Source organism: Devosia litorisediminis (assembly GCF_018334155.1).
GTDB lineage: Bacteria > Pseudomonadota > Alphaproteobacteria > Rhizobiales > Devosiaceae > Devosia > Devosia litorisediminis.
This window is the reverse complement of the sequence record NZ_JAGXTP010000003.1, coordinates 395847-453517: the sequence shown is the minus strand read 5'-3', so window position 1 is coordinate 453517 and position 57671 is coordinate 395847. Positions and strand designations below refer to the sequence as shown.

The window sequence follows — 57671 nt, the reverse complement described above, 5'->3', positions numbered from 1 at the left end:
CTTGACCTTGCAAAGGAGCCTGTCATGTCCACTCGCGTGAAGATTTTGAAGACCGAAATGGTCACCTACGATGTCCGGCATTATCGCGTCGAAAAACCAAAAAAATTTCGATTTGCGCCTGGGCAGGCGACAGAACTGAGCATCGACAAGCCCGATTGGCACGATGAAAAGCGCCCTTTCACCTTTACAGCGCTCGATGAGCCAACCCTTGAGTTCACCATCAAGAGTTATCTGGATCGTCCGGGAGTGACCAATGCGCTTTTGGGCGGCGAAGCGGGGGATCATCTGCTGATGGGCGATGGGTGGGGCACCATTCAATACCAGGGGCCCGGAACCTTCATTGCTGGGGGCGCCGGGGTTACCCCATTCATCGCCATCCTGCGCGACCTGCAGGCCAAGGATACGCTAAGGGCAATCGGCTGATCGCCTCGCACAAAACCGAGCGCGACATTATCCTGCGCGATGCGTTCGAAGCGATGGAGGGGTTAGAGACCCTGTGGACCGTGACCGGAGACAATTCGTCCAAGCTGGCAGCCGAACGCGTCGGCAAGGCCTTCGTGAGCAAACACGTCACCGATCTGGACCAGCGCTTTTATCTGTGTGGACACGACGCGATGGTGTTTGACCTGCGCGGGGCGCTTGAAGCATTGGGCGCTGATGTGTCCAGCGTGACCTGGGAAAAGTAGGCACGGCTTGCGGCGCGGTCGTTTCGGCGCTATATAGGCGTCAACATCTCGGCAAGTTTGCAGAGTGGGAGCCTCCCGGCCCCGCTCTTTTTTATTACCCGAAGGGACCGATGAGCTTCGATCTCACTGCCAAGCGCTATATCAAGGAAACGGGCCTGGAAGCCCGCGTATCCGCTATTGTAGAACCCGTGGCCAATGGTCTGGGCTTTGCTCTGGTGCGTGTGCGCATCACCCAGGAAAACGGCATGACGCTGCAAATCATGGCCGAGGACGAAAACGGCCGTTTCACCGTCGTCAATTGCGAGACCCTGAGCAAGGATCTCTCCCCCGTGCTCGACGTGGAAGACCCGATCGACCGCGAGTATCATCTCGAAGTCAGCTCGCCGGGGATCGACCGACCGCTGGTGCGCCAGCGCGACTTTGCGGCCTATGTCGGCCATGAAGCCAAGATTGAGCTGATCGACATGATCAATGGTCGCAAGCGTTTCCGCGGCTTCATCACGGCGGTCGACGACGAGGCGGTGATCATCACCCTGCCCGACGCGCCTGCCGGCACCGATCCCGACCACCGCCTGCCCTTGTCCAATCTGGGCGAAGCCAAGCTGGTGATGACCGACGCCCTGATGGAAAAGGCGCGGATCGATCAAGAATTGCACCCACTGGATGACGACGAGACCGAAACGGTCGAAATCGCCCATACCGACGACGACAATATCTCCGAGGAGACACACTAAATGGCCGTTAGCGCGAATCGCCTTGAGCTCTTGCAGATCGCAGACGCTGTTGCCCGCGAAAAATCGATCGACCGCATGGTCGTGATCGAAGCGATGCAGGACGCCATGGAGAAGGCCGCCAAGGGCCGCTACGGTGCCGAGACCGAGATCAAGGTCGAGATCAACCCGCGTTCGGGCGAGACCCGGATGTGGCGTTTGCTGGAAATCGTCGAGCAAGTCGAAGAGAACAGCCGCCAGATCGAGCTCAAGCAGGCCCAGATCAAGTCGCCCGAAGCCAAGGTTGGCGACTTTCTGACTGAACCGCTGCCCCCCATGGAATTTGGCCGCATTGCCGCGCAGTCGGCCAAGCAGGTCATTGTGCAGAAGGTGCGCGATGCCGAACGCGAGCGCATGTATGATGAGTACATCAACCGCATTGGCGAGATCGTCAACGGCTCGGTCAAGCGCGTTGAATATGGCAATGTGATTGTCGATCTGGGTCGTGGTGAAGCCATTATCCGCCGCGACGAACTGATCCCTCGCGAAATGTTCCGTTATGGCGACCGCGTGCGTGCCTATGTCTATGACGTGCGTCGCGAACAGCGCGGTCCGCAGATTTTCCTGTCCCGCACCCATCCGCAGTTCATGGCCAAGCTGTTCATGCAGGAAGTGCCTGAAATCTATGATGGTGTGATCACCATCCGCTCGATCGCGCGTGATCCAGGCAGCCGTGCCAAGATCGCCGTGACCTCGTCGGATTCCTCGATCGACCCTGTGGGCGCCTGCGTTGGTATGCGCGGTAGCCGCGTGCAGGCCGTGGTCGGCGAACTTCAGGGCGAAAAGATCGACATCATTCCATGGACCGATGGCATTGCCGACCTCGTTGTTTCAGCGCTGCAGCCAGCCGATGTCGCCAAGGTGGTGCTCGACGAGCAGGCCGAGCGCATTGAAGTGGTTGTGCCCGACGAGCAGCTGAGCCTGGCCATTGGCCGTCGCGGCCAGAACGTGCGTCTGGCCAGCCAGCTGATTGGCTGGGACATCGACATCCTGACCGAACAGGAAGAGAGCGAACGCCGGCAGAAGGAATTCACCGAGCGCTCCACCCTGTTCATGGAAGCTCTGGACGTGGACGAAATGGTCGCCCAGCTGCTGGCGTCGGAAGGCTTCTCCTCGGTTGAGGAACTGGCCTATATCGACACCAACGAAATTTCTTCGATCGAAGGCTTTGACGAAGAGACCGCTGGCGAAATCCAGAACCGCGCCGCCGAGTATCTCGCCGCAATCGACCGTGCCCATGATGAAGAGCGCAAGGCGCTCGGCGTCGAGGACGAGCTTTATGAGATCGCAGGCCTTACTGCTGCCATGCTGGTGGCGTTGGGTAAGGATGACGTCAAGAACGTTGAAGACTTTGCTGGCTGCGCCTCGGACGATCTGATCGGCTGGAGCGAGCGCAAGGATGGTGAAACCAAGCGGTTCGACGGCACCTTCAAGGATTTCCCCGTGAGCCGTGAAGAAGCAGAAGACATGATCATGCAGGCTCGCATCAAGGCTGGCTGGATCAAGGAAGAAGATCTGCCCGCCGTCGACGTCGAAGAAGTCGCCACTGACGAAGCCGCTACCGACGAGGCTTCGGCCTAAGGGCCGAATCCGAGCGAGGGCACCAGAGATGGCCCGGCGCGCAGAAACGAGCAGGATGTGTGCTCTGACACGGGTTGAGAAGCCCGTGGCGGAGCTCATCCGTTTTGTGTTAAGCCCCGATGGTGTGTTAGTACCCGACACGGAGGCCAAGGCCGAAGGTCGTGGCGTCTGGATCAGCATTAACCGTGACCTGCTGGTCGAGGCGATCAAGAAGAAGGTCTTCGCACGCAGTCTCAAGACTGAGGTTACTCTTCCTGAGGACCTGCCGGGACTGACAGAGCTGCGCCTGCAGCAGCGTTATCTCAACGCGCTGGGCATGGCCCGCAAGGCCGGACAACTGACTTTTGGTGCCACCAAAGTGCGTGGCCTGATTACCACGGGCGGTCTGATCGCCCTGATTACGGCGACGGACGCGGCTGATGACGGTCGTAGCAAGATGGTGGGACCGCTCAAGGCGCTCCACTATGGCGCCGCCGAAGAGGGAATTGATGGCTTCGATGTGCCCCATTTCGAATTGCTCTCCTCAGAGCAAATGGGTTTGGCACTCGGAATGGAAAATGTGATACATGCTGCCCTTACAAGAGGGGCTGCAGCCCAAGCGGCAGTAGAAAAGGCCAGAAGACTGGCACTTTTCATTGCCAAACCGACGGAAACGGACACCGGCCGCGCTGCGGTTGACGGTGACCTTTTGCCCGAGGAACAGGACGAAAGACGCGAGATACATGGCTGATAACGACGACAAGCGCACCGACGACAATGGCGCGAAGAAGACGCTGACACTCAAGGGCGGCCCAGGCCTGGGCAACCGTCCTGGCATGTCGCGCGGCCCTTCCCGCTCGACGGTGGTCGTCGAGAAGCGCACCCGCCTGGTTCCAAAACCAAATGCTCCAAGCGGCGCGCCACAGCGCCCGCAGTCGGGTGCAGCCAATCAGGGTCGCCCCGGTTCCGGCCGTCCGGCACAGCAGGCGCGTGCGCCGCTGGGACTGTCGGCTGCCGAAGCTGAAGCCCGCCGTCAGGTGCTGGCACAGGCTGGCGCCCGTCAGGCAGAAGACAAAGAACGGTTCGCTGCTGAAGAAGCCCGTCGCATGGAAGAGGACGCTCGTCGTCGTCAGATCCGTGAAGAAGCGGCCAAGGCCGAGCAGGAACGTCAGGCTGAAGAGGCTGCGGCACCACAGGCTGAGCCAGCGCCTGCTGAGGCGCCCAAGGCCGAAGCGCCAGCTGCCGCACCCGATGCAGCAGCCAGTACGGAAGAAGCCAAACCCTTTACACCCGCTTCGCAGCGCAATGCTGGTCCATCCAGCGTGCGTGTGGTTGCCGGCCGTCCCGGTCAGCCGCCACGGCCACCGCGCGCCGAGCGTCCGAGCAATGCGCGCCCCGAAAGCGAACGCGGTGCCAATGCCTATATCAAGCCAGGTGCCGCCGGCGCCCGGCCGTCAGGCACGGCAACACGTCCTGCCGGTGAGCGTCGTCCAACCGGTGCCGGCATGGCACCGATCGGCAATGTGCCGCCCGCCGGTCCCAACGAGGCCGATGGCCGCAAGATCCGGTCCGGCACGCCCCAGGTGCGGCCGACAACCGAAGCGGAAATGGAAAACGCCCGCCGCGCCTCGCGTGCGACCCCAGATCGTCCAACCCGCCGCACCGGCCAGGAAAACGGTCGTGGCCGCCTGACCGTGACCAATGCCGGCGCCGAGAGCGATCGTGATAAGGGGCCATCGCTGGCCGCCATGCGTCGCCGTCGCGACAAGAAGATGGGCCGCAACCAGCAGGAAGCGCCCAAGATCAGTCGCGAAGTGACCATTCCAGAAGCCATTACCGTGGCCGAGCTGGCCAACCGTATGGCTGAACGTTCGGTTGCCGTGATCAAGCTGCTGATGGCCCAGGGCCAGATGGCAACGATCAACGACGTGCTGGACGCTGATACTGCCGAGCTGATCGCGACCGAGCTGGGCCATACGGTCAAGCGCGTGTCGGAAGCCGATGTGGAAGAAGGTCTGTTTGATCTGCCACAGGACGACAAGGCCGAGGATCTGACCGATCGCGCGCCAGTCGTGACCATTATGGGTCACGTCGACCACGGCAAGACCAGTCTTCTCGATGCGATCCGCGAGGCCAATGTGGTGTCGGGTGAAGCCGGTGGCATTACCCAGCATATCGGCGCCTATCAGGTCGACAAGAACGGCAGCAAGATCACCTTCCTCGATACCCCGGGCCATGAAGCCTTCACGGCCATGCGTGCCCGTGGTGCTCAGGCGACCGATATTGCGGTGCTGGTTGTGGCAGCCGATGACGGCGTGATGCCGCAGACCATTGAATCCATCAAGCACGCCAAGGCGGCTGGTGTTCCCATCATTGTGGCCATCAACAAGATGGATAAGCCCGAGTCCGATCCGACCCGGGTGCGCACAGAGCTGCTGCAGCACGAAGTGTTCGTCGAATCGATGGGCGGCGACGTGCTGGACGTGGAAGTGTCTGCCAAGACCGGCAAGGGTCTGGACAAGCTGCTCGAAACCATCCTGCTGCAGGCGGAAGTGCTCGAACTGCGCGTGGCCAAGGATGGCCGTGCTGAAGGTCTGGTCATTGAAGCCAAGCTCGACCGCGGTCGCGGTGCTGTCGCCACCATGCTGGTGCAGCGCGGTACCCTCTCGATCGGCGACATTCTGGTCGCGGGTACCGAGTTCGCCCGCGTTCGTGCGCTGATCAACGATCAGGGCGAGCAGGTCAAATCGGCTGGTCCATCCATTCCTGTGGAAGTGCTGGGCTTTACCGGCGTGCCAAGTGCGGGCGACCGCTTCTCGGTGGTCGAAACCGAAGCGCGTGCTCGTGAAGTCACCGAATATCGTCAGCGCGCCATTCGCGAGCGAACAGCCGGTGGCGGCGCCACCAGCCTCGAGCAGATGATGAATCAGCTCAAGGTGGCCGGCATTGCCAAGTTCCCACTGATCATCAAGGGCGACGTGCAGGGTTCGGTCGAAGCCATCGTGGCTTCGCTAAACAAGCTCTCGACCGACGAAGTGTCGGCGCAGATCCTGATGAGCGCTGTGGGTGGTATCACCGAGTCCGACGTGACGCTGGCGGCGGCATCCAATGCCATCGTCATTGGCTTCAACGTTCGTGCCAATAAGCAGGCGACCGAACTGGCGACCCGCGACGGTATCGAAATTCGCTACTACAACATCATCTACGATCTGGTGGATGACGTGAAGAATGCGATGAGCGGTCTGCTCAAGCCAGAACGCCGCGAGACCTTCATCGGCAATGCCGAGATCCTGGAAGTCTTTACGATTACCAAGGTCGGCAAGGTTGCCGGTTGCCGGATCACCGATGGTCTGGTGGAACGTGGTTCCGGTGTCCGCCTGATCCGCGACAACGTCGTGATCCACGAAGGCAAGCTCAAGACGCTCAAGCGTTTCAAGGACGAAGTCAAAGAGGTCCAGACGGGCCAGGAATGCGGTATGGCCTTCGAAAATTACGAAGACATGCGCGCTGGCGACGTCATCGAATGCTTCCGCGTCGAGACCGTGCAGCGCACGCTGTAGGCCAAGCCATCACAGAATTGGAAAAAGGGCGCGGTTCACACCGCGCCCTTTTTGCATTCTGACACCTACCTGACCGGCAGGACCACCTATTCAGCGGCGGCCTTTTCATGGTCGGTGCGCTGGTCGGTAATGGCCAGCTGTTCACTGGCACCGCGCTTGCGGCGGATACGGACGCGCTTGATGCGCCGGCTATCGGCAGCCAGTACCTCGAATTCGAAGCCTTCAAGCTTGGTAATGCGTTCACCGCGCTTGGGTACATGGCCGGCCAGATCAAACACCAGACCGCCAATGGTATCGACCTCCTCGGCATATTCGCCGGGGTCGAAGTCGGGACCCAGCATGGTCTGGACATCGTCCAGCTCTGCGCGGGCATCGGCGATATAGGTATCAACGCCTACCTTGCGGATCAGCGAAGCGGCAAGCTCATCATGCTCGTCTTCAATCTCGCCAACCACAGCTTCCAGCAGGTCTTCAATGGTCACCAGACCATCGGTGCCACCATATTCATCGACCACAATGGCCATGTGCACGCGGCTGGCGCGCATGGATTGCAGCAGATCGCCAACCGGCATGAAGGTGGGCACGAACATGGCTGTGCGCATGTGGTCGAACTTGGCCAGCTTCTGCTTGAGAACGCTGGAGACAAGCTTGACCGGCACCGCCTTGGTCGGATCTTCCACCGCAGCGGTGATCTTGGTGAGCGCGTCCTTGACGTGAATAAAGCCCAGAATATTGTCCAGACCATCATCAAAAACCGGCAGGCGAGAATGGCCGACCTGACGGAAGCGCGCCAGCAGATCACCCAGATTGGCATCGGCGTCGATGGCCTGGATATCACTGCGCTCGACCATTACGTCGCCAACGGAAATGTTGGAGAGCTTGAGCACGTTCTGCAGGATTGTCCGCTCACTCTCGGAGAAGTCAGCGGTTTCAGCGCTGCCTTGCTCATCAAGGGCGACCTGAAGATCGTCGCGTAGCGAAACCGTCCGCAGGGCCAGCATGGCCTTGACGCGGTTCCATAGCGAAGGCCCCCGTGCCGGCACGGAGGCGGGACTAGAAGGAGGCTCGGGATTTGTGGGCGCCGAGGGGCCCAAACTGTCGCTGTCGTTCATGTTATATCGCCGCAAAAAGCAGCTCACTATCCTTTAAATCGGGAAATACGCCCGCCAGATCCTTGGCTCAGCCCTGCTCGGCATAGGGATCGTCAATGCCGAGGCTTGCCAATATCGCGGTTTCGAGACTCTCCATCTGGTGAGCCTCCGCATCCGTGAGATGATCATAGCCTAAAATGTGCAAAAATCCATGCACCACAAGATGAGTAAAATGATGGGGGAAGCTGGTGCCTTGCTCCAGTGCCTCGCGCTCAAGCGTTTCGCGCGCCATGGTGATGTCGCCCAGGATGCCAGTTACCGGCGCGAACGGCTCGATCTGGGGAAAGCTCAGCACATTGGTGGAGCTGTCCTTGCCGCGCCATTGCTGGTTGAGCCCATGCTGTTCAGCGTCATTGGTGAGCACTATCGCCAGTTCGGCCGCGCCCTTGACCTGGGCCTTGCTCATGTCGAGCGCAGCAAACACGGCGCGCTCGGCCAGAGCATCGAGATCCTCTGGCCAGGCGTCGTCATTGCGGATGATGGCGATTTCGAGGGCGGCGGAACTCAGCGTGTCGCCCCTTCTATGGCCTTTTCGGCAAGCCGCTTGGCCGTGTCGGCTTCATAGGCGCGCACGATGCGGCCGACGAGCGCGTGGCGCACCACGTCCTTGTCACCAAAGCGCGTGACGTGAACACCCTCAACACCGTCGAGCAGATTGACCGCCTCGACAAGACCCGATTTTTCGCCGCGCGGCAGATCCACCTGGGTCGGATCGCCGGTGATGATCATCTTTGAGTTCTCGCCCAGACGGGTCAGGAACATCTTCATCTGCATCGAGGTGGTATTCTGGGCTTCGTCCAGGATCACCACGGCATTGGCCAGCGTACGGCCACGCATGAAGGCGAGCGGCGCCACCTCGATAATGCCCGAGGTGATGCAACGCTCGACGTTTTCGGGCTTCATCATGTCGTAAAGGGCATCATAGAGCGGCCGCAGATAAGGATCGACCTTCTCCTTCATATCGCCGGGCAGAAAGCCCAGACGCTCGCCGGCTTCAACGGCGGGACGGGAGAGGATGATGCGGTTGATGTCGCCGCGTTCAAGCAGGGATGCAGCATGGGCCACCGCCAGATAGGTCTTGCCGGTACCAGCAGGGCCCACGCCAAACACCAGTTCGCTGCGATCCATGGCGCGCATATAGGCGTCCTGGGACGGGGTGCGGGCGACAATGGTGGATTTGCGCGTGGCAATCTGGGCCATACGCACCTTGCCCTTGCGCTCCAGCGTGGGAAGCGTGAGCTGGCTGTCTTCAGTCTGGATCATGCGAATGACACCATCGACCTCCGAGATGTCGACGGTGCGACCTTCTTCGAGACTGCCATAAAGCGATTCGAGAACGCGGCGCGCCTGGTCGACGGCGCTGGCAGCGCCTTTGAGCAGAACGTGATTGCCGCGGGGAATGGCCGAAACCTTGAGGCGCTGCTCTATAAGCGCCAGGTTTTGATCGAAATCGCCATACAGCTGCGCTGCCAGACGATTATCTTCAAAAGCGAGTTCGAGTTGAGATGCGAGTGCGTTGTCGGCGGTCGGGGACAAGTGCCTGCTCAAACTGGTGTGGCTCCACGCTCAGCGCGGCTGCGGGCTTGCGCCGCGACTACAAGAACGAAGCTAGGACGATTTGGCTCCGCTGTCTGTAGCAATATTGTGACGATTTGCGCCGGCACAAGGGCCGTCACGCTGTCACCGTGCAGATGGGGGGCATTGCCGCAACATAGCCGCTACCAGCGCCTCGGGCGCATCTTCCTGAACGAGGTGACCGGCATCGGGTATCGGGATCACCGGATGCGCGGAGATCAGCGCGGCCAATTGCCTGCCTTTGTCCGGCGGGATCCAGTTATCGCGCTCACCCCACAGCACCGTCACCGGGCAATCGAGCAAGCGATACTGGCCCTGCACCTCATCGGTGAATTTTTGGTCCATCTGGGCAATCTGGCGGTAGAAAGCCGGCTTGCCCACGGGGCCCATCCATGGCTTCGCGTAGATGTCCAGCGCCTGATCGGACAGTGGATGATGGGCTGATGTCTGCAGATAGGCCCGCAAGACTGCCAGATGCATGTAGTCGGGCATGCCGGCAAAGGCTTCGGGATGGCGCCGCACATGCTGGACAAAGGGAGATCCCCATGGCGACAGCGCCACAGCATCAAAGATGGTCAGGGAAGCATAGCTCAGCCCATTGAGGAAATGGCCCCGCAGCGCTGTCGCGCCTCCGAAATCGTGGGCCAGCACATGGGGTCGAGTCAGGCCCCATTCCTGCATCAAAGCAGCCAATACCAGGTTGTGCACACCCAGGGATACGTCCTGGTCAGCGCGCATTTCCGACTGGCCATATCCGACCAGATCAAAGTAGTAGACCGTCCAGTGAGCTGCCAGATGCGGCACGATGCGGCGCCAGACCTGTGAGGAAAACGGGGTGCCGTGCAGCGCAATCAGGGGTGGCCCCTGGCCGATCTTACCCCAGCGAACGCCATTTCCCTGAACCGTGGTTGTATTGGGAAGCTCAAGCATCTGGTGGAACTCCGTCATGCCAATCGGCCCAAAGGTACCAGACCCGCTGCGTTGCGCATGGATCAGGCGGCGGCGACCGCCTTGAGCCGCCCGACCAGTGAATTGGTGGAGGTACCGATGATCTCGACCTGGTGAATGGCCCCTATCAGCTCGGGACTACCATCCAGGTGCACGGCCTGAAGATAAGGGGAACGGCCGCCGACCTGACCGGGCAGGCGGCCAGGGCGTTCGATCAGCACGGGCAGGGTCTTGCCGACGCAAGAGGCATGGAACGCCGTCGTCTGGGCATTGACCAGATCCTGCAGCCGCCACAGGCGTTCATTCTTGACGTCTTCAGGAACCTGATCGCCCAGATTGGCGCCGGGGGTGCCCGGACGGGTCGAGTATTTGAAAGAATAGGCCGAGGCATAGCCGACATCGGCGATGATCTTGAGGGTGTCCTCGAAATCGGCATCGGTTTCACCGGGGAAGCCGACGATGAAGTCACCTGACAGCGCCATGTCGGGGCGCGCCGCCTTGATGCGCTCAATAATGGCCATGTATTCGGCCGCCGTGTGGCGCCGGTTCATGGCCTTGAGAATGCTGTCGGAGCCGGACTGCACGGGCAGGTGCAGATAGGGCATCAGGATATCGAGATCGCGATGGGCGTTCATCAGCACATCATCCATGTCGCGGGGATGGCTGGTGGTATAGCGCAGGCGCTCAAGCCCTGAAATTTCGGCAAGCAGATAGGCCAGCTCGCCCAGGCTGACACTGCGGCCGGCAGCATCCAGACCGTGATAGGCATTGACGTTCTGGCCCAGCAGGGTGATTTCCTTGACCCCGGCATCGACCAGGCTGCGCGCTTCGGCAATCACCTGTGCGACGGGACGGCTGACCTCGGCGCCTCGGGTGTAGGGTACCACGCAGAAGCTGCAGAATTTGTCGCAGCCTTCCTGCACGGTCAAAAAGGCCGTCAGACCGCGCTTGATGGTCACTTCCTTACGTGCGGCAGGCAGGTGTTCGAACTTGTCCTCTTCGGGAAAGTCGGTATCGATCACGGCTTTTTTCAGCGAGGGGTGCATATGGCGCTGCGCTTGGGCGCGCGCCAGCATATCGGGGAGCTTGTGATAGGCCTGCGGGCCAAACACCATATCGACTACGGGTGCGCGGCGGGCAATCTCTTCGCCCTCGGCCTGTGCCACGCAACCGGCCACGCCGATCATCATGTCACCGCCCATGGCACGACGCTCGCCCTGCAATTCCTTGAGACGGCCCAGTTCGGAGAACACCTTCTCGGAGGCCTTTTCACGGATATGGCAGGTATTGAGCAGAACCAGATCGGCTTGCGCCATATCGAGCGTGGTCTCATAGCCGTGCGGCGCCAGCGCGTCGCTCATGCGATCACTGTCGTACACGTTCATCTGACAACCATAGGTCTTGATGAAGAGTTTTTTGGTATTGGCGCGCATCTCGGTCATGGAGCGCTCTGTACCAGAGGATGCGGGCTTATCAAAGCACCTGCAACCCTTCGGTGCCTCAAGGTGTTCTACCGTCAACCCCATGAGGAGAGAACACATGTCCGATACACCCGAAAAAACGACCGATGATGAAGCTGCTGCGATGAAGAATGGCAAGAAGCCGGGCCCCAAGACCTCGCCTGTGCAGGTGCGCAATGCCGGTGACGAGGCCCAGCCAGACACTCCCGAGAACTGGGATGAACAGGACGAAGCGCTCGATGAGAGCTTCCCTGCCAGCGACGCCACTGCCAAATACTGACGGATGATCCGTCGCACCCGCCAATGGCGGGTGCTCGTGGTTTCAGCTTTTTGAGCCTTCGCGCCGTCACCGGTTGTCATTATGGTGCGACGCGGGCCGCTGATTTTGTGACCAGGCCCCGCTCAGAAAGCGCAGCATGACCGGATCGTCCCAGAACATTGCCCAGCCGGCACAGCGTGAGCGTCCTCGGCGGCGCTTGCTGCGCTCGCTGCCGGTGGCGACCTATCTGGGTGCGCTTGTGCTGGTCATTCTGATCCCGGCGCTGGTGGTGTCACTGGTGTTGATCAATCGCAACAATCAGGCCCAGGAAGAGGTTGTGCGCAGTCTGACCAATGCGACGGTTCAGGCGGTGGGCCAGTCGGTTGAGCGCGAAATTGCCGGCATGGTCACCACGCTACGGGTGTTGTCGACCAGTGAACTGCTCAAGGCGGCTCAATTCCGCGAATTTCACGATCGCGCAGCGACAGCTCTGGCGGGTACCGGCGCCTATCTCATTGCGCTTGATGGCGCGTTCGACCAGATGCTCAACACCCGCGTACCCTATGGTGCTGCTCTCTCCCCCACCTCGGACCCCGCCACCGCCGCGCAGGCGATGCAGCGATCGGCCCCGACTGTCTCGGGGCTGTTTTTTGGCCGTACGGCGAGCCGGTGGGTGTTCAACGTGCTGCTGCAGGTTCCCGAAAATGAGCAGGTATCGCTGCTGGTGCTGACGCAGAACGCCGAGAATCTGGCTGGGGCGCTACAGTCGCGCCAATTGCCGGCGGGCTGGCATGCGGCCCTTGTCGACAGTGGCAATCTGGTGGTCGCGGCCACCCCCGATGCGGGCTTTGAAACGGGCAATGTGCTGCCCATGCGCCAGACACAGGATCAGCCCCCTGAAGAGTGGCAACGCGAGCGCTTTGACGGGCAGCAGGTGGTGACAGCTGAATGGCGCTCGGCCCTGTCGGGCTGGCGCGTGATTGCCTGGGCATCAACTGATGCGGTCGACCGGCCACTGGGGGATGCCCTGTTATGGCTGGCTGCCTGGGGCGTGATCATCGCGCTGGCAGCGGCGTTACTGGCGTTTCTGATTGCCGAACGCATTGGCATATCGGTGCGCGGCCTGCGACGCGACGCGCAGCGCCTGGGTCGGGGCGAGCCGGTGGCGGCCAAGGCCTATCCCGTGGCGGAAATTGCCGAGGTCTCCCGCGCGCTTGCCGATGCCTCGGCATCGCGACAGGCGGCGGACAACGAAGTCCGGTTCCTGATGCGCGAAGTTGCGCATCGCTCCAAGAACCAGATGACCGTGATTGCCGCGATGGCCCGGCAGACAGCACGCGGCGCCGATGACGTGCCCAGCTATGTGCAGTCATTTGAACGGCGCATTCAGGGTCTGGCGCGATCCACCGACCTTCTGCTGAACAATGGCCGGGCCGGCGTTGCGCTCGAAGAACTGGTGGAAAGCCAGATCGCCCCGTTCAGCCCCCCCGACACCGACAGGGTCGATGTTTCCGGACCTGCCGTTCGCCTGAACATGCAGGCCGCGCAGATCCTGGGCATGGCGGTGCATGAACTCTCGACCAATGCCGTCAAGTACGGCGCTTTCGGCGAAGGCGGCGGCACCCTTTCTGTGCGATGGACGCTCAGTGGTGAAACTCTGGACTTTGTCTGGCACGAGACGGTACCGCAGGCACTGACGGCCTCGGACCGCGTGGGCTTTGGTACTACGGTGCTCAAATCGATGGTCGGGCACTCGCTGGGCGCGGTGGTGGAACGGGATTGTCACGAGACCGGTATGGAATGGCGCTTTTCCATTCCGCTGTCGGCCATTGACCCCGAGCAGATGCCACCCCCGCCGGGTAGCCTGCTGGGCGAATAAAATCTGGCGTTCTGATGCCATTTGCCCTATAGGGACGCCTGTCTCTGACCTGCGGGTCGGTGGCATTCATGGCCCCTCCTGGACGACATCCCGGCAGGGGCGACCCAATCCTCCTTTGAAAGGATCTATCCGATGTCGATCACTGCTGAGCGCAAGACCGCTCTGATTCAGGAATACGCAACCACTCCAAACGACACCGGCTCGCCGGAAGTTCAGGTGGCCATCCTGTCCGAGCGCATTGCCAACCTCACCGAGCACTTCAAGGAACACGGCAAGGATAACCATTCCCGCCGCGGTCTGCTCAAGCTCGTTTCGACCCGTCGCAGCCTTCTCGACTACGTCAAGAAGGTCGATGACAGCCGTTACAAGACCTTGATCGAAAAGCTCGGCCTGCGCCGCTAGGCGCGCCAGTAGAATTGCGGATGCGGGGTTTTTCTCCGCATCTGCCTTCGCTGCCCTTTCCTGCCGATCAGAATGATACGGCAGGCAGCAGCGATAAGCGTAGACCGGCGAATGCCGGAGCATGGCAGGATTATTGGCCGCTCCCCGCCTCACGCTCGCAAAATCATCGCTTTGGTTTTGATCTCGTGAGGCACCCGAACACAACGGGAGCTGCTTGTTGTCTTGCCCATGTTTCGTCTTTGCCAGACGCAACAGCGCCTGATTTTGAGCCCGGGTCACACATGGGGTGGGACAGCGGGTGCGGGCGCACCGGATGAGTTCGCGGGATGACCTACGCCCCTGCGTTACCGCTCAGACGGCAGAAATGGAAAGACAAGACATGACCATCAATTTTGACTACCACAAGGTCGAGCTGAACTGGGGCGGACAGCCCCTGACGCTCGAGACCGGTAAGATGGCCCGCCAGGCCGATGGCGCCGTGCTCGCCACCCTGGGTGAAACCGTGCTGCTGGCCACCGTCGTCAGCGCCAAGACCGCCAAGCCCGGCATCGATTTTTTCCCGCTGACCGTGAACTACCAGGAAAAGTATTTTGCCGCAGGCAAGATCCCCGGTGGCTACTTCAAGCGTGAAGGTCGCCCGACCGAGAACGAAACCCTGACCAGCCGCCTGATCGACCGTCCGATCCGCCCGCTGTTCCCCGCCGGCTACAAGCATGAGACCCAGGTGGTCATCACCGTGCTGCAGCATGACATGGAAAACAATCCAGACGTGCTGGCCATGGTCGCTGCTTCGGCTGCCCTGACCATTTCGGGCGTACCCTTCATGGGTCCGATCGGCGCAGCGCGCGTTGGCTATGTCGACGGCGAATATGTGCTGAACCTGCCCATCGATCGTCGTAGCGAATCCAAGCTTGACCTGGTGATGGCCGGTACCGAAGACGCCGTTCTGATGGTGGAATCGGAAGCCAAGGAACTCAGCGAAGAAGTGATGCTGGGCGCCGTGATGTTCGGCCATGGCGAAAGCCGCAAGGTGATCCAGGCGATCATCAAGCTGGCCGAACTGGCTGCCAAGGATGCCCGTGACTTTGAACCTGTTGATCACTCGGCGCTGGAAGCCGAAATGCTCAAGCTGGTCGAAGCCGACCTGCGGACAGCCTACAAGCTGACCAAGAAGGAAGAGCGCTATGATGCCGTCGATGCCGTCAAGGCAACGGCAAAGGCACATTTTGCTGATCGCGTCGAAGCTGGCGAAATCTCGGCTGAAGATGTTGGCGCCGTGTTCAAGTCGCTGCAGGCCAAGGTCGTGCGCTGGAACGTTCTGGATACCGGCCTGCGCATCGATGGTCGCGATCTGAGCACTGTGCGTCCGATTGTTTCGGAAGTCGGCGTTCTGCCGCGCACCCATGGTTCGGCCGTGTTTACCCGCGGCGAAACCCAGGCGCTGGTTGTTGCCACGCTGGGCACCGGCGAAGACGAGCAGTACATCGACAGCCTTGAAGGCACCTACAAGCAGAACTTCCTGCTGCACTACAACTTCCCTCCATACTCGGTGGGTGAAGCTGGTCGCATGGGCTCCCCGGGCCGTCGCGAAATCGGCCACGGCAAGCTTGCCTGGCGCGCGATCAACCCGATCCGTCCTTCGGTTGAAGAATTCCCCTACACGATCCGTGTTGTGTCCGAGATCACCGAGTCCAACGGCTCGTCCTCGATGGCAACCGTTTGCGGCACCTCGCTGGCGCTGATGGATGCGGGTGTTCCACTGGCTCGTCCCGTGGCCGGTATCGCCATGGGCCTGATCCTGGAAGGCGAAAAGTTCGCTGTTCTCAGCGACATTCTGGGTGATGAAGATCACCTGGGCGACATGGACTTCAAGGTGGCTGGCACCGAAGACGGCGTCACCAGCCTGCAGATGGACATCAAGATCGCTGGCATCACCGAGGAGATCATGAAGATCGCCCTCGAACAGGCCAAGGGCGGCCGTATCCACATCCTGGGCGAAATGGCCAAGGCCATCACCGCGTCCCGTTCGGAAGTGGGCGAGTTCGCACCGCGCATCGAGACCATGAAGATCCCGACCGACAAGATCCGTGAAGTGATCGGCACCGGCGGCAAGGTGATCCGCGAGATCGTCGAAAAGACCGGCGCCAAGATCAACATCGACGACGATGGCACGATCAAGATCTCGTCCTCGGACGGCAGCGAAATCGAAGCCGCCATCAAGTGGATCAAGTCGATCACCGATGAGGCTGAAGTCGGCGCCATCTATCAGGGCACCGTGGTCAAGACCGCCGATTTTGGCGCGTTCGTGAACTTCTTTGGCGCCAAGGATGGTCTGGTCCATATCAGCCAGCTGGCCGAACAGCGCGTTGCCAAGACCACCGATGTGGTCAAGGAAGGCGACAAGGTCTGGGTCAAGCTGCTGGGCTTTGACGAGCGTGGCAAGGTTCGCCTGTCGATGAAGGTCGTCGATCAGGAAACCGGCAAGGAAATCGTGGCGGCTGCCGAGTAATCGAGCCCCCGACAATTAATTGAAGGCCCGGAGCAATCCGGGCCTTTTTTGTTGCATGGCTGCCCTGCGCGCACGGCAGAAATCATCACATTGGCGAGAGGAACCCCTTGGCGTGCAGCGCGTTAGGGCAGTGAGGCTTTCCTGCACTAGCGAAGTCTCTGGTCCGGGCATAGTTGACTGCTCGACGCATCAAATCGCGCCTGTTCCGTTTTAGGGTTTTGCTTTGCTTACTCGACGTTTGTTCATGATCGGCCTCTCGGCCACCGCACTGACCGCCTGTGCTTCGAACCGCACCCCGGTTACCCGCGAGCCCCAGATCGATCCGTATTACCAGGCCATGTATGGCGCCAACTATACCGAGAAGTTCCCGGTAGAGGCGACCGATCTGCGCCGTGTTGATCCCCAGTTCTGGCGTCAGGAGGTCGCATACGTGACCTCAGAGCGTCCAGGAACGCTGGTGGTCGATACGCCGGCCCGCTTCCTCTATCTGGTGCTCGAAGACGGTCGTGCGCTGCGCTACGGCATTGGCGTGGGCAAGACCGAGGCTCTGGTGTTCCGTGGCACCGCCACCATCGGTCGCAAGGCCCAGTGGCCGCGCTGGACGCCAACGCGTTCGATGATCGAGCGCGAGCCCGACCGCTACGGCCCCTATGCCGGCGGCATGGAAGGTGGCCCGGAGAACCCATTGGGTCCACGCGCATTGTACCTCTACAAGGACGGCCGCGACACGCTGTTCCGCCTGCACGGCACGACCGAGCCCTACACCATCGGCACCAATGTTTCCTCGGGCTGCATTCGCCTGATGAACCAGGACATTATTGACCTCTATGGTCGTGTGCCCACCGGCGCCAAGGTCGTGGTGATCAACAGCTAATCGGTCCCCCGGGCCAATGCCGCGGCAGCGGCCAGACTTGTTTCGGAATCCGTAGTCACCGAATCGAGATTGGCCGCTGCCGCGACACTGGTCCGGGGACAGACATCAAAAAAGCCCCGGTGAGTGATCACCGGGGCTTTTTGCTTGCTGCTATACCAGACAATCAGACCTGCTGCACGGCCTCAACACCGGGCACGAAGTGCCGCAACAGGTTTTCGATACCGCTCTTGAGCGTGGCGGTGGACGATGGGCAACCCGAGCAGGCGCCTTGCATGTGCAGGAAGACGGTGCCTTCCTTGAAGCCCTTGAAGGTAATGTCGCCGCCATCCATGGCCACGGCAGGCCGGACGCGGGTGGCGAGCAGCTCCTTGATCACTTCAACGGTTTCGCTGTCCTCTTCTTCGAAGAACTCGTCGACCTCATCGAGATTGGCCACTTCAACACCGCCTTCGACGATGACGGGCTTGCCCGAGAGGAAGTGGTCCATGATGACGCCTAGAATGGCGGGCTTGATGTGTGCCCAATTAGTGTCATCCTTGGTCACCGAAATGAAATCGGAGCCCATGAACACGCCGGTGACGCCAGAAATCGCGAACAGGCCCGTGGCCAGCGGCGAGTTGGCCGAGGCTTCCAGGCTGCGGAAGTCGCGCGGCTCGCCAACCAGCACATCACGCCCGGGCAAGAATTTCAGCGTCGACGGATTTGGAGTGGCTTCGGTCTGGATGAACATCGGCTTGCCTTTGGCAATATGCAATTAGAACGTTTCTAAAATAGACTTTTGGTGGCCGAGCGCAAGGGCATTTCGCGCCGGGCAGGGGTGCAGCCAGTTCAGATCAGCAGATGTCGATAATTTCGGCATCGCTCATGCGCCCAGGAACCACGGTCAGCGGGATCGGCAGCGCATGGGCGCGAGCGGCAAAGTGCATGACGAGCGGGCCGGGGCCCTCGCCGGTCGAGGCTGCGAGCACCAGAATGGCGATGCCGCGGTCCTCATTGATCACGCGCTCAATCTGTTCAGCGCCTTCGCCTTCGCGGATGACCGACTCGACCTTGACCTCGCCAATGTCGCGAATGCGGGCCAGACGGGCATCGAGATTGCGCTCGGCCTCTTCGACAGCCTCGGCGCGCAACACGTCTTCAACGCCCAGGCCAATAAATTCGGGCTTTTCGACCACGCTCATCAGCACCACCGTGCCACCGGTGCGCTTGACGCGATAGGCGGCAAAAGTCAGGGCGCGATCGCATTCGACGGTTTCGTCGATGACCACGAGGAATTTGCGCTTGTATTCGGTCTCGTACATGGCCGGACCTCCTAGCGGACGAAGCCAACAATATTGCGAACGTCGTTCATCACAGGCTGGGCAATCGCGCGGGCACGATCGGCACCGTCGCGCAGAATAGCATCCATTTCAGCGTGATCTGCAACCAGGCGTTTCATCTCGTCGGCTATGGGTGAGAGCACAGACACCGCAAGCTCGGCCAGCGCCGGCTTGAAAGCGCCCCAGCCCTGGCCACCATACTGAGCCAGCACATCATCAACGCTGGTATTGGAAAGCGCAGCATAGATGCCCACCAGGTTTTCGGCCTCGGCCCGTCCGGCCAGACCGGCCGCCTCGCTGGGCAGGGCGTCGGCATCGGTGGTAGCGCGCTTGATCTTTTTGGCGATCAGGTCGGCGCCGTCCATCATGTAGATCGTTGAAAGGTCCGAGGCGTCGGACTTGCTCATCTTCTTGGTGCCGTCCTTGAGGCTTTTGACGCGCATGGCGGGGCCGGTGGCCAGCGTTTCGGTGACGGGGAAGAAGTCACCGCGATGCCCGTTCGCCTTGATCTGCTTTTTGAAGTCGTGATTGAACTTCTTGGCGATGTCGCGGGTCAATTCGAGATGCTGACGCTGATCTTCGCCAACCGGCACACCGGTGGACTTGTAGAGCAGGATGTCTGCCGCCATCAGCGATGGATAGGCGAACAGGCCCAGCGAGACATTTTCGGCATTCTCACCAGCCTTGTCCTTGAACTGGGTCATGCGTTCCATCCAGCCCATGCGGGCCACGCAATTGAAGATCCAGCTTAGCTCGGCATGTTCCATGACCTGGGACTGGTTGAAGATGATCGACTTCTTGGGATCGAGCCCGGCGGCGATATAGGCCGCGGCGATCTCATAGGTCCAGCGCTTGAGGTCGGCGGGATCCTGCCAGACCGTGATGGCGTGCATATCGACCACGCAATAGATGGTCTCGTGCGTTTCCTGCAGCGGCACAAAGCGGCGGATGGCGCCCAGATAATTGCCCAGATGCAGGTCGCCCGAGGGCTTGATGCCCGAAAAGACGCGGGGAGTGAAAGCCATAAGAGAAGTACCCATCAGGTTTAGCAGCCTGCCGAATTACACCGGCGGGCCATCAGGATGCAAGTCAGCCACGCCGGCGCAGCCGCGCCAACACCATGCCCAGAGGCTGAGCGCCGGTGACGTGGACCAGGGTGAAATAGAGCACGGTGCCGAACATACAGATAGCAAACAGCGCTGCAATCTGGATCAGCAAGGCGCCATCGGGCGCAAAGATCGCCTCGGCGCGCTGGCCCAGCACATAAAGCGCGGCGGCCATTATCAGGGCGCTGGCAATGGTCAGGACATGCCTGCGCAGCGATACGAGGGTGAGCACGAAATAGCCGCGCCGGGCCAGAAACAGCGCGAGCAGCACAGCATTGAGCCAGGACGATATGGTGGTGGCCAGTGCAATGCCGACATGCTGCATTGAAGGAAACAGCCAGAGCGAGATACCGATATTGGCGACAACCGACAGCCCGGCAAAGACGGTGGGGGTGACCGTGTCCTTGCGCGAGAAAAAGCCCGGCTGCAGCACCCGGATAAGCACGAAGGCGGGCAGGCCCCAGGCGAAGCCGACAAGCGCTTCGGCCACGGGCACGGTGGCGGCCGCATCAAAGGCGCCCCGTTCGAACAAGACCCGGACAATGGGTACCGACAGCGCAGCCAGCGCGGCGGCGGCGGGCATGGCCAGCAGCATGGAGAGCAAAAGCGACTGATCCTGGCTCCTGGCGGCCTCAACGTCGCGGCCAGCGCTCAGATGCCGGCTGAGTTCTGGCAACAGCACGGTGCCGATGGCAATGCCGATAATGCCCAGCGGCAATTGGTAGAGCCGGTCGGCATAGCCGAGGATCGAAATCGTGCCGTCCACGCTGGACGCGATGACCGTGCCGACCAGAATATTGATCTGGGTGATGCCGCCCGCCAGGATCGCTGGAACAGCCAGCATCCAGAAGCGGCGCACTTCGGGGTTGGGTCGGGGCAGGCCGATACGCGGCACAAAGCCCGAGCGGCGAACGGCGCCATAGACCAGCGCCAATTGGGCGATGCCGCCCAGCATGGTGGCAATGGCCACCCAGAAGGCCGCGTCAGCCTTGTCTTCGAGCACCAGAATGGCCAGCGGCACGAGCGCGGCGATGTTGACGATATTGAGGATGACGGGGGCAAAGGCGGCCGCAAAGAAGCGCCCCAGCGTATTGAGGATGGCGCCATAGGCCGCCATCAGCGACATGCAGGCAAGATAGGGGAACATGATGCGTGTCAGAAACACGGTCAGCGCGAACTTTTCTGGGTCATCAAAGCCGGGCACGAAGACCCGCATGATGGGCTCCATGAAGATTTCGGCCAGAATGGTCACCACGACGATCGTGGCGACCAGCCAACTCATTATGCGGCTGGCGAGCAGTCTGGCCGCCTCGTCGCCCTGCGTCTCGAGCGCATTGGAGAACATGGGCACGAAGGCGGTGTTGAAGGCGCCTTCGGCGAACAGCCGACGGAACAGATTGGGAAAGCGGAACGCAGCGTTGAAGGCGTCGGCAGCGGGGCCGATGCCGAGCACGGCGGCCATCAGCGCGTCGCGGGCAAAGCCGGCAATGCGCGAGAGCAGGGTCAGCCCGCCCACGGAGAGAAAATTGCGGTACAGGCTCACGCGCTAGCCATTGTTCGGCTTGGCCTCGAGCTTGGGGTGAAACACCGCCATCAGCGAATCATGGATCTTGCGCTGCCGCGGCTTGCTGGTGATCTTCTGACCGATCAGATCGGTGACATAGAACACGTCGACCGCCTTTTCGCCGTAAGTGCCGATATGGGCCGAGCCAATGGTCAGGTTAAGATCGGCGATCTGATGGGTCAGCGCATGCAGCAGGCCGGTGCGATCGAGCCCCGAGACCTCGATAACCGTGAATTTTTCCGAGAGGGCGTTGGAGACGGTGACCTGGGTGGGCAGGGCAAAGGGTTTCAGGCGGCGATTGAGCCGGCTGTCCTTGCCCAGATCGATCAGGATATTGCGCTTGCCCTGCAGCAATTGCTTGACGGTATCGATGATGCGGGTGGCGCGAACTTTTTCGTCTTCATCGGAAGTGAAGGCGCGGCGCAGGCGGAAGGTATCGATGGCGCGGCCGTCGCGGGTCGAGAAGATCTGCGCCCCGATGATCGACGCATCCTGCATGGTACAGGCGCCAGCGATCAGCGAGAGCAGTCGCGGGTGGTCAGGGGTGTAGAACGACACCTCGGTGATGCTCTCAAACGCCTTAATGCGGATCGAGCCGGCAAAGGCTTCATCGGTCTTGTCAGCCAGCCGTATCATGCGGGCATGTTCGACCTGCAATTCGGGTTCGGCGCGCAGCCAGTAATGGTCGTAATGGCGCGCGACATAGGTCTGGACCTCTTCGGTCGGCCAGGCCTTGAGGCTATCGGCCAGTTCGGCGCGGGCCTGATTGATGCGGTCGGACTGGGTGACCTGGCTGTGGCCGCCCGAGAGCAGCGGCTCGGTGGCATAATAGAGCGCGCGCAACAGGCTGCCCTTCCAACCGGTCCAGACGCCGGGCCCCACCGCGCGAATATCGCAGGCGGTCAGGATCATCAGCAGCGCCAGACGCTGGGGGGACTGCACCACATCGGCAAAGGCCTTGGCGGTTTCGGGGTCCTGAATATCGCGGGCCTGAGCGATCTCGCTCATCAGCAGGTGATATTCGATCAGCCAGGAGACGGTGTCTGTTTCAGCGGCGGACAGACCCAGACGCGGACAGAAGCGGCGGGCAATGCGGGCACCGGCAATGGAGTGGTCCTCGGGACGGCCCTTGGCGATGTCATGGAGAAACAGCGCGACGTAAAGCAGCCGCGTATCGTTGAGCTGCGGCAGCAATTCATGGGTCAGCGGCAGTTGATCGGCCAACCCGCCATTGGCGATGTCAGCCATTACCCCGATGGAGCGGATCAGATGCTCATCGACGGTATAGTGGTGATACATGTTGAACTGCATCAGAGCGACGATCTTGCCAAATTCGGGCACGAACTTGCCCAGAACACCGCTCTCATTCATCTGCCGCAAAATGCGCTCGACCGATTTGGGCGATGTCAGAATGGTCAGAAAATAGCCATTGGCCCGGGGATCGGTCCGCACCTTCCTGTCAATCAGGCGCAGCGAGCGCGAGATGCGCTTAATGGCGTCGGGGTGAAACAGCAATTGTTCACGCCCGGCGACCAGAAACATGCGGATCAGATTGACCGGGTCGTTCTCGAACACATCGGGCGAGGCGATGTTGAGCCGGCCGGTATCGAGCACGAAATCAGTCTCGCCCTTGATCTTGCTGCGGCCCGGGCGGAACGGGGCCAGCACGCGGCCCACCAGATCCATATCCTTGGCGTGATTGAACTCAAGCGAAGCGCAGATGATGCGGGTCAGATCGCCCACATCCTTGGCGACCAGAAAATAGCGCTTCATGAAGCGCTCGACTCCCAGCATGCCGACACGCTGGGCATAGCCCATGCGTTCGGCCAGCTCGGGCTGCATGTCGAAGGTCAGCTTTTCCTCGGCGCGGCCGGTCAGGAAATGCAGATGACAGCGCACGGCCCAGAGGAAGTCGTCGGCGCGGGTAAAAATCCGGTATTCGGAGGCGCTCAGCACCCCCTTGCCGACCAGTTCATTGCTGGTCTTGACCTGATAGAAATACTTACCGATCCAGAACAGCGTATTGAGGTCGCGCAACCCGCCCTTGCCGTCCTTGATATTGGGTTCAACGACGTAGCGCGTATTGCCCATGACCTTGTGGCGCTCGTCGCGCTCGGCCATTTTGGCGGCGATGAACTCGGGGCCGGTCCTGGGCATGATCTCGGTTTCAAACCGGTGTACCAGCTGGCGGAACAAGTCCTTGTCGCCGGCCACAAAGCGCGCTTCAAGCGTGGCAGTGCGCACCGTCATGTCGGCGCTGGCCATGCGAATGCACTCATCGACCGACCGGACGGCATGGCCGACCTTCTGGCCCAGATCCCACAGCATATAGAGAATGTACTCGGTGACCTGCTCGCCCCAGGGCGTCTGCTTGTAGGGCAGGATGAACAGCAGATCGATATCGCTGCCCGGCGCCAGCGTGCCGCGGCCATAACCGCCCACGGCAGACAGTGCGATGGCTTCGGCACCAGAGGGATTGTCGACCGGATAGACACGGCGCGTGGCAAACATATGCACGGCGGTGATGATCTCGTCCTGGGCATTGCTCAGGTTCTGGGCGCAGCGAACACCCTTGCCGCTGGCGATCAGCTCGGCCTCGGCCTGCTTGCGGGCCTGGGCCAGGGTCTCGCGGATATGGGCGAGCACAGCGGCGCGCGCGGCACTGGACTTGGGCGCGTGATCACCAATAGCAGCATCAAGCTCGCCCAGAATGGTCTGGGCGGACTTCAGGGCGAATAGCGATTTTCGCGGCTTGGCTTCAGCTTCGACGAGCGTCATCGCGGATTTTCTTTAGTTCGTAGAGCGCTTCGATGGCTTGTTTGGGTGTCATCTCGTCGGGGCGAACCGCGTCGAGCGCTGTGAGTACGGGATCCTTTTGCACCGGGGCCGGAGCCACATGATGAGCAAAGAGCGGTAAATCATCTAACACGGTGGCTTTCTGGCTGGAAGAGGCGGTTCCGGCCGAGCGCTGTTCCAGAACAGTCAGCACCTGACGGGCACGGGCGAGAACCGGCTCGGGCAGACCCGCCAGTCGTGCCACCTGAATGCCGTAGGAGCGGTCCGCTGCCCCTGACCCCACCTCGTGCAGAAAAACAACCTCGCCCTCCCATTCGCGCACCTTCATGGTGACATTGGAGACCCGGCTGAGGGTTTTGGCGAGGCTGGTCAGCTCGTGGAAATGGGTGGCGAACAGTGCGCGGCAGCCCGTGGTTTCATGCAACGCCTCCACGGCGGCCCAGGCGATGGAAAGGCCATCAAAGGTTGCCGTGCCGCGGCCGATCTCGTCGAGCACCACCAGCGAGCGGCGGGTGGCGCGATTGAGAATGGCGGCAGTCTCGACCATTTCAACCATAAAGGTGGAGCGGCCATGAGCGATGTCGTCGCTGGCGCCGACGCGGGAAAAGACCCGGTCGATGACACCGATATGGGCCGAACTGGCGGGCACAAAACTGCCCATCTGCGCCAGAATGGCAATCAGTGCATTCTGCCGCAAGAAGGTAGACTTACCGCCCATATTGGGACCCGTGACCAGCCAGAGCCGGCCGCCGCCGCTGGCATCGTCACCAGACAGATCAGCATCATTGGCAACAAAGCTCTGGCCCTCGGCCATGACCATGTCTTCGACGACCGGGTGGCGGCCGCCAACAATGTCAAAGGCCAGCGAGTTGTCGATATCAGGACGGGTATAGCGGCGGGTAGCGGCCAGATGAGCCAGCGCCGTGGTGACATCGGCCTCGGCAATGGCGTCGGCCAGACCGCGCAGCACATCGGTGTGGTTGAGCACATCGTAGCGCAGGCTGGCAAAGACCTTGCGCTCAATATCGAGCGCGGCTTCGTGTGCCTTGGCGATGCGCCCTTCGAGATCGGCCAGCTCGGTGGTGGTGAACCGCATGGCATTGGCCATGGTCTGGCGGTGGATGAAGATGTCGCGGTGCGGATCTTCAAGCAGCTTGGTGCCATGGGCGGCTGGCACTTCCACGAAATAGCCCAGCACACCATTGTGCCGGATTTTCAGGGAGCGAACATCGGTCTCCTCGATCAACCGTGCCTGCAGGGCCGCCACCACGTCCCGTGTCTGGCTTGCCAGAGCCCGCTCGTCATCAAGGGTCTGATCATAGCCCTTGCGCACAAAGCCACCGTCGCGGCTGAGCAGGGGAACTTCATCGTCAAGCGCCAGCGCGAGATGGGAAGCCAGCGGCAGCGGCGCTGCAGCCAGAGTCCGGGCCAGTCGAACAAGAACTGCGGGTGCATCGGCCAGATCGGCAATATGGGCAGATAGCGCGGCGGCGGCGCTGATCGCCTTGCCGATGGCGACCAGATCGCGTGGACCCCCGCGGTCCAGCGCCAGCCGGGTGAGGGCACGCGCCAGATCGGGTACCGCCTTGAGGTCGGTGCGCAGCCGACCGGTCAGCATGGTATCATTGGCCAGCAATTGTACCGCATCAAGACGTTCATTGATCTGACCAGCATCGGCCAGCGGCGCGGCCAGTCGGGCCGAGAGCAGGCGCGAACCGGGGGCGGTCACCGTCAGATCGATGACGTGTCGCAGCGAACCGCGGGCCTGACCGCGCTGGGTCTGGTGCAGTTCCAGGCTGGAGCGGGTGGCCTGATCAATGGCCAGGTATTTGCTGGTGGTTTCGGCCTTGGGGGCGCGCAGGGCAACGCCGACCCCCTTCTGGCTTTCGCGCACATAGGCGAGGATGGCCCCCAGAGCCGAGCGGCTGGCGCGCGACAGGATTGAGGGATCGAACGTGTCGTCGGGGAAGGCCTCGCGCAGGGTTGCCGTGGCGGCTTCGCTGTCAAAACTCTCGGGGGGCGCTGCGTGGGCGATATCGGCCCAGCCGGGCGCGAACAGATGCCGGTCGACGAGCGTCAGCCGGGTGGCCTCGGTCAGCAGGAATTCGGCAGGATTGATGCGGGCCATTTCATCCTGAAGCTGTTCGGCGGTCAGATCGGCGGTAAAGGTCTCGCCGGTCGAGACATCGGCCCAGGCCAGAGCAAAATCGGTGTCGCCATGGCGCACCATGGACAGGGCCGCCAAAAAATTGGAGCTGCGCGCATCGAGGTGATCATCCTCGGTCAGCGTGCCAGCGGTGATCAGGCGGACAACGTCACGGCGCACCACCGATTTGGCGCCGCGCTTCTTGGCTTCCTTGGGGTCTTCCATCTGCTCGCAAATGGCGACGCGATGGCCCAGCTTGACCAGCTTGTTGAGATAATCATTGGCGGCATGGATGGGCACGCCGCACATGTGGATGTCTTCGCCCAGATGCTTGCCACGCTTGGTCAGCACAATGCCCAGCGCAGCGCTGGCGATCTCGGCATCCTCAAAGAACAGTTCGTAGAAATCGCCCATGCGATAGAACAGCAGATAGCCGGGATTGACCGCCTTGATCTCGAAAAACTGCGCCATCATCGGCGTGAGGGTGGCCGGTGGCGGGCTGGCGACGGCCTGGGAAGAAGTCTTGTCCATAAGCTCGGGCGGTTCGCGATCAAAAGAGCGCAGAACTTAGGCGCTTCGCAACCAGAAGCCAACCGGGCACAGCGCTGCTGCGACCCGGTTTGCCAGTGGTTTTTATCGTTTGAGCGGACCGCTCCAGCTGTAGGGGGCAGAGCGTGCGCAGGCGCGGTCCGGCGGGGGCGGGCAACGGCCTATTGGCGGATCAGCGATGCGTTGTCGATCAGTTTGCGGTAAAGGTGCCAGGTGGCATGGCCAAAGATCGGAATGATGATGGCCAGGCCGACAAAGAGCGGGATGGTACCGATGAACAATCCGGCCCCGACCAGCGCGCCCCAGGCCAGCATTGGCAAGGGGTTCTTCAGCACGGCGCGGAACGAGGTCTCGACCGCAACAAAGGCCCCGACATCGCGATCGAGCATCAATGGAAAGGCGATGACGCTGGTGCACAGCGTGGCCAGCGCAAACAGCGCGCCCAGCATGGTGCCCACGATCAGCAGGGTAGTGCCGCCCGGTTCGGTGAAGATCTGCGCGAGCAAGCCGTCCAGCGTCTGCGGCGTGCTGGCGCCGAACAGGCTTTCATAGAGCGCCTGCGCTGTGGTCAGCCAGAGCGTGAACAGCACCAGCAGCATGACCCCGACAGCGGCAATCGAGCCAATGGCGGGAGATTTTAGCACGTCGAAGGCATGGCCCCAGGAGGCCTCGAGCCCCTGTTCGCGGCGGCGAGAGATTTCATATAGGCCCAGGGCGGCAAAGGGTCCGATTAGGGCAAAGCCACCGATCAGCGGATAGAGCAGGGGCCAGGTGTGGTAGCCGTTCATCCACACGGTCAGCACGATGCCGACAATGGGATAGATGATGGCCAGCATGGCGTAGTGGCTGGGCTTCTCCCAGAAATCGGCGAACCCCAGACGCAGGACATCTCCCAAGTCTGCGATCGAAATGCGGCAAATGACTGGCAGGTCGAGCTTGTCGCCGGCACCGGAAATCACATGGAAATGGGCCATGTCCGTCCTCCTCCCCTGTTGCAGAGAGCGTGCGCCAGGACGGCCAGTCAGATACGGGGCGGTCGAAGCGAACGCGGTCTGAGAGGGGGGAGGTTAGACCCGAACCGGGGCGCTGTCTGCCCCGGCTTGGGATATCGTGATCAGATTTCGTAGCGATCGGAATGATGCTGGACGGGGCGATAGGTGAAGTAGTCGAAATCGGCCGTCTTGGCCGTGCCGTTCAGATCCTGTGCCGCCACGCCAACAAAGGCACCGGTGAAGCTGCCATGGGCCTGGTGCCCACCACACTCGTCCGAGAGCAGCGAGGCATCGAGCACCGGGCCGATCGGCTGCAATTCCTGACCTTCAAGGGCATAGAAGAACTGCAGGGCGCGGCCACGGATGGTGAGCGCCAGCCGGATCTTGCCGGTATCGGGGATCGATACAGGATCGGCCGGGAATTCCAGATTGCCGTCGGGCCAGCTCATCTCCGAGCTCATGATCAGCAATTCGCGTTTGCCGTCAGAATGGGCTGTCACAGCCAGATAGAAGAAATTGTAGCGGCTGTAATAGGCGGTCAGACCCGCCATGGTCCGCTCATCGGCAGGCGTAAAATCGACGGTGGTTTCGGCATCATAGCTGAAATGGGTCTGGCGGCGGGCCACCAGGGACTGCTCGAACCACGAGCCAATCGACTCCCGGCCGATCAGGCGCAGCTTGCCACTATCGGTATTGAAGATGCGTTCTGGCTCGGGCGTGCGCAGCCACTGGAAGTCAACGGGCAAGCCCTTGTCGAAGCTGTAGCGCTGCTCTGCCCAGTAGGATGTCTCGTCACGGGTGCCGGGCACCTCGACATGCAGCGATGGCACGGGACCCTGTTTCACGTGAATCCAGTCGTCATCACCCCAATAGGCCTCCTGGATCGCGGTTTCGCGGCCCAGAACACAGCGACGATCCTGCGTGGTGGGGCGACCGGTCAGATGCACAAGGAAGGTCTTGCCCTCGGGGGTCTCGACCAGATCGCCGTGGCCGGCCCGCTGCAGGGCCGCAAAAGGCGCGTCCTTTGAGGTCAGGATGTGTTTGTCGGGATGGGTTTCGTAGGGACCGTCGATATTGCGCGAACGGGCAAAGGTCACCGCATGATCATAGGCTGTGCCGCCCTCCGCGGTGAGCAGATAATACCAGGGTTTGCCGTCCTTGCCGTTGCGCTTGTAGAGGTGCGGACCTTCGACCAGCTTAAGGTCGGTGCCCTGATAGATATTCTTGACCGGCCCGACGAGCTTTTCGGCGATCGGATCAAACTCCTGCAGCGCAATACCGGCGAACAGCAATGGCCGGCGGCGGTGGTCCCAGGTCATGTTGACGAACCATTTGCGGCCATCATCATCGTGGAACAGGCTGGGGTCGAAACCCGAGGAATTGGTATAGATCGGGTCGGACCAGGGGCCCTCGATCTTATCGGCCCAGACGATGTAATTGTGCGCGTCCTTGAACGAGCCGTCCTTGCGCTTGACGTCGGTATAGACCAGCCAGAATTTTTTGCCGTCATGGGTGAGGCAGGGGGCCCAGACGCCACAGCTATCGGGGTCGCCGCGCATGTCGAGCTGGGTCTTGCGGTTGAGCGGACGCGTCACAAGCGTCCAGTTGGCGAGGTCCTTGGAGTGGTGGATCTGTACGCCTGGAAACCATTCAAAGGTCGAGGTGGCGATATAATAATCATCGCCGACGCGCAGAATGGACGGGTCCGGATTAAAGCCGGGCAGAATGGGATTGGTAATTTGCGGCATGATGGGGGCCTTTGCGAAGCGAAATGCCAACACCACAACCACGCGTCACCCTCGGGCTTGTCCCGAGGGCTTTGCACTTGCGGTGCGCTGGTAAATGAAGGGCCCTCGGGTCAAGCCCGAGGGTGACGACCCGTCCCTGCGAATCAGACGAAACGGTTGATCAGGTTTTCGAGATATTCCTGCTGACCCGAGCGTGGCTGCGGGTTGATGTTTTCCGCCTCGACCTTGGCAGCCAGATCGGCCAGTGACACCTTGCCATCAAGGATCGCCTTGCCATCGGGCGAATTCCAGCCGGCATAGCGCTCGTCGACCGTCTTGTCATAGGTGCCGTCTTCGATCAGGGCCGCAGCGGCCTTGAGCGAGCGGGCGAGCACATCGAGACCGCCAATGTGGCCATGCAGCAGGTCAGCCGGGTCGATCGACTGGCGGCGCAGCTTGGCGTCGAAGTTCCAGCCACCCGAGTTCAGCCCACCGGCCTTGAGGATCTGGTAGAAAGCCAGCGTGGTTTCGGGAACATTGTTGGGGAACTGGTCGGTGTCCCAGCCGGACTGGATGTCATTGCGGTTGGCGTCGACCGAACCGAGAATGCCCAGCGAGGCAGCCAGCGCCAGTTCGTGCTCAAAAGTGTGGTTGGCGAGGAAGGCGTGGCCGACCTCGATATTGCACTTCACATCCTTTTCCAGACCGTACTTCTTGAGGAAGCCATAGACGGTGGCGACGTCAAAATCATACTGGTGCTTGGAGGGTTCCTGCGGCTTGGGTTCGATCAGGATCTGGCCCTTGAAGCCGATCTTGTGGGCATGCTCGATGACCATGTGCAGGAAGCGGCCCATCTGGTCCTGTTCCTGACCGATCTTGGTATTGAGCAGGGTCTCATAGCCCTCACGACCACCCCACAGCACATAGTTGGCGCCACCCAGTTCGTGGGTCAGCTCCAGCACGTTCTTCACCTGGCCAGCGGCATAGGCAAAGACCTCCGGATCAGGATTGGTCGCGGCGCCCGACATGTAGCGACGGTTGGAGAACAGGTTCGCGGTGCCCCAGAGCAGCCGGGTGCGGCTGGTTTCCATCTTGCGGGCGAAGATCTCGCCAATGGCGCGCACATTGCGGTTGGATTCGGCGAGCGTGGCGCCTTCGGGTGCAATATCGGCGTCGTGGAAGCAGAAGAAGGGCACATCAAGCAGATCGAACAGTTCGAAGGCCACATCGGCCTTCATGCGCGCGCCATCCATACCATTGTCGAACCAGGGACGATCATAGGTGCGACCGCCAAACGGGTCGCCGCCCTCATAGGCAAAGGTGTGCCAGTAGGCGACGCCGGGGCGGATATGATCCTCCATGCGCTTGCCAGCGACGATCTCGTCCTTGTTGTAGTGGCGATAGGCCAGCGGATTGGTGCTGTCGGGGCCTTCAAACTTTACCGGCGCAATGCCCTTGAAAAAATCAGTCACGAAATTGCCTCCTCGATGGCGGGGTAGAGCGCAGAAAAGCGCGCATATTGATCGGAATAGGCGGCCGACAGGGTCTTGTCGGGCGCAATGACAGTCTTGATTGGCGGCATGGTCATCACCGTGGCCGGGCTGGCGCCCTCGGCAGCGCACAGCCCAAGGCGGGCAGCCCCCAGAGCGCCGCCAAAGTCGCCGTCTTCGGGCAGGGCGATTTCCATGTCGAGATTGGTGGCGATCATCTTGAGCCACAATGCGCTTCTGGAGCCACCACCCACTGCCAGCAGGCGATCGATCCTGGTGCCGGCGTCAGCCAGCACGCGCTGGCTGTCGCGGAAGGCAAAGGTCACGCCCTCCATGACAGCCTGGGCGAGCCTGGCCGGGTCGGAGAGATGGCTGAGGCCGACAAAGCTTCCGCGCGCGCCCGAATTGTTGTGCGGGGTGCGTTCACCCGAGAGATAGGGCAGGAAGATTTCCTCGCCCGGTCCGGTGAACTGGGCTTCGGCGGCGCCAGACAAGGCGGCCTGATTCTGGCCAGTAATTTTGCTCAGCCAGTTCAGCGAATCGGTGGCCGAGAGGATCACGCCCATCTGGTGCCAAGTATCGGGCACGGCATGGCAAAAGGCATGCACGGCACCTTCGGTATTGGGGCGGAACTTGTCGTTGCAGACGAACAGCACGCCCGAGGTGCCCAGCGAAACGAAGCCTTCGCCGGGCCGAATGGCACCAATCCCGCAGGCCGAGGCGGCATTGTCACCGGCACCGCCGGCGACCACGACATTGGCATCCATGCCCCAGCGCTGGGCAAATTCGCGTTTCAGCGCGCCCGAGGGGGCCGAACCTTCGACCAGCGTCGGCATGTGGCCGCGATTGAGGCCGGTCACCGCCAGGAGTTCATCGGACCAGTCGCGCTTGCCGACATCGAGCCAGAGCGTGCCGGCGGCATCGGACATGTCCTCGACATGCTCGCCGGTCAGCAGAAGGCGGATATAGGCCTTGGGCAGCAGAACCTTGGCAATTCTGGCGAAGATTTCGGGTTCGTGCTTGCGCACCCAGACAATCTTGGGGGCGGTAAAGCCGGGCATGGCGATATTGCCGGCAATGGCGCGCAAACCTGGCAGCGCCGCTTCCATTTCGACGCATTCAGCTGCCGAGCGACCGTCATTCCACAGGATGCAGGGGCGCAGAACGTCGTCATTCTTGTCGAGCAGGGTGGCGCCATGCATGTGGCCGGACAGGCCAATGCCGCGCACCGCGGCGAGTTCACTGGGGTGCGATTTGGACAGCGCGTCCACAGCAGCCAATGTCGCTGTCCACCAGTCGGTCGGGTTCTGTTCGGACCATCCGGGATGGGGACGCACGGGCTCGACAGCGGCAGCGGAGGCTTCGCCGAGCGCGCGGCCATGCTCGTCGATCAGCAGGACCTTGACGCCCGAAGTGCCGATATCAATGCCGAGATAGGTCATGAGGCACGTACCTCAAGTCTGGTCATGTGAAACATCTGAACGTCCTCCCAGCCCGTTTCGGGCCACGCCGGTTTGATGAATGGCGCTGTTATTAGCGCAGATTGTCGCGCAGGAAAATACCGATTTCAATGGGGTCGGCCGCGCCGATGGTATTACCACCCAAAGCCAGGGTCCGTGCAGCGGTCAGCGCCTCACGAATTTCGCCGTCCGGATTCTGGTCCAGAACAACGTCGATGGCGCCCGATTGCAGGCCCCGTCGGGTGGGTTCGGTCAGTTCATGGGCAATGACGCGAATGGCGCCTGAACGCGCCGATTCCTCAAGCGCCGCTACAAGACCGGCATTACCGGCACCCAGATTGTAGATCCCCGCCAGATCGGGGTGGCGTGCCAGCAAATCGCCGACAATGGCCTGGGTTTCCCGACGCTCGTCGTGCCCCTCAATGGGCCCAAGCAGTTCAACGGCACCAAATTCGGCGGCCAGAGCAGACTGAAAACCACCAAGCCGATCAATATGATCGCGCAGATGCAGCGAACCGGCGATGACGGCAACCTTACCGCCCTGGGGCAGGAAGCGCCCCATCAGCGAGGCTGCCGTGCGACCCGCCGCGACATTGTCGATACCGATGAAATGGCGGCGCTGTGTGCCGGGCAGGTCGGACACCAGAGTCATGACGGCTATGCCGCGCCGCGTAGCATCATCGACAGCGGTGACCACCGATGGCTCCTGGCTGGCAACAATGATGGCGCAATCGCAATCAGGGGGTTCAAGCGCGTCCAGGGCCTGGGCCAGCGCGTCGCCATCGAGTGCCTTGATGCGGCGGGTGCGGATATGCATGCGCTCGGCCAGGGCGGGTCCGGCGCGGCGGGTCACGGCCTCGGCGAGGCTGGTCATGAATTCATTGGAGCCATCGGGAATGAAGAAGCTCAGGCGCAGATCGCGCGCTCGTGCCAGCAGCGAGGCCGACAGATCACGCTGAAAGCCGATTTCGGCGATGGCAGCCTCGACCTTTTCAGCCGTGACGGCGCGGACGCCGGGTCGGCCATTGAGAACCCGATCCACGGTGGCGAGGGATACGCCGGCAGCGCGGGCCACGTCATGGACGGTGGCGCGGCGTTTCAACCCGATCTCGTTCACGCATGCTCCTTGAATTGCCTGGCCGGAGCTTTGGCAGTCATCACCAAAAGGTCAAGTGCGACGTTGCAGCTATCGGCGAAAGCAGGATAGACCTTGCGCCAAATTCACAAGGGGGAGCTGACCATGGCCATCGCGGTCTCGAATTTCGGCACGTTCAACGACAAGCGGGTGGATCAGTTTCGGCTGGTCAGCGACACCGGGGTAACGGTCGATCTGATCGGTTACGGCGTGGCTGTCCGCGACTGGCGGGTGCCGGTTGCCAATGGGGAGCGCACCGTGGTGCTGGGGTTTGATAGCCTTGAAGCCTATCTCGAACACAGCCCGCATTTCGGCGCTCTGGCCGGCCGGGTAGCCAATCGAATCAAAAACGCATCGTTTGAGCTGAACGGCAAGACCTACCAGTTGCCGCCCAATGCCGGTTCGCTGCAATTGCATGGCGGCGAGGAAGGTCTGGGACGCCAAGTCTGGCAGGGGCAGGTCGATGAGGCCAATAACGCGGTGCGTTTCACCCATTTCAGCCCGGATGGCGCCATGGGCTATCCGGGCAATGTCAATTTCTCGGCGACCTATTCGCTCAAGGGCAATGCGCTGCGCCTCGAGCTCGCCGCCACCACCGATACGGCGACCCCGATCAGTCTGGTACAGCACCAGTATTTCAATCTGGGCACGACCGATGACGTGCTGGACCACGCCATTCAGGTCAATTCGAGCGCCATTACCGAGCTGGGCGACGATCTGGCACCAACGGGGGCCATCCTGCCATCACGCGGCACCAAGTTTGATTTGCGCACCCCACGCACCATGCGTGACGCGGATGGACATCCCGTGGCTTATGATGTGGGCATGGTGCTCGATACCGGCCGCAAGCATGCCGACCCGATCGCCACGGTCGTTGCGCCGGATGAGTCGCTGACGCTCAAGCTGTGGAGCGACCGGCCGGGCGTACAGGTCTATAACGGGGTATGGACCGATGTTCCCGTGCCGGGCCTGAATGGCAAGCATTATGGCAAGCATTCGGGCTTTTGCCTTGAAGATCAGGCCTTTGCTGACGCCGTGCATAATCCGCACTTCCCCAATGTGATCTATTCGCCAGAGCGGCCCTATAGCCATTGGTGCGAAATCGAGATCGGCTAAGACCTGACCTGCGCCACGCTGCTGCCACCGCCCGTCAGCAGCGTGGTGAGATGATGCTCCTGCAATAGTGCAGGAGGCGAGAATGGCACGAACCAAGCGTGTCCGGACGGCTCTGGCTGGTGCAGCGCGCGGCGCCGTTCCAGCGATCTGGGGTGCCGGAGCGGCTGAGGAGATCTGGTCATGGACAAGACCGAGCGGCTGTTCGCCATTATGGATGCCCTGCGCCGCCACCGACGCCCGGTCACCGCCGCCGCGCTGGCCGAGGAGCAGAACGTTTCGGTGCGCACGCTCTATCGCGACGTCCAGACTCTTATCGGGCTGGGTGCCCCGATCGATGGCGAAGCGGGGGTTGGCTATATGCTGAAACCCGGTTTTTTCCTGCCGCCCCTGATGTTTACCCCCGAAGAACTCGAAGCGCTGGTGCTGGGCGCGCGCTGGGTCGGGGCACAACCCGATGATGGGTTGGGGGCCGCCGCCCACAATGCTTTGGCCAAGATTGCCACTGCCTCGCCCGAAGACCTGCGCGACCGGATCAATGATACCGGGCTGTGGCCCGTGGCGGTGTGGAGCACCAAAAAACCGATGCCGATATTGGGGCAGGTGCGGCAGGCGATGCGGACCGAAAGGGCGCTGCGCATTGCCTATTCCGATGAGGCTGGCAATCCATCCGAGCGCACCATCTGGCCGGTGCAGCTGGCCTATTATGAGGGCAAGCAAACCATTGCCGCCTGGTGCTGCCTGCGCAATGCATTCCGTAATTTTCGCACTGACCGCATCGTGACGCTAACGGTGACAGAGCAGCGTTATGGCAAGCGCCGGGCAGTGCTGGAGCGCGAATGGCGCGACAGTTGGCCCAAAGAATTTCACCATCTCGGACCCGATCGGTCCTGAAGTCGGTTACATCCGGGCATAGAGGCTTTCGGGGCGGTTGGCCTGATCGAGCTCGAAGCGATGGTCGGCCGGAGGATGGGCGCGCTGGCCGCATTCCATGCGCGGACAGATGCGGCAGCCCACGCCGATCGGGACCATCTGGCTGTCGCCGGTCAGGTCCATGCCATCGGAATAGATCAGCTCCTTGGCATGGTGGATCGAGCAGCCCAGACCGATCGACATATAGCGGCGCGGCGCATTGTAGCGGTGGTCGCCTTTGACGATGGTGCGGGCAATACAGAAATAGCGCTGCCCGTCAGGCATCTGGCTGAGCTGGATATTGATCCGTTCTGGCGCCAGAAACGCCGAATAGATATTCCAGCGCGGGCAGGCGCCCGAATGGCGCGGAATATGGATGCCCGAAAGCGAGAAGCGCTTGGAGATATTGCCGGCAATATCGGTGCGCACCAGATGCAGCGGAATGCCCGATGCACCAGGGCGTTGCAGCGTGGTCATGCGATGACAGACCTGCTCGAAACTGGCGCCAAAACGGCGCCCAACGCGTTCGATATCGTAGCGATAGTCGCGGCAGGCACGCAGAAACGGCTCATAGGGCATGATCAGCGCGGCGGCGAAATAGGCCGAGAGCACATTGCGCGCCAGGATTGGCGCATCGCCCTCGGGCAGGCTCGACGCCGCGATAATCGCCTCGATTTCACCTGCCACCGCCAACTGTCCCAGTTGATGGGCCACCAGAAACAAACCGGATTCGGTGGGCAGAATGTCGGAGACCAGCAGGTGGCTGCGTCGCTCGTCGAACTGGCGGGCAATGCCGTGGGGCAATGAGGCCAGTCGCGTTTCGACACCGAACACGTTGAGCAGATAGATGCGCAGGCCGAACTCGAAGCTGTCACCCGAGCGGTCAATATCGGCGCGAACACGTTCTGCGGCTGCCTCAAGCGCCGGGAAGTGGTTGGCATTTTCCTGCAGGAAGTCGGAAATCGCGTCCGTTGCCAGATGAAAGGGTTCACCGGCGCCCTCTGCGGCGGGCGTTCCACTGGATTTGGCGACCAGACGATAGCGGTCATAGAGCTTGAGAATGGCGCGGGCGGCCGCCGGATTGGCCTGGGCCAGATCGCGGATTTCAAGGTTCGTCACGTCGCTATCGGCAAAGATGTCGTCGCCAAAGGCTTCCATCAGATCGCCCAGCAAGCGTCCCTCATCGCTGTCGACCAGTTCACCCGGTTCGACGCCGAAATGGCCAGCAATGGCAAACAGCAAGGGCACGGTGACCTTGCGCCGATTGTGTTCGATCAGATTGAGATAGCTGGCAGAAATACCCAGCGCCGCAGCCAGATCAGCCTGCGCCAACTTGCGCGTCCGGCGCAGGCGCTTGATGCGCCCGCCAATCTGCATGTCTGCATGCTCGTTCATCGGCTCCTCCCGGCAATTTTGCCAGCATTTTCTTTACAGTATTTACAAAACGACATGACGACTTGTGTCGCACTTTACAGGTTTACTGGGCCTTATGCGCTTATTCCTTGCATGTTTGAGGCATTTGTCAAATCTTTACAGACAACAAACGAGGAGACTTTCGGATGAGCCCTTCAATCAGCGAACGCGAAGAATACCTGACCATCATTGCCCCGACCGCCGTTGAGGCCATGGCCCAGTTCAAATCCCGTAACCTGGCCAGCCAGGGCTATGCCATTGCCGGCAAGATCGGGCGGCACCAGTTTTCGCTGGTGGGCGGGCAGGGCAGCACCGAGCTGTTTTCCGGCGACGGCATGATTGCTGCCACCTTCAGCCGCAAGGTGCTGGCTTCGTAGACAGGCCAATCGACAGCGCACAGCAGACCACACCCCTTTGTTCCACGTGAATCACTGAATACGCCGGCCCACCGGACCGGCGGAGCCATGCCCTGAGGAGGAAAACATGCTCGACCAACCAAAATTTGCCGCCCCCGACTACGCCCCGGATCGTTGGCGCAATATTACCCGCAATTATGCGCCCAGCGATGTGGAGCGGCTGGCGGGTTCATTGCCCATCCGCCACACCTTGGCCGAGCACGGCGCCAGGCAATTATGGAACCTGCTGCAGAATGAAGACTTTGTGCCGACGCTGGGCACGTTTACCGGCAATCAGGCGGTGCAGCAGGTCAAGGCGGGGCTCAAAGCGATCTATCTGTCGGGCTGGCAGGTGGCGGCAGACGCCAATAGCAGCGGCAATATGTATCCTGACCAGAGCCTTTACCCGGTCGATAGCGTGCCCGCCGTGGTCAAGCGCATCAACAAGGCGCTGCAGCGGGCCGACCAGATCCAGACCATGGAGCGCACCGACGGTATTTCGACGACGGATCTGGATTTCTTCGTGCCCATCATTGCCGATGCCGAGGCGGGATTTGGCGGGGCCCTGAACGCGTTCGAGCTGATGAAGGCAATGATCGAAGCGGGCGCGGCCGCCGTGCATTTCGAGGATCAGCTGGCGAGCGAGAAGAAGTGCGGCCATCTCGGTGGCAAGGTGCTGGTGCCGACCAGCCAGTTCATCCGCACGCTCAATGCCGCCCGGCTGGCCGCCGATGTGATGGGGGTGCCCACGCTGATCATGGCGCGCACAGATGCCGAAGCCGCCCGACTGATCACCTCCGACATTGACGAGCAGGATGCACCCTTTGTCACCGGCGAACGTACCGCCGAAGGGTTCTACCGGCTCAAGGGCGGTATCGATGCTGCCATTGCCCGCGGTATTGCCTATGCGCCCTATGCCGATCTGATCTGGTGCGAGACCAGCACGCCCGATCTGGCCGAAGCCCGCAAGTTCGCTGAAGCGGTGCGCAAGGTGCATCCGGAACAGATGCTGGCCTATAACTGCTCGCCCAGCTTCAACTGGGCCAAGCATATGGACGAGGCCGCCATGGCCAGCTTCCAGCGCGAGATTGCGGCGATGGGCTATAAATACCAGTTCATCACGCTGGCCGGCTTCCACAATCTGAGCCTGTCCACCTTTGAGCTGGCCCGCGCCTACAAGGCCGATGGCATGGCGGGGTATTCCCGGCTGCAGCAGGCCGAGTTCACGGCAGAACAGCATGGGTTTTCAGCGGTGCGGCACCAGCGTGAAGTGGGCACGAGCTATTTCGATGCGGTCTCGATGGCAGTCAGCCAGGGCAAGAGCGCCACGACCGCAATGGGCGAATCAACCGAGACCGCCCAGTTCCACTAGCCGACTCAGGGCAAGGCGATGCTGACCCAACCCAGGGCCAGCGCCGCCAGCCCGATCACATGCACCAGCGCAATGGTCCAGGTGGCGGCAACAAAGCGCGGTTTGACCGTCTTGTGGCGATAGACTTCCTGGGCTGCCAGCCCGCCGATAATGCCAAAGCAGAAATCGACGACATGCAGATTGGTCTCACTGACCCGCCATCGGCCGCTGAGCGCATAGAGCTTGTCGAAGCGATAGAGCAGGGCGGATGCCGCTCCCATCAGGGCATAGCTGCCACCAAACCAGACCGGCACACGCTCGGTCGCTATGGCCAGCAGAATCAGCAGGGTCATCACCGTGGCCGCCGCAGTCCGCAGCCCCACCTTGTAGCTCGACAACGAGCTCGGTGAGCGCTTGATGTCGCGCATTGTCCGATTGGGTAGTGGGGCGGCCTGGGACACCGCGACATTGATCGCGGCAGGGCGGCCATTGCGGCCGGTAGCGATAGAAAAGGTCAGCTGATCGCCAATGCGGGGGCGCAATTGGCCATCAACGAGCTTGGAAATGTGGACATAGAAATCATTGCCCGCCTGATCGCGCACGAAGCCGTAGCCGCCCTTATTATTCCACTGCACCAGCTCGCCAGAACGCGTCATCACACCCTACTACTTTCAGGCCACAGACTTATTCGCTGCGCGTTAACGAGGTCTGATCGGAAAGCAGCTTGGTCAACAAAAATGGCCAGCATTGGGCCGGGCGAGAGCCTCAGCCCGTTGGCAACGCGTAACCAGACGGATTCACGTGAAACACTTATCCACGCAGTTATGCACAGGTCTTACCCCCTCAGACCTGCTGGCGTTGCAGCGCCAGGCGCACTGGCTGTTCAAACCCCGACGCCAGGTCATCCCAGAACCGGTCGTGCAGGGAGGCAGGGAATACCATACGGCCCGGCAGGGGATCGCCTGGTCCGATCCATGCAGCCTCGATAATGGACTCATCGAGCGCAGGATTACTGCCCAGGTCGATTTCACCAGCGCAGTAGTCAGCCAGAAACCAGAATTTCATGGTGCGGTCATCAGGGCTCCAGACCTCGTCGAGATAAGCCAGACGTCGCGCTGTCACGCGCAGCGCGGTTTCTTCAAAGGTTTCGCGTTCGGCGGCGGCTTCGAGGGTCTCATTGCCTTCCACACCACCGCCAGGCGGGGCCCAGAAGTCATAGCGGTCCGGCTTGAAATGGCGCAGCAGCAGCAGGCGACCATCGCGGATCACCAGCGCCCCGGAGGAAATGCGATGTCGCATCAGGCTTGCCCCAGATTGAGCCGATAGCTCAGCGCTTCGGCGATATGCGGGCGCTCAACCCGGTCGACGCCGGCCAGATCAGCCAGGGTCCGTGCCACTTTGAGAACCCGATGATAGGCGCGGGCGGAGAGATTGAAGCGCTCTGCGGCCTGCAGCAACAGGGTCTGGCTGGCCTCGTCGGGATTGACCACTGATTCAATCAGGCTGGGGCCAGCGGCGGCGTTGTTGAAAACGCCGGGTGCCCCGTGCTCGAGAAAGCGTTGACGCTGGCGCTCGCGCGCTCTGGCAACGCGCGCCGCGACTTCAGCAGAGCTTTCAGCGGTTGTGCCGGGGGCGATCATATCGGCGGCGGTGACGGCGGGGACATCGATGCGAATATCGATACGATCCAGAAACGGTCCCGAGACGCGGCTCTGATAGTCATCGGCACACGCCTTGCCGCGACGACAGGTGTGACCGGGCGTGCCTGCCAGGCCACATTTGCATGGGTTCATCGCCGCGATCAGTTGCACCCGGCTGGGATAGCTGATGCGGGCATTGGCGCGGGCAATCACCGTCTCGCCGGCCTCCAGAGGCTGACGCAGACTGTCGAGCACGGCGGGAGCGAATTCGGGCAATTCGTCGAGAAACAATACGCCATTATGAGCGAGGCTGACTTCGCCGGGGCGCACCTTGAGCCCCCCGCCCACCAGCGCGGCCATGGAGGCCGAGTGATGCGGCGCCCGAAAGGGGCGGCGATCCGATATGGCCCCACCCACCAGCTCCCCCGCAATAGACTGGATCATCGACACATCGAGCAGTTCGCGTGGATTGAGCGGTGGCAGGATGGAGGGCAGGCGTGCTGCAAGCATGGATTTGCCGGCCCCAGGGGGACCGATCATCAAAAGGTTATGGCCACCAGCGGCAGCCACTTCGAGGCACGGCGGGCTACAAGCTGGCCACGCACCTCGTTGAGATCAGGCAGGCCGCTGGTGGGCACGAACTTGCGTGGCGAGGGGCGCGGTGCCAGTTGATGGCCAGTCAGATGATTGACCAGCGCCAACAGGCTGTCGGCAGCAACAATATCGAGATCCTCGCCGGCCCAGGCGGCTTCGGCGCCCGATTGCGCCGCGCAGATCAGGCCCAGTTCGCGCCCTTGGGCGGCAATGGCGGCGGGCAGAATGCCGCCGACATGGGCCAGGCGGCCATCGAGTCCCAGTTCACCCAATGCCAGATAGCCATCCAGCGCATCCTGGGGCAGGGCGCCTATGGCGGCCATGATGCCCAGCGCGATTGGGAGATCGTAATGGCTGCCTTCCTTGGGCAGGTCGGCCGGTGCGAGATTGACGGTGATGCGCTTGGGCGGCAAGCCGATGCCTGAGGCGACGAGCGCGGCACGGACGCGTTCGCCACTTTCCTTGACCGCCTTGTCGGGCAGACCCACCAGAATGAACTTGGGCATGCCGGGCGCGATCTGCACCTGCACATCGACCGGCACAGCCTCAATGCCCTCAAACGCTACAGTGGCAACACGGGTGACCACGGCCTGTTCCCCCAAACCCTGCGGCAAATCTAGCAAAGCATGTCGATGGGAACAAGAACGTAAAGCGAACGGAAAATGGCCTGTTAACCACGCCAGCTGCCTTACTGGTTAACCTAAGCATCCATTAACCGCGCCATGTTGATTCAAATGCAGATTTTGTACCTGCGTAGAGTTTGCCCCAGATGGTTTTCAGCCGCCCATTTCCCTCGTATTCCGCGATCGCAAAGGGTGCCGTGGCCGCATTGCTGGCCGGGTTTGTTGTAGCCTGCTCGTCAGGCGGCGGACTTTATGGCCCCATTCAGGGCGATAACCGGCCCCATTCGGGCGTCGACCGGGCGCGCGGCATGCCGGTGCAGGGCATCGACGTGGCGCGCTATCAGGAAAATATCGACTTCCGTACCGCCTTTCAGTCGGGCATCCATTTCGTCTTCATGAAGGCGACCGAGGGCAAGGATTACCTCGACCCCAATTTCCGCACAAACTGGGTACGGGCACGCGATGCCGGCATGCCGCGCGGTGCCTATCACTTCATGACCTGGTGTTCGCTGGCCTCCGAACAGGCGGCCTGGTTTGTCGCCAATGTGCCCAATGATCCCGACGCGCTGCCGCCCGTGCTTGATCTGGAGTGGAACAATCACTCGAGCTGCAAGAACAAGCCGAGCCGCGCCGATGCGCTCGAAAAGATCCGCCTGATGCTCGACGTGATGGAGCGCCACACCGGCAAGCTGCCGCTGATCTATACCGATATGAACTTTCACCGCGATGTGCTCGAAGGCGAGTATTTCCCCAATGCCTTCTGGCTGCGTTCAACCGCTGCCGAGCCCCATGAGCGCTATTCGAACCGCACCTGGACGTTCTGGCAGTGGACACAGACCGGCGTGGTGCGGGGTGTGCGGGGCGAAGTTGACCGCAACGCCTATTACGGCGACCAGAATGACTGGCTGACCTTCCTGCAGACCGGGTGCGATCCGCGCGCGATTGCCGCGCTGGCGCCAAGCGGGCGCTGTCAGGCCGCCAAATAGTCTAGCCCTTGCCAGCGCAAGGGGGCAGGTCTAGCGTCAAATCGGTATTGATGTCGGCCCTCTGGCCGGCACTGAGGAGAATGTGAGATGGCCAAGGGTCAGATGCGCAGCAATAAAGAAGCCAAGAAGCCGAAGAAGGACAAGGTGGAAGCCGCCAAGCCGATTACCGGTCTTGGCTCAGGCAGCACCGGCAATTCGGCAAAGAAGTAGACTTCAAGATGCGAGATGTCTGGGGGCGGTCGACATGGTCGGCCGCCCTTTTGCATGGGGCCTATCGCTCAGGTGGCGTCGAACACCAGGGGTGTGAGCATTTCGGAGCGCACCGGTGTGGCGGTCGAGGCGCTGGCGGCAAACATGGCCATAATCAGTAGAGCGAGAAGAGCTGCAACACGCATATTGGCGTCCTCCTAGTCACGTCATGGCCCTTGATGTGCGCCACCTCACGCGCAGGGTCAATCTTAGCGTTAAGACTTGCTTAACGGTAAAATTTTACGGATTTGCGGGGTTTGGAAGCAGTTTGCCGGCCCCAGCGGGCAACCTCAGCCGCCCAGAATGCCGCTCTGCTTGATGCCGTCAAAGACGAATTGCACCGCCAGGGCGGCGAGCAGAATGCCGACGACGCGCGAGACCACCGCCAGGCCGGTGACGCCGAGCAGGCGCTGGATGGGAATAGCCACCAGCAGGGTGAGCCAGGCCAGAAACAGGATCACCACCACCGCAACCAGCACGGCCCAGAATTCCAGGTCCGTCTTGGCGCCGGTGGTCAGCAGGATCACCGCGCTGATGGCGCCTGGACCAGCCAATAGAGGCATGGCGAGCGGGAAGACGGCGATGTCATCGCGCTGGCGGGCCTCGACCTCTTCCTCATCGGTGGTACCAGTGCCGCCCGAATGGCGGGCAAACACCATGTCGATGGCGATCAGGAACAGCAGCAGGCCGCCGGCGGTGCGCAGGGCCGGAATGGAGATCCCGAACAGATCCAGGATCACATTGCCCAGCACACCGAAGGTGAGCAGGATCACGGCCGCAATGAGCACGCCGCGGGTGGCAAAGGCAAAGCGTTCCTTGGCCGAATTGCGCTTGGTGAGCGCAGCGAAGATGAAGGCGATATCGGCCACGCCCACGGTGGCAAACAAGGTCGCGAAGGCGGCCAGAAATGTCGTTGTGGGCATGACGCTGTTCCCGAATTTTTCCTAGAGGTAACGGGTTAGGGTGGTTTTGCCCACCCCGGGCCTAGCTGGCGCGACGCTTTTCGATGGCGTCCCAGATCATGACCGCGATATCGGGACCACCGAAGCGCTTGATCTCGCGGATGCCGGTGGGGGAGGTGACGTTGATCTCGGTGAGATAGTCGCCAATTACGTCGATACCGACAAAGATCATGTCGCGTTCCTTGAGCGCCGGGGCGATCGCGGCACAGATTTCGCGCTCGCGAGCGGTCAGTTCGCTCAGCTCGGGCCGGCCGCCGACATGCATGTTGCTGCGCGCCTCGCCATCGGCGGGAATGCGGTTCAGCCCCGCCACGGGTTCGCCATCAATAATGATGATCCGCTTGTCGCCCTTGCGCACGTCGGGCAGGTATTTCTGGATCATGAAGGGTTCGCGGTAATTGGCCTCGAACAGTTCGAGCAGGCTGGCCAGATTGTGGTCGCCCTCCTGCAGGAAGAAGACGCCCGCGCCGCCATTGCCGTAGAGCGGCTTGACGATGATGTTGGTGTGCTCGCGGCGGAATTGGTGGATCATGGCCCGGTCGCGCGTCACCAGGGTTGGCGGCATCAGCTCGGGGAAATCGGTGACGAGGATCTTTTCGGGGGCATTGCGCACCGCCGCGGGCGGATTGACCACCAGCGTCTTGGGATGCAGCCGCTCGAGCAGATGGGTGATGGTGATGTAGTTCATGTCGAAAGGCGGATCCTGACGCATATGGATCACGTCCTGTGTCGACAGATCGACGCGGGTTTCCTCGCCGAGCTGGAAATGCTCACCCTTGGGCCGGTCGAACACTTCGATCGGGGCCGCCAGCGCGGTCACCACATTGTCGCGCAGCGCCAGCGTGTCAGGGGTGTAGTGCAGCAGCTTGTGGCCGCGCGCCTGCGCCTCGAGCATCATGGCGAAGGTCGAATCGCCGGTGGGATTGATGGTGGCTACATGGTCCATCTGGACCGCGACTTTGAGCGTCATGGTGTCTCTCAGCTAGCGTCGAAGGCGTTGATGACATGGCGCGGCCATCGCCAGGGTGCAAGGAAAATCACGTCAAATCGCATATCGGTGTCGGCCTTGGCGGGGTTGCGGGCCAGCCAGTAATCGGCCGCGCGGGTGATGCGGCTGGTATTGACCGCCTCGAGTGTCTCGGCTTGCCGCGCTGCCGTCCTACGAGCCTTGACCTCGACAAACACGGTGGTGCCGAAACGCTCTGCAATCAGGTCGATTTCGCCGACCGGGGTTTTGTGGCGCCGCGCGATGATGCGGTACAATTTCAACTGCAGGAACAGCGCGGCCAGCGCTTCGGCACGATGACCACCGCGATAGGCGGCGATGCGCGCCTTATTTTTCGGCTTTGAGGGCGAGGGCTGCATTGTAGACATCCTTGCGCTTGAGCCCGTAGCGCGCCGTGACTGTATCGACGGCGGCGCGCAGAGGCTGATCGGCCATTTCCTCGAGCAGGGCGGCTTGCCAGTCGGCAGCGTCGGGAGCGGATGGCGCGGCAGCGCCGGCCACGACAATAACCGCCTCGCCCTTGGTTTCGCCTCCAGCAAAGATGGCGGCCAGTTCAGCCAGCGTGCCGCGATGCACCCGCTCATAGCGCTTGGTCAGTTCCAGTGCGACGGCGGCCTGGCGCTCGCCGAAGATCTCGGCCATCGCCGCCAGCGTATCGTCGAGACGGCGCGGGCTTTCATAAAAGACCATGGTTTCACGTGAATCGCCCAGCGCCTTGATGGCATTGGCGCGGGCGCCTGCCTTGGGCGGCAGGAAACCGTGAAAGGCAAAAGCGTCAGTGGGCAGGCCCGCCACCACCAGCGCCGAGAGCAAAGCCGAGGCCCCGGGAATGGGAAAAACGGGCTGGCCCGCTTCGGCCATGGCGCGGATCAGCGGAAAACCGGGATCGGACAGCAAAGGCGTGCCCGCATCGGAAATCAGGGCGAAGGTGGCGCCGGCGGCGATGCGGGCGACGATATCGTCGGCCTTGGCGCGCTCATTGTGCTCATGCAGGGCAATGCGGCGGGTCTTGATGCCATAGTGGTCGAGGAGGCGAGCGGACATGCGGGTGTCCTCGCACAGCACCGCCTCGGCCGCGGCCAAAGTCTCGAGCGCGCGGATGGTGATGTCGCGCAGATTGCCGATCGGGGTGGCCACAACATACAGGCCCGGCGCCAGTGGCGGCGCGGTGAAGGTGTTGCCGGCAATGAAATAGCCCGGGCTGGTTTCAGCCATGAGTGCTGGCTCCGCAGGTTGAGAATTGGTTAAGCAATTGGTCCCAAACTGTTAACAGACTGCTAGCATTGAAAGGGCCGCAATGACCGGTTGGACAAGAACAGGTCATCGCCTTGCGCAAAGGGGCATAACACAGGCTTTCGCCATCGTCGGCCTGTTTGTGCTGAGCGCCTGTTCGCCCATCCATATTGCCTCGCGCACCATTGATTTCGGCTTTGGTGGTTCGAGCCAGCCTACAGCTGGCCAGACCATGACGCCATTGACCACCGCCGGACCGGGTCAGGTGTTTGGTCGCGGACCGGTACAGGTGGCGCTGCTGCTGCCACTGACCGGCAATGCGGGACTGGCCAGTGTGGGCCAGTCCATGGCCAATGGCAGCCGGTTGGCCATGGCCTTTATCGAGGCCAATCCCAATATTGCAGAGAACACCACGATTACCCTGCGCGATACCGGCGGCACGGTGGCCGGGGCAACCAGCGCCACCCAGGCCGCCATCGCTTCGGGCGCCAAGCTGATCCTGGGGCCATTGCGCGGCGATTCGGTGACGGCTGCGGGCGCGGCGGCGCGCGCGGCGGGCGTGCCCCTGATCGGGTTTTCCAACAATCCGGGTGCGGCCGGACCGGGGGTCTATCTGCTCAGCGTATTGCCCGACATGGAGATGAAACGGGCGCTAAGCTATGTCAAAGCCAAGGGACGGCGCGGCGTCGCCGGGGCCTTTCCCAGCTCGGCCTATGGTCAGGCACTGCAGACCGCATTCCGCCAGCAGGCGGTGCAGGCGGGATTGTCCCCCAGTGCGGTTTATACGTTCTCGGGCGCCAGCGAGGTCAGCCAGGTGGTCAGTCAGGCGCTGCCGCTGATCAAGAAAGGGCTGATCGATACGCTGTTCATTCCCGACCGCGCCACGGCACCCGCCTTTGGTGCGCAATTGGCGCAGGCCGGGGTCAGCCCGGCGGATGTGCAGATTGTCGGCTCGGCCGACTGGGAGGGCGACACGACCATTGCAGCCACGCCATCGCTGAGCGGGGCGCTCTATCCAGCCGTTGATCCGGCGGGGATGGCCGCGATCCGGGCCGATTATCAGGCGCGGTTCAACAGCCAGCCGCATGCGCTGGCAACCATCGCCTATACCGCCACTATTCTGGCCAATGTGAACACGTTGTCGCTGGCCAATCCGCCCTATAACCCGATGCTGATGACCGCCCCGACCGGATTTAACGGCCGTGACGGGGTGTTCCGGTTCCTCAGCAATGGCCGCAGCGAATATGCGCTGGCGCTTATGCAGGTGGGCGCAGGCGGGGCGAGCCGGCTCGAAGGCCCCAAGCTCTAGGCAGCCAGATCGGCCACGACGGCGTCGAGCACGGGCCAGCCGCGGTCGGTGACGCGGATATTGCCATTGGGCAGGGTTTCGACAAAGCCATAGCCCTTGAGCGCCGCGATCTGGGCGGCATTGATCTGCCGACCGGAAATGGCGGTAAAGCGCGCGGGCGAAATGCCCTCCTTGAGGCGCAGCCCCATGACGAGGAATTCGTCGCCCTGTTCTTCCCAGGTCAGCACATCGTCGACCACCATGCCGTGACCATTGGCGACGACGTTCTTCTGCCAGTCAAAGGGCATTTTCTCGTCGGCGGTGGCATGGCGCTGATTGTTGATCATCAGGCGGCCATGGGCCCCCGGACCAATGCCGGCATATTCGCCATAGCGCCAATACAGCAGGTTGTGCTGGCTCTCCTGGCCGGGGCGCGCATGGTTGGAAATCTCATAGGCGGGCAGGCCGGCCGCGGCGGTCAGCTCCTGGGTCATCTCGTAGAAATCGGCCGAGAGATCCTCATCGGGCATGGCCAGCTTGCCGGCGGCGTGCAGGTCGAAGTAGCGCGTGCCCTGCTCGATGGTCAGCTGGTAAAGGCTGATATGGCCCTGCGCCATCCACAGCGCTTCCTTGAGCTCGTCTTCCCAGTCGTCAAGCGTCTGGCGGGGACGGGCATAGATCAGATCAAAGCTGGAGCGCTCAAACACCGATTGGGCGATGCGCACTGCGGCCACGGCTTCCTCGACGGAATGGCGACGGCCCAGTTCGGCCAGCGGGCCGGGGCGCAGCGACTGCACGCCCAGCGAGACGCGATTGACGCCCGCAGTGCGGAAACCCCGGAAGCGATCAACCTCAACGCTGGTCGGATTGGCCTCAAGCGTGATCTCGGCATTGGGCTCGACGGTCCAGTGGCTGGCAATGGCATCGATGATGCGGCCCGTTGTGCTGGGCGACATCAGCGAGGGGGTACCACCGCCAAAAAAGATCGACTGCACGACACGGCCGGGGGTGAGCTGGGCGGCATGGGCGATCTCGCGCTCATAGGCCGCGACATAGCCATCCTCATCGAAGGGACCGCGATGGACGTGGGAATTGAAATCGCAATATGGGCATTTGCTGGCGCAGAAGGGCCAGTGCACATAGACCCCGAACAGATCGTTGGGGTTATTTCTCAATCTGGGCCTCGAAAAACTGGTTGAAGGCGCGCGCACGATGGCTGAGCCCCTGCTGGCCCGGGGCCCATGAGTGTTTGGTTTCGGCGGGCATTTCGCCAAAGGTGATGGTGTGGCCATCGGGCATGAACATCGGATCATAGCCATGACCGATGCTGCCGCGCGGTGGCCAGATCAGCTGGCCCTCGACCTTGCCGACATAGAGCACGTCGCGGCCATCGGGATGGGCCAGGCACATGGTGGCATTGAACGAGGCACTGCGCTGCTGCGGCGTGGTGGCACCAGCGGCCTGAAGGGCATCCTGCACGCGTTGCATGGCATGACCAAAGTCACGCGGCACGCCGGCCCAGTCGGCAGTGTAAACGCCGGGATCGCCATTGAGCGCATCAACACACAGACCCGAATCATCGCTCAGCGCCAGCTGGCCGGTGGCCCTGGCGGCGGCATGGGCCTTGAGGCGGGCGTTTTCGGCAAAGGAGGTGCCGGTTTCCTCGGGCTCGGGCAGACCCAGCTCACCCGCCGAGACAATCTGCAGCCCGAAGGGTTCGAACAGCTCGCGGAATTCGGTGAGCTTGCCGGAATTGTGGGTGGCCAGCACCAGCTTGTCGCCAGCGCGCAGACGGGGAAGGCTCACTTGCTCGACCCTTTCGGCTTGGCATCAAGCGCCCGGGACACATCGCGCCACAGCGCGCAGTTTTCCGGCGAGGCATCGCGCATGGTGCTGGGCTGACGCGGTGCCGGTTTGGCGGTGACGAGATTCTTGAGCCAGGAAATCATGCCGAGAGTACTGCCTGCTGAATGTGTGTGAGTTCGCCAATGCCCTGTTCGGCCAGGGTCATGAGTGCGTTGAGCTCGTCGCGGCTGAAGGGCTGCTGTTCGGCTGTGCCCTGGATTTCGACGAACTTGCCGGCGCCGGTCATGACGAAATTGGCGTCGGTATGGGCTTCGACATCTTCGAGATAGTCGAGATCGAGCACGGGAGCGCCGCGATAGATGCCGCAGGAAACCGCGGCCACCGAATCGCGCAGCGCCTTGCCCTTGGTCAGCTTGCGCTCATCCATCCACCTGATGGCGTCAGCCAGCGCCACATAGGCGCCGGTGATCGCGGCGGTGCGGGTGCCGCCATCGGCCTCGAGCACATCGCAATCGAGTGTGATCTGGGCTTCGCCGAGGGCCTGCATGTCGACCACGGCGCGCAGACTGCGGCCGATCAGGCGCTGGATTTCCTGGGTGCGGCCGGTCTGCTTGCCGGCGGTCGCCTCGCGGCGATTGCGGCTGCCGGTAGCGCGAGGCAGCATGCCGTATTCGGCCGTGACCCAGCCCTGACCCTTGCCGCGCATCCAGCCCGGGACCGTGGTTTCAACCGAAGCGGTGACCATGACCTTGGTGTTGCCGAACGAGACGAGGCAGGAGCCTTCCGCCTTCATGGCGACGTTGCGTTCAATGGCGACGGCGCGCATCTGGTTGGCTTGACGTCCTGAAGGGCGCATCAGAAATCCACTTGGCGATTGCAGTTAACCGCCTCTTAACCCTCATAGCGCCGCCTCACAAGCCGCGGACGCTTGGCGGGAGGCAGCAATGCGCCTAAATAAGAGACCACAGTTAAAGCGGACGATTTTATCGAATAATCATGAGCAAGCTCCCGGAAGATTTTTTGAGTGTGCTCAACGCCCGCAGCCAGGACATTTTCCGCAAGATTGTGGAGCGGTACCTGGATACGGGCGCGCCAGTGGGCTCCCGCGATCTCAGCCGCATGCTGCAAGGGGGGTTATCCCCCGCTTCGGTGCGCAATGTGATGGCCGATCTTGAAGATCTCGGACTGATCGCAGCGCCGCACACATCGGCGGGCCGTGCCCCGACCCAGGACGGGCTGCGGTTCTTTGTGGACGCCATGCTTGAAGTGGGCGCGGTCAACGAGATCGAGCGCAGCCAGATTGCCCAGTCGATCCAGGGGCAGCAGCGCGGCCAGGTCGAGGATGTGCTGACCGAAGCCAGCCAATTGCTGAGCGGGCTGAGCCATGGGGCCGGGGTGGTGATCACCGCCAAGGCCGACATGGTGCTGCGCCATCTCGAATTCGTGCGGCTTGATAACCATCGCGCCATGGCCATTCTGGTGGGCGAAGATGGTCAGGTGGAAAACCGCATTCTGGAAACCCCGCCGGGGCTGACGGCCAGCGCGCTGACCCAGGCGGGCAATTACATCGCCCATCATGTGGTGGGGCGGACGCTGGCCGAAGCCCGCAAGGTGCTGGCCGCACAACGCGCCCAACAGCGGGCCGAGCTGGATGAGCTGACCCAAAAACTTGTCGATGCGGGTATTGCCACGCTGAGCCAGAGTTCGCCCAGCAATGCCCCCACAGTGATCGTGCGCGGCCGCGCCAATCTGATCAATGACACCATGGCCAGCGACGAATTGCTGCGCATGCGCCAATTGTTCGATGAGCTGGAAAGCAAGGACGGGCTGCTCGATCTGCTGGGCGATGCCGACAAGGCGCAGGGCGTGCGCATCTTTATCGGCTCGGAGAACAAGCTGTTCTCGCTGTCGGGTTCCTCGGTGATCCTGAGCCCCTACAAGGACGCCAATGACAAAGTGGTGGGCGTGCTGGGGGTAATCGGACCGACGCGGCTGAACTATGCGCGCATCGTGCCGGTGGTCGATTATACCGCTCACGTCATCACGGCCATGATGGCGCGCAAGCGCTAGCGGAGAGGCCCGGTAGCCGCCCCGGTGCCGCATTGGGCATGGGGAGAATACCGGGTGGACTTGAAATAGCCCTCATATTGGCCGATATGCGGGGCAAATTGTTTGGTATTTGCGGAAGACAGCAATCATGAGCGACGAGAACGCCGCCTCGGGCGAAACGCCCGAAGTCGAAATCCCGGTTGAAGAGACCGCCGACAACGTCGAACAGATCGACCCGATTGAGGCCCTGCGCGCGGAAAATTCAGAACTCAAGGACCGGGTGCTGCGCACCGTGGCCGAGATGGAAAACCTGCGCAAGCGGACCGAGCGCGACGTCAATGACACGCGCAGCTATGCCATTGCCGGCTTTGCCCGCGATATGCTGAGCGCCACCGATGCGCTGAGCCGCGCCCTGATGGTGCTGCCTGCAGAGGCACGCGAAAATGGCGATGCGACCACCAAGAGCCTGATCGAAGGCATCGAGATGACCGAGCGCGAAATGCAGCGCCTGCTGGCCAAGCATGGCGTGACGCCGATCGACGCCAAGGGTCAGAAATTCGATCCGCACAAGCATCAGGCGATGTTTGAAGTGCCCGATCCCAGCCAGCCCGAAGGCACTGTGGTGCAGGTGGTGCAGGCCGGTTTTGCCATTGGCGACCGCATTCTGCGCCCCGCCATGGTCGGCGTTGCCAAGGGCGGCCCCAGCCATGCGTCAAGCGAAGAAACCGTCGACAAGAGCGCCTAGGATTTCAATCCGAAGCGTTTCACGTGAATCCCCGCGCAAGCGGGGATTTTTCGTTTGGGGGCTGGCGTTCAGCCCAGGATCTGGCGGCTCATGATGCGGGTGACGCCGGCTTCGGCCATGGCGGCCCAGGCCTTGTCGAGCGAGCCATCATTGTCGATGGCGCGGGTGGCGTCCTCGATGACAGTGACGTCAAAACCGCTCGCGGCGCCATCAATGGCGGTCCAGCCGACGCAGTAGTCGGTGGCCAGCCCGACGACATAAAGCCGGCCGATATCGCGTTCATTGAGATAGCCGGCCAGCCCGGTCTGGGTTTCGCGGTCGGCTTCCTGGAACCCCGAATAGCTGTCGATGGCCCGGTTATAGCCCTTGCGAATGATCAGCTGGCCATGGGGAATGTCGAGATCGCGGCTGAGTTCGGCGCCATGGCTGTTCCAGACACAGTGATCGGGCCAGAGCACCTGGGTGCCATAATCAAGCTCGATGGTTTCGAAGGGCGCCTTGGTTGCATGCTGGCTGGCAAAGGAGATGTGATTGGCCGGGTGCCAGTCCTGGGTGAAGACCACATTGGCGAACTTTCTGGCCAGCGCATTGATCAGCGGCACGACCTCGTCGCCATTGGCCACCGCCAGATGACCGCCGGGCAGGAAGTCATATTGCACATCGACCACGACCAGCACGTCGCGCGGGGAAATCGAAATCGTCACTGGCGTTACTCCAACTGAACCGGGGGCTGCACCCATTCGGCCCGCAGCAGGCCACGCACCGAATTGCCCAGCCAGAGTGCATCGGCGGTGCCAAGGTCTGCAAGCGTCAAAACCGCCTCGACAGCCTTGCCGCTGGCGAGCAGCTCGGCGCGCAGCGTGCCGGGCAGCAGACCCGCAGCCAAAGCCGGGGTGTACAGAATGCCATCGCGTTCGATGAACAGATTGGTGATCGAACCCTCGGTGAGTTCGTCGCGCTGGTTGAGAAACACCACCTCATCGACGCCATGATCGGCATGGGCGCGCTGGCGCGGGACGTCATAAAAGGCCCGATTGGTGGTTTTGTGGGCCAGCCACAGGTTCTGGCTGTCGAGCCGTTCGGGCGCCAGCATGAAACGGAATGTGTCGGGATTGGGCGGCAGGAGCACCGCCGTCAGGGCCGGGCCGTCGGCATCCAGGGTCAGGCGCACGCGCATGGGGGTGTTGAAATCTTGAGCCTCGAGCAGGGCATTGATGGCTTCAAGATCGCAGGGCAGGGCAAAATATTCGGCTGAGGCCGCCAGCCGGTCGAGATGACGCTGGCGCAGGATGTAGCCTTGCTGGGGGCGCCAGGCCAGCGTTTCGATCAGGGTGACCGGGTCGGCGGGATTGGTGAAGAACGCCATTTTGAGCAGGGCCTCGCGGTATTCGTCATCTGCGGTGCTGTCGGCAACAATGCCACCGCCAATGCCGATACGGCCATGACCGCTGGCATCAATGATGGCGGTACGGATGGCGACATTGAGGGTCAGATCGCCATTGGGGGCGAAGCAGCCGATCGAGCCGGTATAGAGCCCGCGCGGGCCCGCTTCGAGATCGGCAATGATTTCCATGGCGCGGATCTTGGGGGCGCCGGTGATCGAGCCACAGGGGAAGAGGTTTTCCAGCAGGGCGGTGGTGGTGATGTCGGGCCGCCGTGTGGCGGTAATGCCCGAGGTCATGGTGTGCAGCGTGCGATAGGTTTCCACGGTAAACAGGTCGGTGACCTTGACCGAGCCAATGGTGGCGATGCGGCCCAGATCATTGCGCAGCAGATCGGTGATCATCAGATTTTCAGCACGGTTCTTTTCGTCGCTGGCAAGGGCGGCCTGCCCGGCGGCATCGTCGGCAATTGAAAGCCCGCGCTTGAGCGTGCCTTTCATCGGGCGGGCGCGCAGCGTGGTGCCGCGGCTGGAGACGAACAGTTCTGGCGAGCGCGACAGGATCCAGTGGTCACCGGTATTGAGCAGGGCGCCATAGGCCACCGGTTGCTGGCGCACCAGATCGCGATAGAGCGCAACGGGGTCGCCCTCAAGCCGGAAGCGGGCCTGGAAGGTGAGATTGACCTGATAGGTATCGCCCGCCGCGATCAGGGTTTTGACCTGATCAAAGGCGGCGGCATACTGGTCCGGGCTCAGGCTGGGCACGATATCGAGGGCGCGACCTGTCCTGCCCCTGGCAGCATCGGCCAGCAGCGCATCGACCGCTGCCGATGACAGCTCTTGCGGGGGATCATACAGGCCCAGCCAGAGCAGCGGGGTATCGCTGTGCGCGGGCAGGCGGGGGGCCAGGCGCTCTTCAAAGGCAAAGCCGGCCTCATAGGCCAGATAACCCGCCGCCCACATGCCTTCTTTCTGGGCGGCCTCAAGCTGGGCCAGGGCCGCGTGGACCCCGGCAGCATTGTGGGCCTGCAATACCGCCTTGGGGGCGGTGAACAGCAGGTTGGTGCCGTGTGGGGCACGGGTATCGTGCAGCAGGACAGAGCCGGTGGCGAACATGGCCCGGTTCTAGGGTTTTGCCGGGGCAAAGAAAAGCGCCGTCAACGAGCAAGCCACTTGCTTAATTTCCGCGCCGGTTGATAGTGCGCCGTCGCGGCGCCGATGCGCCCGGCCCCGAGGAGAATAACCATGAACCCCTATTTCAAGGGTGGCCTTGCCGCTTTGGCGCTGGCCGCCAGTGCAATGCCGGCTGCGGCCGAGCCCGTTGCCTTCACGCTGATCAACAATAGCAGCCAGTCGGTGCACTTCTTTTATACCACGCCAAGCAATGAGGATAACTGGGGCGCCGACGTGCTGGGCGAGAACGGCACCATCGAGCCCGATACGATGGGCACCGTGACCATTGGCGATGGCTCGGACGAGTGCTTTTACGATTTCCGCTTTGAGAGTGCCGAAGGCGGCGTGCTTGATGTGCGCGAAGTCGATATCTGCTCGCTGAGCGAATATACCCTGACCGACGCGCAATAGCGTCAAGGGGGCCGCATGGGGAGGTCGGCAGTGCTGCCGGCCTCGCTCAGGTGGCTGAGTCGGGCTGTTTTCTGCCAGAACGGCGGCAATGAGACCAAGCAGGGCCGAATGTGTCCTTTGAACGCTTGAAGCCTTAGGGGGACCCCCCTATATACCCCTCAAGCTCAGCGATGAGCGCAATTTCAATTGCTAGGAACCCGGCTCCAAGGAGCCTCGGATCTGCCTCGCAAGAGGGGCTCCAGCAAGGGTTTGCTTACAGAGAGGCTAGAGTAAATGGCTAAAGTCATTGGTATCGACCTGGGCACCACCAATAGCTGCGTTGCGGTTATGGATGGCACCAATCCCAAGGTTATCGAAAATGCGGAAGGTGCCCGCACCACCCCATCGATGGTCGCCTTCTCCAAGGATGGCGAACGTCTGGTGGGTCAGCCGGCCAAGCGCCAGGCTGTGACCAATCCTGAAAATACCCTGTTTGCCGTGAAGCGCCTGATCGGGCGCCGGTTTGATGACGCTGTCGTGGCCAAGGACAAGAACCTGGTGCCCTTCAAGATCGTCAAGGCCGACAACGGCGATGCCTGGGTGCAGGCTTCCGACGAGAAGTACTCGCCCAGCCAGGTGTCGGCCATGATCCTGCAGAAGATGAAGGAAACCGCTGAGAGCTATCTCGGCGAGACCGTCACCCAGGCCGTGATCACCGTTCCTGCCTATTTCAATGACAGCCAGCGTCAGGCCACCAAGGATGCGGGCAAGATTGCCGGCCTTGAAGTGCTGCGCATCATCAACGAGCCAACCGCTGCGGCTCTGGCCTATGGCCTGGACAAGAAGAATACCGGCACCATCGCGGTCTATGACCTTGGCGGCGGTACCTTCGACGTGTCGATTCTGGAAATCGGCGACGGCGTGTTCGAGGTGAAATCCACCAATGGTGACACCTTCCTGGGCGGTGAAGACTTTGACATGCGTCTGGTCGACTATCTGGCCGACGAGTTCAAGAAAGAGCAGGGCATTGACCTGCGCGGCGACAAGCTGGCGCTGCAGCGTCTCAAGGAAGCCGCTGAAAAGGCCAAGATCGAACTCTCGAGCTCGACCCAGACCGAAATCAACCTGCCCTTCATCACCGCCGACGCTTCGGGTCCAAAGCATCTGACGCTCAAGCTGAGCCGTTCCAAGCTGGAAAGCCTGGTCGACGATCTGATCCAGAAGACCATTGAGCCCTGCAAGCAGGCCATGAAGGACGCTGGCATCAGCGCCAGCCAGATCGACGAAGTCGTTCTAGTGGGTGGCATGAGCCGCATGCCCAAGGTCCAGGAAGTGGTCAAGCAGCTGTTCGGCAAGGAGCCCCACAAGGGCGTGAACCCGGACGAAGTGGTTGCATTGGGCGCCGCCATTCAGGCCGGCGTGCTGCAGGGCGACGTCAAGGACGTGCTGCTGCTCGACGTCACCCCACTCTCGCTCGGCATCGAAACGCTGGGTGGCGTGTTCACCCGTCTGATCGATCGCAACACGACCATCCCGACCAAGAAGAGCCAGACCTTCTCGACCGCTGAAGACAACCAGTCGGCCGTGACGATCCGGGTGTTCCAGGGCGAACGCGAAATGGCCGCCAACAACAAGTTGCTGGGCAATTTCGATCTGGCCGGCATTCCACCTGCACCACGCGGCGTGCCGCAGATTGAAGTGACCTTCGACATCGACGCCAACGGCATCGTGAATGTGTCGGCCAAGGACAAGGGCACCGGCAAGGAGCAGCAGATCCGCATCCAGGCATCTGGTGGTCTGAGCGACGCCGACATCGAGAAGATGGTTCAGGAAGCCGAACAGAACGCTGACGCTGACAAGAAGAAGCGCGAAGCTGTGGAAGCCAAGAACCAGGGTGAAAGCCTGATCCACTCGACCGAGAAGTCGTTGAGCGAATATGCCGACAAGGTCTCGGACGAAGACAAGGCTGCCATTGAAACCGCGATCACCGAGCTCAAGGCCGTGATCGAAGGCGATGATGGCGAGCTGATCAAGGAAAAGACCGACGCGCTGGGTCAGGCATCGATGAAGCTGGGCGAGGCCATGTACAAGGCCAGCCAGGCTGAAGCCGAAGCCAAGGCCAATGGCTCCGATGAAGAGGCCGATGACGACGTCGTCGATGCCGATTTTGAAGAAGTCAGCGACGACGACGACAAGAAGTCCGCCTAAGCGGCTCTGAAGCGACAGATAAAGAGGTCCGGCAGCTGCCGGGCCTCTTTTTGTTTGAACGGGAACTGGGTATGGTGATCCATGAACATTCCAGACCCCAAAACATTCACCGACCCCGACAAACTGCGCAAGCTGATGGCGAACGCTGTCCGGCTTGGCTATGACGACCTGGCCTTTGACTGCCAGATGCGCATTGCCGAGCTGGTGGGCGTTGCCCAAGACACCGCTGGCGACGAG

The 57671-nt window shown here is 61.7% G+C and carries 52 protein-coding genes and 1 pseudogene (1 of these 53 only partly in view); 23 read left to right on the top strand and 30 right to left on the bottom strand.

What is annotated here, in order from left to right; all coding sequences use genetic code 11:
* Positions 1-24 precede the first annotated feature (24 nt).
* The 6 genes from KD146_RS17265 to infB all read left to right on the top strand — a co-directional run bounded on the left by KD146_RS17265 (position 25) and on the right by infB (position 6576).
* Positions 25-423 carry a ferredoxin reductase domain-containing protein gene (locus KD146_RS17265; protein WP_212660065.1) on the top strand — a complete coding sequence of 133 codons (399 nt, stop codon included), beginning with the start codon at positions 25-27 and terminating at the stop codon, positions 421-423.
* A gap of 80 nt (positions 424-503) precedes the next feature.
* Positions 504-686, top strand: a complete 183-nt coding sequence (locus KD146_RS17260; protein ID WP_212660064.1) for a ferredoxin reductase domain-containing protein — start codon at positions 504-506, stop codon at positions 684-686.
* 110 nt (positions 687-796) lie between these two features.
* Complete coding sequence (gene rimP, locus KD146_RS17255) at positions 797-1420, top strand: ribosome maturation factor RimP (RefSeq protein ID WP_212660063.1); 624 nt, start codon at positions 797-799, stop codon at positions 1418-1420.
* Positions 1421-3037 (top strand): transcription termination factor NusA, encoded by a 1617-nt coding sequence (nusA, locus tag KD146_RS17250; protein WP_212660062.1) that lies wholly within the window; start codon positions 1421-1423, stop codon positions 3035-3037.
* Between the two features lie 28 nt (positions 3038-3065).
* Positions 3066-3767 carry an RNA-binding protein gene (locus KD146_RS17245; protein ID WP_212660061.1) on the top strand — a complete coding sequence of 234 codons (702 nt, stop codon included), beginning with the start codon at positions 3066-3068 and terminating at the stop codon, positions 3765-3767.
* Complete coding sequence (gene infB / locus KD146_RS17240) at positions 3760-6576, top strand: translation initiation factor IF-2 (RefSeq protein ID WP_212660060.1); 2817 nt, start codon at positions 3760-3762, stop codon at positions 6574-6576. The genes KD146_RS17245 and infB overlap by 8 nt, the downstream gene beginning before the upstream one ends.
* A gap of 86 nt (positions 6577-6662) precedes the next feature.
* Here the strand turns inward: infB and KD146_RS17235 are convergent, their stop codons facing one another.
* From KD146_RS17235 to miaB, 5 genes are all read right to left on the bottom strand, one after another.
* Positions 6663-7688 carry a hemolysin family protein gene (locus KD146_RS17235; RefSeq protein ID WP_249327942.1) on the bottom strand — a complete coding sequence of 342 codons (1026 nt, stop codon included), beginning with the start codon at positions 7686-7688 and terminating at the stop codon, positions 6663-6665.
* 67 nt (positions 7689-7755) lie between these two features.
* The gene (gene ybeY, locus KD146_RS17230; RefSeq protein ID WP_212660096.1) at positions 7756-8235 is read right to left on the bottom strand and encodes an rRNA maturation RNase YbeY; all 480 of its coding nucleotides are present in this window, start codon (positions 8233-8235) and stop codon (positions 7756-7758) included.
* Positions 8232-9263: a PhoH family protein gene (locus KD146_RS17225; protein ID WP_249327941.1), complete on the bottom strand. Its 1032-nt coding sequence runs from the start codon at positions 9261-9263 to the stop codon at positions 8232-8234. Before KD146_RS17225 ends, ybeY begins: the two co-directional genes overlap by 4 nt.
* Before the next feature lie 144 nt (positions 9264-9407).
* The gene (locus KD146_RS17220) at positions 9408-10250 is read right to left on the bottom strand and encodes an alpha/beta fold hydrolase (protein WP_249327940.1); all 843 of its coding nucleotides are present in this window, start codon (positions 10248-10250) and stop codon (positions 9408-9410) included.
* 44 nt (positions 10251-10294) lie between these two features.
* Complete coding sequence (miaB, locus tag KD146_RS17215) at positions 10295-11692, bottom strand: tRNA (N6-isopentenyl adenosine(37)-C2)-methylthiotransferase MiaB (protein WP_212660058.1); 1398 nt, start codon at positions 11690-11692, stop codon at positions 10295-10297.
* A gap of 97 nt (positions 11693-11789) precedes the next feature.
* Here miaB and KD146_RS17210 point away from each other — a divergent pair, with 97 nt between their 5' ends.
* The 5 genes from KD146_RS17210 (at position 11790) to KD146_RS17190 (ending at position 17633) form a co-directional block, all read left to right on the top strand.
* Entirely contained in the window at positions 11790-11990 is a 201-nt protein-coding gene (locus KD146_RS17210) for a hypothetical protein (RefSeq protein ID WP_212660057.1), read from the top strand.
* 136 nt (positions 11991-12126) lie between these two features.
* Positions 12127-13848, top strand: a complete 1722-nt coding sequence (locus KD146_RS17205) for a sensor histidine kinase (RefSeq protein ID WP_212660056.1) — start codon at positions 12127-12129, stop codon at positions 13846-13848.
* Positions 13849-13980: 132 nt separating this feature from the next.
* Complete coding sequence (gene rpsO / locus KD146_RS17200; RefSeq protein ID WP_212660055.1) at positions 13981-14250, top strand: 30S ribosomal protein S15; 270 nt, start codon at positions 13981-13983, stop codon at positions 14248-14250.
* Positions 14251-14629: 379 nt separating this feature from the next.
* Positions 14630-16759 (top strand): polyribonucleotide nucleotidyltransferase, encoded by a 2130-nt coding sequence (gene pnp, locus KD146_RS17195; protein ID WP_212660054.1) that lies wholly within the window; start codon positions 14630-14632, stop codon positions 16757-16759.
* 244 nt (positions 16760-17003) lie between these two features.
* Positions 17004-17633 carry a L,D-transpeptidase gene (locus tag KD146_RS17190; RefSeq protein ID WP_212660053.1) on the top strand — a complete coding sequence of 210 codons (630 nt, stop codon included), beginning with the start codon at positions 17004-17006 and terminating at the stop codon, positions 17631-17633.
* Between the two features lie 163 nt (positions 17634-17796).
* Here the strand turns inward: KD146_RS17190 and KD146_RS17185 are convergent, their stop codons facing one another.
* The 11 genes from KD146_RS17185 to KD146_RS17135 form a co-directional block, all read right to left on the bottom strand.
* On the bottom strand, positions 17797-18363 hold the full coding sequence (locus tag KD146_RS17185; RefSeq protein WP_212660094.1) for a NifU family protein: 567 nt from the start codon (positions 18361-18363) through the stop codon (positions 17797-17799).
* A gap of 103 nt (positions 18364-18466) precedes the next feature.
* On the bottom strand, positions 18467-18934 hold the full coding sequence (locus KD146_RS17180) for a universal stress protein (RefSeq protein WP_212660052.1): 468 nt from the start codon (positions 18932-18934) through the stop codon (positions 18467-18469).
* Between the two features lie 11 nt (positions 18935-18945).
* Entirely contained in the window at positions 18946-19977 is a 1032-nt protein-coding gene (gene trpS / locus KD146_RS17175) for a tryptophan--tRNA ligase (RefSeq protein ID WP_212660051.1), read from the bottom strand.
* A gap of 64 nt (positions 19978-20041) precedes the next feature.
* A complete protein-coding gene (gene murJ, locus KD146_RS17170) occupies positions 20042-21601 on the bottom strand; it encodes a murein biosynthesis integral membrane protein MurJ (RefSeq protein ID WP_212660050.1) in 1560 nt (519 codons plus the stop codon).
* Positions 21602-21604: 3 nt separating this feature from the next.
* On the bottom strand, positions 21605-24400 hold the full coding sequence (locus tag KD146_RS17165; RefSeq protein ID WP_212660049.1) for a [protein-PII] uridylyltransferase: 2796 nt from the start codon (positions 24398-24400) through the stop codon (positions 21605-21607).
* Positions 24381-27095 (bottom strand): DNA mismatch repair protein MutS, encoded by a 2715-nt coding sequence (gene mutS / locus KD146_RS17160; RefSeq protein WP_212660048.1) that lies wholly within the window; start codon positions 27093-27095, stop codon positions 24381-24383. The genes KD146_RS17165 and mutS overlap by 20 nt, the downstream gene beginning before the upstream one ends.
* 179 nt (positions 27096-27274) lie before the next feature.
* Positions 27275-28087, bottom strand: coding sequence for a DUF2189 domain-containing protein (locus tag KD146_RS17155; RefSeq protein WP_212660047.1), 813 nt, complete (start codon positions 28085-28087; stop codon positions 27275-27277).
* Positions 28088-28227: 140 nt separating this feature from the next.
* Positions 28228-29853 (bottom strand): glycoside hydrolase family 43 protein, encoded by a 1626-nt coding sequence (locus KD146_RS17150; RefSeq protein WP_212660046.1) that lies wholly within the window; start codon positions 29851-29853, stop codon positions 28228-28230.
* Between the two features lie 143 nt (positions 29854-29996).
* Entirely contained in the window at positions 29997-31304 is a 1308-nt protein-coding gene (gene xylA / locus KD146_RS17145; RefSeq protein WP_212660045.1) for a xylose isomerase, read from the bottom strand.
* Positions 31301-32764: a xylulokinase gene (xylB, locus tag KD146_RS17140; protein WP_212660044.1), complete on the bottom strand. Its 1464-nt coding sequence runs from the start codon at positions 32762-32764 to the stop codon at positions 31301-31303. Before xylB ends, xylA begins: the two co-directional genes overlap by 4 nt.
* 91 nt (positions 32765-32855) lie before the next feature.
* Positions 32856-33899 carry a LacI family DNA-binding transcriptional regulator gene (locus KD146_RS17135; protein WP_282222396.1) on the bottom strand — a complete coding sequence of 348 codons (1044 nt, stop codon included), beginning with the start codon at positions 33897-33899 and terminating at the stop codon, positions 32856-32858.
* 123 nt (positions 33900-34022) lie between these two features.
* On the opposite strand from KD146_RS17135, the gene KD146_RS17130 reads away from it, so the two are divergent.
* A complete protein-coding gene (locus KD146_RS17130) occupies positions 34023-35033 on the top strand; it encodes an aldose epimerase family protein (protein ID WP_212660043.1) in 1011 nt (336 codons plus the stop codon).
* 180 nt (positions 35034-35213) lie between these two features.
* Positions 35214-35924 carry a helix-turn-helix transcriptional regulator gene (locus KD146_RS17125; protein ID WP_212660042.1) on the top strand — a complete coding sequence of 237 codons (711 nt, stop codon included), beginning with the start codon at positions 35214-35216 and terminating at the stop codon, positions 35922-35924.
* Between the two features lie 6 nt (positions 35925-35930).
* Here KD146_RS17125 and KD146_RS17120 read toward each other — a convergent pair whose 3' ends face one another.
* The gene (locus KD146_RS17120) at positions 35931-37337 is read right to left on the bottom strand and encodes a helix-turn-helix domain-containing protein (protein WP_212660041.1); all 1407 of its coding nucleotides are present in this window, start codon (positions 37335-37337) and stop codon (positions 35931-35933) included.
* Positions 37338-37501: 164 nt separating this feature from the next.
* Here KD146_RS17120 and KD146_RS17115 point away from each other — a divergent pair, with 164 nt between their 5' ends.
* On the top strand, positions 37502-37732 hold the full coding sequence (locus tag KD146_RS17115) for a hypothetical protein (protein WP_212660040.1): 231 nt from the start codon (positions 37502-37504) through the stop codon (positions 37730-37732).
* A 106-nt stretch (positions 37733-37838) separates the two neighbouring features.
* On the top strand, positions 37839-39122 hold the full coding sequence (gene aceA / locus KD146_RS17110; RefSeq protein WP_212660039.1) for an isocitrate lyase: 1284 nt from the start codon (positions 37839-37841) through the stop codon (positions 39120-39122).
* Between the two features lie 5 nt (positions 39123-39127).
* Here the strand turns inward: aceA and KD146_RS17105 are convergent, their stop codons facing one another.
* The 3 genes and pseudogenes from KD146_RS17105 to KD146_RS17095 all read right to left on the bottom strand — a co-directional run bounded on the left by KD146_RS17105 (position 39128) and on the right by KD146_RS17095 (position 41922).
* Complete coding sequence (locus tag KD146_RS17105) at positions 39128-39757, bottom strand: DUF1294 domain-containing protein (RefSeq protein ID WP_212660038.1); 630 nt, start codon at positions 39755-39757, stop codon at positions 39128-39130.
* 187 nt (positions 39758-39944) lie between these two features.
* Positions 39945-40400, bottom strand: coding sequence for an NUDIX domain-containing protein (locus KD146_RS17100; RefSeq protein ID WP_212660037.1), 456 nt, complete (start codon positions 40398-40400; stop codon positions 39945-39947).
* Positions 40400-41922: pseudogene (locus KD146_RS17095) on the bottom strand (YifB family Mg chelatase-like AAA ATPase). Before KD146_RS17095 ends, KD146_RS17100 begins: the two are co-directional and overlap by 1 nt.
* A gap of 233 nt (positions 41923-42155) precedes the next feature.
* Between KD146_RS17095 and KD146_RS17090 the strand changes: the two are divergent.
* Positions 42156-42944 (top strand): glycoside hydrolase family 25 protein, encoded by a 789-nt coding sequence (locus tag KD146_RS17090; RefSeq protein ID WP_282222390.1) that lies wholly within the window; start codon positions 42156-42158, stop codon positions 42942-42944.
* An 87-nt stretch (positions 42945-43031) separates the two neighbouring features.
* Positions 43032-43154 (top strand): hypothetical protein, encoded by a 123-nt coding sequence (locus KD146_RS18415; protein ID WP_282222389.1) that lies wholly within the window; start codon positions 43032-43034, stop codon positions 43152-43154.
* A 329-nt stretch (positions 43155-43483) separates the two neighbouring features.
* On the opposite strand, the gene KD146_RS17085 is transcribed toward KD146_RS18415, so the two are convergent.
* From KD146_RS17085 to rsmI, 4 genes are all read right to left on the bottom strand, one after another.
* Positions 43484-44116 (bottom strand): MarC family protein, encoded by a 633-nt coding sequence (locus tag KD146_RS17085; protein WP_212660035.1) that lies wholly within the window; start codon positions 44114-44116, stop codon positions 43484-43486.
* Positions 44117-44177: 61 nt separating this feature from the next.
* Entirely contained in the window at positions 44178-45125 is a 948-nt protein-coding gene (gshB, locus tag KD146_RS17080) for a glutathione synthase (RefSeq protein WP_212660034.1), read from the bottom strand.
* Between the two features lie 8 nt (positions 45126-45133).
* Positions 45134-45520: a YraN family protein gene (locus KD146_RS17075; protein WP_212660033.1), complete on the bottom strand. Its 387-nt coding sequence runs from the start codon at positions 45518-45520 to the stop codon at positions 45134-45136.
* A complete protein-coding gene (gene rsmI, locus KD146_RS17070; RefSeq protein WP_212660032.1) occupies positions 45489-46376 on the bottom strand; it encodes a 16S rRNA (cytidine(1402)-2'-O)-methyltransferase in 888 nt (295 codons plus the stop codon). The genes KD146_RS17075 and rsmI overlap by 32 nt, the downstream gene beginning before the upstream one ends.
* Positions 46377-46458: 82 nt before the next feature.
* Here rsmI and KD146_RS17065 point away from each other — a divergent pair, with 82 nt between their 5' ends.
* A complete protein-coding gene (locus KD146_RS17065; protein ID WP_212660031.1) occupies positions 46459-47703 on the top strand; it encodes a penicillin-binding protein activator in 1245 nt (414 codons plus the stop codon).
* On the opposite strand, the gene hemW is transcribed toward KD146_RS17065, so the two are convergent.
* From hemW to rph, 4 genes are read right to left on the bottom strand one after another with little or no spacing between them, the layout of a single operon-like run.
* Entirely contained in the window at positions 47700-48857 is a 1158-nt protein-coding gene (gene hemW, locus KD146_RS17060) for a radical SAM family heme chaperone HemW (RefSeq protein WP_249327939.1), read from the bottom strand. The two genes, KD146_RS17065 and hemW, sit on opposite strands and share 4 nt — an antisense overlap.
* Positions 48847-49488 (bottom strand): non-canonical purine NTP pyrophosphatase, encoded by a 642-nt coding sequence (locus tag KD146_RS17055; protein WP_345790846.1) that lies wholly within the window; start codon positions 49486-49488, stop codon positions 48847-48849. The genes hemW and KD146_RS17055 overlap by 11 nt, the downstream gene beginning before the upstream one ends.
* Positions 49485-49631 (bottom strand): hypothetical protein, encoded by a 147-nt coding sequence (locus KD146_RS17050; protein ID WP_212660029.1) that lies wholly within the window; start codon positions 49629-49631, stop codon positions 49485-49487. The genes KD146_RS17055 and KD146_RS17050 overlap by 4 nt, the downstream gene beginning before the upstream one ends.
* Positions 49628-50344, bottom strand: a complete 717-nt coding sequence (gene rph / locus KD146_RS17045; RefSeq protein ID WP_212660028.1) for a ribonuclease PH — start codon at positions 50342-50344, stop codon at positions 49628-49630. Before rph ends, KD146_RS17050 begins: the two co-directional genes overlap by 4 nt.
* A 140-nt stretch (positions 50345-50484) precedes the next feature.
* Here rph and hrcA point away from each other — a divergent pair, with 140 nt between their 5' ends.
* Positions 50485-51558 carry a heat-inducible transcriptional repressor HrcA gene (hrcA, locus tag KD146_RS17040; protein WP_212660027.1) on the top strand — a complete coding sequence of 358 codons (1074 nt, stop codon included), beginning with the start codon at positions 50485-50487 and terminating at the stop codon, positions 51556-51558.
* A 127-nt stretch (positions 51559-51685) separates the two neighbouring features.
* A complete protein-coding gene (grpE, locus tag KD146_RS17035; RefSeq protein ID WP_212660026.1) occupies positions 51686-52282 on the top strand; it encodes a nucleotide exchange factor GrpE in 597 nt (198 codons plus the stop codon).
* 68 nt (positions 52283-52350) lie between these two features.
* Here grpE and pncA read toward each other — a convergent pair whose 3' ends face one another.
* Both pncA and pabB read right to left on the bottom strand, forming a co-directional pair.
* Positions 52351-53022, bottom strand: coding sequence for a bifunctional nicotinamidase/pyrazinamidase (gene pncA, locus KD146_RS17030; RefSeq protein ID WP_212660025.1), 672 nt, complete (start codon positions 53020-53022; stop codon positions 52351-52353).
* On the bottom strand, positions 52992-54779 hold the full coding sequence (gene pabB, locus KD146_RS17025) for an aminodeoxychorismate synthase component I (protein ID WP_212660024.1): 1788 nt from the start codon (positions 54777-54779) through the stop codon (positions 52992-52994). Before pabB ends, pncA begins: the two co-directional genes overlap by 31 nt.
* A gap of 129 nt (positions 54780-54908) precedes the next feature.
* On the opposite strand from pabB, the gene KD146_RS17020 reads away from it, so the two are divergent.
* The 3 genes from KD146_RS17020 to KD146_RS17010 form a co-directional block, all read left to right on the top strand.
* The gene (locus tag KD146_RS17020) at positions 54909-55247 is read left to right on the top strand and encodes a hypothetical protein (RefSeq protein WP_212660023.1); all 339 of its coding nucleotides are present in this window, start codon (positions 54909-54911) and stop codon (positions 55245-55247) included.
* 273 nt (positions 55248-55520) lie between these two features.
* Entirely contained in the window at positions 55521-57434 is a 1914-nt protein-coding gene (gene dnaK, locus KD146_RS17015; protein WP_212660022.1) for a molecular chaperone DnaK, read from the top strand.
* Positions 57435-57515: 81 nt separating this feature from the next.
* A protein-coding gene (locus KD146_RS17010; protein ID WP_212660021.1) for a hypothetical protein crosses the window boundary here: on the top strand, positions 57516-57671 show its beginning. Its footprint extends 312 nt past the window's final position; only the first 156 of its 468 coding nucleotides appear in the window; it begins with the start codon at positions 57516-57518; its stop codon lies off the right edge, out of view.

Bases quoted from the DNA above. Each gene is read 5' to 3' on its own strand.
- KD146_RS17115 (WP_212660040.1), top strand. From the start codon at position 37,502: ATGAGCCCTTCAATCAGCGAACGCGAAGAATACCTGACCATCATTGCC.
- KD146_RS17020 (WP_212660023.1), top strand. From the start codon at position 54,909: ATGAACCCCTATTTCAAGGGTGGCCTTGCCGCTTTGGCGCTGGCCGCC.
- KD146_RS17085 (WP_212660035.1), bottom strand. From the start codon at position 44,116: ATGCCCACAACGACATTTCTGGCCGCCTTCGCGACCTTGTTTGCCACC.
- KD146_RS17185 (WP_212660094.1), bottom strand. From the start codon at position 18,363: ATGTTCATCCAGACCGAAGCCACTCCAAATCCGTCGACGCTGAAATTC.
- xylB (WP_212660044.1), bottom strand. From the start codon at position 32,764: ATGACCTATCTCGGCATTGATATCGGCACTTCGGGCGTCAAGGTCCTG.
- rsmI (WP_212660032.1), bottom strand. From the start codon at position 46,376: ATGGCTGAAACCAGCCCGGGCTATTTCATTGCCGGCAACACCTTCACC.
- KD146_RS17075 (WP_212660033.1), bottom strand. From the start codon at position 45,520: ATGCAGCCCTCGCCCTCAAAGCCGAAAAATAAGGCGCGCATCGCCGCC.
- KD146_RS17120 (WP_212660041.1), bottom strand. From the start codon at position 37,337: ATGAACGAGCATGCAGACATGCAGATTGGCGGGCGCATCAAGCGCCTG.
- miaB (WP_212660058.1), bottom strand. From the start codon at position 11,692: ATGACCGAGATGCGCGCCAATACCAAAAAACTCTTCATCAAGACCTAT.
- nusA (WP_212660062.1), top strand. From the start codon at position 1,421: ATGGCCGTTAGCGCGAATCGCCTTGAGCTCTTGCAGATCGCAGACGCT.
- pncA (WP_212660025.1), bottom strand. From the start codon at position 53,022: ATGGGTGCAGCCCCCGGTTCAGTTGGAGTAACGCCAGTGACGATTTCG.
- KD146_RS17100 (WP_212660037.1), bottom strand. From the start codon at position 40,400: ATGCGACATCGCATTTCCTCCGGGGCGCTGGTGATCCGCGATGGTCGC.
- KD146_RS17065 (WP_212660031.1), top strand. From the start codon at position 46,459: ATGACCGGTTGGACAAGAACAGGTCATCGCCTTGCGCAAAGGGGCATA.
- KD146_RS17210 (WP_212660057.1), top strand. From the start codon at position 11,790: ATGTCCGATACACCCGAAAAAACGACCGATGATGAAGCTGCTGCGATG.
- KD146_RS17190 (WP_212660053.1), top strand. From the start codon at position 17,004: ATGATCGGCCTCTCGGCCACCGCACTGACCGCCTGTGCTTCGAACCGC.
- rpsO (WP_212660055.1), top strand. From the start codon at position 13,981: ATGTCGATCACTGCTGAGCGCAAGACCGCTCTGATTCAGGAATACGCA.
- KD146_RS17050 (WP_212660029.1), bottom strand. From the start codon at position 49,631: ATGATTTCCTGGCTCAAGAATCTCGTCACCGCCAAACCGGCACCGCGT.
- KD146_RS17165 (WP_212660049.1), bottom strand. From the start codon at position 24,400: ATGACGCTCGTCGAAGCTGAAGCCAAGCCGCGAAAATCGCTATTCGCC.
- rimP (WP_212660063.1), top strand. From the start codon at position 797: ATGAGCTTCGATCTCACTGCCAAGCGCTATATCAAGGAAACGGGCCTG.
- rph (WP_212660028.1), bottom strand. From the start codon at position 50,344: ATGCGCCCTTCAGGACGTCAAGCCAACCAGATGCGCGCCGTCGCCATT.
- KD146_RS17235 (WP_249327942.1), bottom strand. From the start codon at position 7,688: ATGAACGACAGCGACAGTTTGGGCCCCTCGGCGCCCACAAATCCCGAG.
- pnp (WP_212660054.1), top strand. From the start codon at position 14,630: ATGACCATCAATTTTGACTACCACAAGGTCGAGCTGAACTGGGGCGGA.
- gshB (WP_212660034.1), bottom strand. From the start codon at position 45,125: ATGACGCTCAAAGTCGCGGTCCAGATGGACCATGTAGCCACCATCAAT.
- KD146_RS17155 (WP_212660047.1), bottom strand. From the start codon at position 28,087: ATGGCCCATTTCCATGTGATTTCCGGTGCCGGCGACAAGCTCGACCTG.
- KD146_RS17205 (WP_212660056.1), top strand. From the start codon at position 12,127: ATGACCGGATCGTCCCAGAACATTGCCCAGCCGGCACAGCGTGAGCGT.
- trpS (WP_212660051.1), bottom strand. From the start codon at position 19,977: ATGGCTTTCACTCCCCGCGTCTTTTCGGGCATCAAGCCCTCGGGCGAC.
- KD146_RS17150 (WP_212660046.1), bottom strand. From the start codon at position 29,853: ATGCCGCAAATTACCAATCCCATTCTGCCCGGCTTTAATCCGGACCCG.
- grpE (WP_212660026.1), top strand. From the start codon at position 51,686: ATGAGCGACGAGAACGCCGCCTCGGGCGAAACGCCCGAAGTCGAAATC.
- KD146_RS17180 (WP_212660052.1), bottom strand. From the start codon at position 18,934: ATGTACGAGACCGAATACAAGCGCAAATTCCTCGTGGTCATCGACGAA.
- KD146_RS17125 (WP_212660042.1), top strand. From the start codon at position 35,214: ATGGACAAGACCGAGCGGCTGTTCGCCATTATGGATGCCCTGCGCCGC.
- dnaK (WP_212660022.1), top strand. From the start codon at position 55,521: ATGGCTAAAGTCATTGGTATCGACCTGGGCACCACCAATAGCTGCGTT.
- hrcA (WP_212660027.1), top strand. From the start codon at position 50,485: ATGAGCAAGCTCCCGGAAGATTTTTTGAGTGTGCTCAACGCCCGCAGC.
- KD146_RS17130 (WP_212660043.1), top strand. From the start codon at position 34,023: ATGGCCATCGCGGTCTCGAATTTCGGCACGTTCAACGACAAGCGGGTG.
- KD146_RS17245 (WP_212660061.1), top strand. From the start codon at position 3,066: ATGGCCCGGCGCGCAGAAACGAGCAGGATGTGTGCTCTGACACGGGTT.
- infB (WP_212660060.1), top strand. From the start codon at position 3,760: ATGGCTGATAACGACGACAAGCGCACCGACGACAATGGCGCGAAGAAG.
- KD146_RS17220 (WP_249327940.1), bottom strand. From the start codon at position 10,250: ATGACGGAGTTCCACCAGATGCTTGAGCTTCCCAATACAACCACGGTT.
- KD146_RS18415 (WP_282222389.1), top strand. From the start codon at position 43,032: ATGGCCAAGGGTCAGATGCGCAGCAATAAAGAAGCCAAGAAGCCGAAG.
- aceA (WP_212660039.1), top strand. From the start codon at position 37,839: ATGCTCGACCAACCAAAATTTGCCGCCCCCGACTACGCCCCGGATCGT.
- KD146_RS17265 (WP_212660065.1), top strand. From the start codon at position 25: ATGTCCACTCGCGTGAAGATTTTGAAGACCGAAATGGTCACCTACGAT.
- pabB (WP_212660024.1), bottom strand. From the start codon at position 54,779: ATGTTCGCCACCGGCTCTGTCCTGCTGCACGATACCCGTGCCCCACAC.
- KD146_RS17105 (WP_212660038.1), bottom strand. From the start codon at position 39,757: ATGACGCGTTCTGGCGAGCTGGTGCAGTGGAATAATAAGGGCGGCTAC.
- mutS (WP_212660048.1), bottom strand. From the start codon at position 27,095: ATGGACAAGACTTCTTCCCAGGCCGTCGCCAGCCCGCCACCGGCCACC.